Raw genomic sequence first — 56,419 nt, 5'->3', positions numbered from 1 at the left:
TGACTTCAATCGAGGAGAGTGTCATCATGAATGCTCCGGCCGTGGCAGCCGATACGCGCCCTTCTTCTTCCGCCGCAACCGACGCCGCAACGCGTGTCGCGGTGCAGCCGGTGATTCTCGCCGGCGGTTCGGGCACGCGTCTGTGGCCGATGTCGCGCGAACACTATCCGAAGCAGTTGATCGGCCTGCTCGGCGATCATTCGCTGCTGCAATCCACCGCGCTGAGACTCGACGGCCTTGTGACCGGTCATCCGCTGAACGACGACGTGCTGATCGTATGCGGCGAAGACCACCGCTTCACGACTGCCGAGCAACTGCGCCTGACCGGCAAGCGCGCATCGATCATGCTCGAGCCGCTCGGCCGCGACACCGCGCCGGCGCTGACGCTCGCCGCGCTGCGAATCGTCGCCGGCGGCGGCGACGCCGTGATGACGGTGATGCCGGCCGACCACGCGGTCGCCGACCAGGCGCGCTTTCATGCGGCCGTCGCGGCGGGCGTGCACTGCGCGGCGCAGGGCAAGATCGCGACGATGGGCATCGTGCCGGGCCGCGCCGAAACCGGCTACGGCTACATCCGCGTCGGCGCGCCGCTTGGCGACGCCGCCACCGGCAACCTCGACGTGCGCCGCCTCGACCGCTTCGTCGAGAAGCCGCACCTCGAACTCGCGCAGCAGTACGTCGCATCCGGCGAATACTGGTGGAACAGCGGGATCTTCATCGTGCGCGCGTCGGTGTGGCTGAATGCGATCCGCGAGCTCGAGCCCGAGATCCTCGCGGCCTGCGAGCAGGCCGTCGCGCGCGGCCGGGACGACGGCGACTTCTTCCGCGTCGATCGCGACGCGTTCGCCGCGTCGCCGTCGAACTCGATCGACTACGCGGTGATGGAGCGGCTCGTGAGCCTGCCGCAGCTGTGCGAAAGCGTCGTCGTGCCGCTCGACGCCGGGTGGTCGGACGTCGGTTCGTGGGACGCGATCTGGCAGATCCTGCCGAAGGACGAAGCCGAGAACGTCGGCCGCGGCCGCGTGCTGTTCGAAAACGCCGAATCGACCTTCGCGCATGCGGAAAGCCGGCTCGTCGCGTGCGTCGGCACGCAGAACCTCGTGGTCGTCGAAACGCCCGATGCCGTGCTCGTCGCCGACAAATCCCGCGTGCAGGACGTGAAGAAGATCGTCGGGCGCATCAAGGCCGAACGCGGCGCCGAAGCGACCGATCACCGCAAGGTCCATCGCCCTTGGGGGCATTACGACTCGGTCGACATGGGCGAACGCTTCCAGGTGAAGCGCATCGTCGTGAAGCCGGGCGCGCGATTGTCGCTGCAGATGCATCACCATCGCGCCGAACACTGGATCGTCGTGCGCGGCACCGCGCGCATCACGCGCGGCGACGAAACCTTCCTGCTGTCCGAAAACGAATCGACGTACATCCCGCTCGGCGTGTCGCACCGCCTTGAGAATCCGGGCAAGATGCCGCTCGAGCTGATCGAAGTGCAGTCGGGCGCCTATCTCGGTGAAGACGACATCGTCCGCTTCGACGATACCTACGGACGCCAGTGACGCAATGCATGCCGCGCGCGCCGTCTCTGCGGTGCGTCCGGCATCGACTGCATGGCGAGGACAAAAAAAAGCGCGGGCGCCGTGACGGACGGCGACCCGCGCGTTTTCGTTCGGACGACGATCAACCTACGCGATACGCGTACTCGCGGCGATCCGACTGCACCGGGTCGTTGCGGCTCTCCGCCAGCGCGCCCGCGCGGCGCTCGGCGATGAAGCGCTTGATGTCCGACTCGGCACGCGCCAGCGCGGACAGGCCGGCCAGCACCTCGCTTTGCGGCGTACGCACGGGTTCGTCGCTGGCGCCATGGCGATCGATCCACTGACGCGCCCAGTCGAGCGCGTACTGCTCCGCTTCCTCCGCATCGGTGAAGCGCGGGCCGATCAGGCCCGAGCGCTCGACACGCCGGTCGTCCTGCATGATCTCGGCCCATGCGCGATACATCAGGTTCTGCACCGGCTGCGCGCTGCCGTAGATCGTGTAGCCGCGGTATTCGTCGACTTGCGGCTCGGCCGCGGCGAAGCTCGCGGCGGACGGACGCCCGTGACGCAACCCCGCTGGCTGCGCGCCCGGCACCGCGAACGATGCACCGGGCGACGCGACGGCGGCGGCGTTCGGCATCGCGGTCAACGTCGCGCCTTCGCCATCCCAAACGTTTGCCCGAGCGACCGGCAGTTGCCACGACTCGGGGTTCTGCCAGAACACGCCGCGCAGACGATCGTTGTCGGGCACGGGCTCCGCGCGGCATGCCGGTGCGGCCGGCGCCGGCGGCGGCGGCACGTACGCGAAAGTGCGCCCGCTGAACTGGGTCAGCACGTCGATCATCTGCAGCAGCGTGCCGTTCGCGAGCCACTCCTCGTAGCGACGGCGGCACGTCGGCCCGGACGGATAGCGGCCGGGCAGCTTGGACCACGCTTCACCGGTCGTGAGGATCCACAGAACCGCGTTGGCGACGACGCGCGGTTCGGCTCGCGGGCGGCCTCGACGGTTCAGCCGAATGGGTTCATCGGCGATCAGCGGTGAAAGTCGAAACCACTCTTCATCGGTAAGCTCATCGAAGAACATAGTTGATTTCTCCACGCAGCCAGGCCGGGGCTGCGATTGTCGGCGCCGTCGTCACGCATCGCGTCACGCGGCGGCCCGGTTGCACATTATGGTTATCCGAATGTTGTGCATGCCGGTGCGACACCGCACTTTCACGGTGCCGCCATTCACGGCAATGGCGCACAAATCACGGTCTCACTCCAATGTGGGAATTTTTGTGCACGAAGCATACCATCCTCAGGGTTTATCTCAATATGACAATGACTTAATGTTACTCACTGAAACAACCTCCCAAGGATGCGCAATCCATTTATGCTTGAATTTTTTTACGCGATCGTTATGCCGGAGGCTGGGAAGCCCCGTCTGGCGGGGCACTGCGGGGTGCCGAAGCGACGCGCCAGGCGGGCGTCCGCGTTGGTCCGACCCTCATCGGCGACATTGCCGGGAATTGCCGCCGCAAATCGGTAAATCAGGGAAAATTTCGTAACAAGATATTCACGAATCGGTAAATCGTTCAAACTCCATTGGAGTCGATTTTCCTGATGCACAATCTCTTTATTGTTTCTCTGCAAGTAATGAAAGCGGTCGCGGGTGGGATGCACATTGTTTCCTCGCGTGCAAGCGTCGACGGGTTTGTTACATCTTGCAGTAGCAAACCGCCGACAGCGGCCGGGGCGATGGGCGCGGCGTCTCGTTTCGGGTCGGAATGACAGGGAGTCCGCGCGATACGGGAAGCGGCACCCTGCCGCTTGCAGTCAGCGCAGATCGCCCGCCAGCGACGCGGCGACGTCCGCGTCCACGCGTTGCGCCGGCACCGTATAGGCCGGGTGATCGCAGCCGATCGACAGCGCCGCGCCGCCCTTGAGCGCCGCGCGCGTCGGCCCGTCCAGTTCGAAGCGCACGAAATGCACGGCCGAGGTCTTCTCCGCGTTGTCGCGGTCGAGATCCTCGTCGGCGATCGCGTAGACGTCGGGGTGCCCGTCGACCCGCAGGTACACGCGATCCTCGACGCCGATCAGCCGCGCGAGCGCCGCCCGCCGTTCGGCCTCGTGCTCGTATTCGATCTGCAGCGTCGCCTTCAGGTTGGTGCCGTCGGGCACGAGCGGCAGATAGGCTTCCAGCTCGCCTTCGATGCCGGCCTCGTCGAAGATCTTCTCGATGTGCAGCATTTCCTGGATCTGATAGCGAATCGTGGTCTCGTCCTCGAACAGGAAGCGCAGATGGTTGCCGAGCGCCACCGCGCGGCGGCGCTTGTACGCGACGAGCCGCGCGTGTTCGGCCTTGCGGATCTTCGCGTACGCTTCGAGCGTCAGCAGCGAGTCGCGGGTCAGCGTCATGGGATGTCCTCGGATAGCGTCGATGTCTTCGTGCAGCGGCGGCCTCAGATGCCGTAGGCGCGGCGCAGCAGCGTCAGCGGATGCGCGAGCGGCGCCGCGGGCAACCCTTTCTCGTCGATGCCTTGCGCGATGTGATGGCCGGCGAGCGCGCAGTCCGACGACACGACATCCGGCTTCGGCTCGGCCATCGCCTTGAACACCGGCGCGCCGATCCGCATCGCGTCCGCGTGGAAGGCCTTCTTCACGCCGAACGTGCCCGCGTGCCCCGAGCAGCGCTCGACCACGTTCACGCGCGTATCGGGCACGAGCGACAGCGTGTCGGCCGTCTTGCGGCCGATGTTCTGCACGCGCGCATGGCATGGCACGTGGTACGACACGGTGCCGAGGCCCTGCTTGAAGTCGGTCTTCAGCAAACCGTCGCGATGCCGCGCGATCACGTATTCGAACGGATCCCAGAATGCGTCGGCCACCGCGCGCACGGCTTCGTCGCCGGGAAACATCAGCGGCAGTTCGCTCTTGTACATCAGCACGCAGCTCGGGATTGCGCCGATCAGCGCATAGCCTTCGCGCGCATAGCGCTCCAGCACCGGAACGTTCACGGCCTTCTTCGCGGCGACGCCCTCGAGGTTGCCCTGCTCGAGGAACGGCATCCCGCAGCACGCTTCGCGCGTGACGAGCTCGTACGGAATCTCGTTGTGCGCGAGGATCGCGAGCAGGTCGTGGCCGATGCCCGGCTCGTTGAAGTTCACGTAGCACGTCGCGTAGATCGCGACCTTGCCGGGCGTGCGTTCGCCGTCACGTACCGGCAGGCCGTCCGAGCGCTTCGCGGCACGCCGGAACTTACGCGGCGCGAACTCCGGCAGCCACGCGTTGCGATCGACGCCGAGCGCCGCTTCGAGCGCGTGGCGCGCGGGCGGCGTGCGATTCACCGCGTTCACCGCCTGCGTGACGATCGGAATGCCCGCGAAATGGCCGAGCGCGTCGGTGTTCGACAGCACCTTGTCGCGCAGCGGTGCCTCGCCGCGCTTGTAGCGCGCCGCCTTGCCGCGCAGCATCAGGTGCGGGAAGTCGACGTTCCATGCGTGCGGCGGCACGTACGGGCATTTCGTCATGTAGCAGAGGTCGCACAGGTAGCACTGGTCGACGACCTTGCCGAACGCGTCCTTCGGCACTTCCTCGATGTCGCCCATCGGCGTGTCGTCGACGAGGTCGAACAGCGCGGGAAATGCGCCGCACAGCGACACGCAGCGCCGGCACCCGGCGCAGATGTCGAACACGCGCGTCATTTCCGCATCGATCGCGGCCTGATCGTAGAACGCTTCGGACTGCCAGTCGAGCGGATGCCGCGTCGGGGCTTCGAGACTGCCTTCCTTGTGTGGCATGGGGCGCTCCAGCTTCGCGCGCATGCGCGCGCACGCGCCGCCCGCGCGACGCGGGCAGCGATCAACGCACGGCCGGCCGCAGCATGTCGGGCCTGGCCGTGCTGCGTTGCTGCCGGACGCGTGTCAGTCGACGAGTGCGTCGAGCGCCTTCGTGTAGCGGTTCGCGTGGCTGCGCTCGGCTTTCGCGAGCGTCTCGAACCAGTTCGCGATTTCGTCGAAGCCTTCCTCGCGCGCCGTCTTCGCCATGCCCGGATACATGTCGGTGTATTCGTGCGTCTCGCCGGCGATCGCCGATTCGAGGTTCAGCCGCGACGAGCCGAACGGCAGCCCCGTCGCCGGATCGCCGACGGCTTCGAGATATTCGAGGTGGCCGTGCGCATGGCCAGTTTCGCCTTCGGCAGTCGAGCGGAACAGCGCGGCGACATCGTTCTGGCCTTCGACGTCGGCCTTCGAAGCGAAATACAGATAGCGCCGGTTCGCTTGCGATTCGCCCGCGAATGCGGCCTTCAGATTCTCTTCGGTCTTGCTGCCCTTGAGTTGAGCCATTTGCGCCTCCGTTCGAGTCGGCGCGGCCGCGTGCGAAGCCGGGCCGATCGTTCATGTATGTGGGGAACGAAGCGCATGCCGGACGCGCACGCTTCGTGCCTTTTAATCTAGGCGCTGGCGTTCGCATCCCCCAATAGGCTTTTTCAATCCGTGCGATAGCGGACGGCGGGAATGAGGGGCAGTTGAGGGGATGGCGGGGTGGGTCGTGTCGCCGGGTGGGGTGGCGTTTCGCTTGGCTTGCGGCTTGCGGCTTGCGGCTTGCGGGCGGCGGGCGGCGGGCGGCGCGCGGCGGCTGCGGCTGCGGCTTCGGCTTCGGCTTCGATCTTCCCGCGCGACGACCGCTGCATTCGCACCGGCGTCGCTCGTGATGTGTCACGCATCCGTCGCACGCTTCAGCAGCAATTCCCTTTCGCGTTCGTTGCGGGTCAATTCCGCCGCTCGACGGAACTCGAGCTTCGCTTCGTCGGCGCGGCCGAGCTTCGCGAGCAGGTCGCCGCGCACGCTCGGCAACCAGTGATAGCGGGCGAGCGCCGGATCGTCGCGCAGCACGTCGACGATTTCCAGTGCCGCGGCAGGCCCGAACGCCATCCCCACCGCCACCGCGCGGTTCAGCTCGACGACCGGCGACGGCGCGACTTCGGCGAGCGCGTCGTACAGCGCGACGATCTGCGCCCAGTCGGTTTCCGACGCGTGCCGCGCGCGTGCATGGCACGCTGCCAGCGCGGCCTGCAGCGCGTACGGGCCGCGCACGCCGCCGAGCTTCGTCGCGCGCTCGAGCGCCCCGAGCCCGCGCCGGATCAGCAGCGGATCCCAGCGGGAGCGGTCCTGGTCGAGCAGCAGCACGGGCCGCCCCTGCGCATCGGTCCTTGCGTGCATGCGCGACGCCTGCAGTTCCATCAGCGCGACGAGCCCGAGCACCTCGCTTTCGTCCGGCATGAGGCCGGCCAGCACGCGGCCGAGACGCAGCGCCTCGTCGCACAGCGCCGGGCGCGTCCAGTCGTCGCCCGCGGTCGCCGCATGGCCTTCGTTGAACACCAGGTAGATCACTTCGAGCACCGACGCGAGCCGCGCGGGCCGCGCATCGGCGGCCGGCACCTCGAACGGCACACGCGCCGCCGCGAGCGTGCGCTTCGCGCGCACGATGCGCTGCGCGATCGTCGGCTCGGGCGACAGGAACGCACGCGCGATTTCGCTCGTGGTCAATCCGCCGAGCAGCCGCAACGTGAGTGCCACGCGCGCATCGGTCGACAACACCGGATGGCACGACGTGAAGATCAGCCGCAGCAGGTCGTCGCCGATATCGTCGTCGCGCGCATCGGCGAGCGCATCCGCGATGTCCGGGACGACGTGCGCGTCCAGGGCATCCATTTCACGCCCGAGCTGATCGCGCTTCGTCGCATGCAGCGATTCTTGCCGGACCCGATCGAGCGCGCGCCGCTTCACGGCCGTCATCAGCCATGCGGCCGGGTTGTCGGGCACGCCGTCGACGGGCCAGTGCTCGAGCGCCGCGACGAGCGTGTCCTGCGCGAGCTCCTCGGCCACGCCGACGTCGCGCACCACCCGCGCGGCGCGCGCAATGATCTTCGGCGCCTCGATCCGCCAGACCGCTTCGATCGCACGGTGAGTCGCCTCACGCGTCACGACGCCTGCCCCTCGGCGGACGCATCCAGCGGCATGGCCATCAGCTCCCATGCGTGACCGTCCGGATCGTCGAATCCGTGGCCGTACATGTTCGGATACTCACGCGGCGCTTGCGGGGCCGACCCGCCGGCCGCGAGCGCCTTCGCGACGATCGCGTCGACCTCGGCGCGGCTGTCGCACGACAGGCACGACAATGCCTGCACCTGCGTCGCCGGATCGACGATCGTCTTGCCGGTGAAGGTCTGGAAAAACGGCCGCACGAGCAGCATCGCGAAAATCGTGTCGCTGATCTTGATGCAGGCGGCCTGATCGTTGGTATAGGCCGGTACGACCTCGAAGCCGAGTGCCTGGTAGAACGTCTTCGAGCGCGGCAGGTCGGCCACGGGCAGATTGATGAAGACCATCTTGTGCATGACGGATGCTCCGGTGAGATTGGACTCGAACAGTTTCAGGCGTGGGTGCGGCCGACGTTGAGATCGCGAAACCGCTCGACCGCGTCGCTCGGTGTGAGGTCGTCGAGCTCGAACAGCGGCCGCACCTCGATCTCGCAATCCATTTCGGCGCCGAACGGTGCGGGAAACCGGCGCGTCCATTCGAGCGCCTCGTCACGCGAGCGCACCTGGATCAGCGTGTAGCCGGCAATCAGCTCCTTCGTCTCCGCGAACGGGCCGTCGACCACCGTGCCCTTGCCGCCGGTGTACCGCACGCGCCAGCCGTGCGCGCTCGGCCGCAGGCCGTTCGCGTCGAGCAGCACGCCGGCCTTGGCGAGTTCCTCGTGGTAGACCGTCATCGCCTCGACCAGCCGATCGTCCGGCAACGCGTCGGATTCGCTGACGGCGTTCGCCCGGATCATGATCATGAATCGCATCGTTCACTCCTTGTCATCGGTGAAAAGGGGCGTCCGCTCATCGGCGCCTTATTCGCACGACGGGCGGCCGACCGTCGAATCGACGTGCCGCGCGACGAATCAGGGTAAATACCGAGATGCACGCGTCACAGGAAGCACGGGCCGACCGCGCGCACTTCGACCGTGCACCATTGCGCGGCCGGGCACTGGCGCGCGATCTCGATCGCTTCGTCGCGCGTGTCGACGTCGACGATGAAGAAGCCGCCGACCATTTCCTTCGCTTCGGCAAACGGCCCGTCGACGAGGCGCGTCTCGCCTTCGCGCACCTGCACGCGGGTCGCGCGCTCGGAGCGCTCGAGCGACTCGACGCCGCGCAGCACGCCGCGCGCCTTCAGCGTCTGCGCGAAATCGACCATCCGCGCGTAAAGCGCCTGCCCGTCTTCGAGCGTGCGTTCGGCGCGTTGGCCGGTCGGTTCGACAATCAACAGCATGTAGGACATGGAAATCTCCGGTGGGGGCTTTCCGCGGAAGCACTCGGATCGCGGGCGAACGATACGTCAGATGCGAAGCGTAGCAGCACCGGCCGGCCCTGCGCGCATCGTTGGCCATTCGGCACTGGCCGGATGGCCAATTGGATCGCGACTCGCGATTTTGCTGTCAGGATGACGACCTGGCATCGGGTGACGATGCTGCGCGAATCGCCTCGGGCACAAACCCTGCTCCACCAGGAAATGGACGGTTAGTGCAATTGCATCGGCAATGCAGGTGCAATGGCACTATTTACCTGACACATCGGACGACGCCATATTTACCGGACTTTCACGTCGCCCGACGGCTCGCTACGTCGTTTCGACGGAAGTGCGAAATTTTTTCAACCGTCGCCGCGCCCCGTCGCGCGGGGCTTTCCGGGAAACTTGCCGGCGAATTGAAAATTTGTCTCGAAACTCAATTGGCTGATGTGAATCACATTGGTTGCTGGGATACGTCTTATCTTCAAATTGGCCTGCAAATCCGGGCTGCAAACCAAATCCAAGGAGGATAAACATCATGGCGCTCACCGACTCGATCGAACACAAGCTGGACCGTGGCCTCTCCGATATCCGCCGTACCGGCCGGCGCGTCGGACGCACGACGCGCTCGGCTGCCCGTGACCTGCATGCCGACGTGTCCGACGATCTGCGCGGGCTGGTCGATGAACTGGAAGACCTGCTGAAGAACGACGGCGACGGCGACATCGCCGCGCTGCGCAAGCGCGTGCAGTCGCGGCTCGATGAAGCGCGCAGCACGCTCGACTACGCGTCGGGCACCGCCGCCGCGCGGCTGCGCGATTCGGCTGAACGCGTCGCACAAGCCGTGCACGACAACCCATGGCAGACCGCAGGCGTCGTCGCCGGTCTCGCGTTCGTCGCGGGCTTGCTGCTTGCCCGCCGTTGAACGGGGCTGCCCGCACCGCCGCCCGCCCCATCCGTCCTCAACCCGACAACGAAGGAGAAACGCCATGCAGAAGTCCCTCGCCCTGAAGGCCGCCGCCGCCGTCATGCTCGGCAGTCTCGCACTTGCCGGCTGCACCACCACGCATGACAGGCCCGACAACGCATCGACCAGCGCGTCCAAACGCGAGTCGATCGACGCGAGCGTGAACGCGACGCTGTCGCGCCTCTATTCGACGGTGCCGGGCTCGCGTGAACTCGTCGCGAAATCGCGCGGCGTGCTCGTGTTCCCGAACGTGCTGCAGGCCGGCTTCATCGTCGGCGGCCAGTCCGGCAACGGCGCATTGCGTGTCGGCGGCAGCACCGTGGGCTACTACAACACGTCGTCGCTGTCGGTGGGTCTGCAGGCCGGCGCGCAATCGAAGGCGATCGTGTTCCTGTTCATGACGCAGGACGCGCTCGACTCGTTCCGCAAGTCCGAAGGCTGGTCGGCCGGCGCCGACGCTTCCGTCGCGGTCGTGAAGATGGGCGCGAACGGCGCGGTCGACTCCAACACGGCCACCGCACCGGTCGAGGTGCTGGTCCTGACCAACGCGGGCCTGATGGGCGACCTGTCGGTCAACGGCACCAAGATCACCCGGCTCCACATCTGACGAGGCGGCACGGCCCCCGGGCCGATTTGCTTGCCGGCAACGCCGCGACTCCGGTCGCGGCGTTTTCGTGTGCGCCGCGCACAGCGGCTATGATGGCGGCACCTTTGCGGGCATACTGCCGATCGGGCCGCCCTGCGCGCGCTGCGCCGCGAGCCGTGACGTTCGCGAGCCGATCGCGCCCGAGGCAACGAGATTCAATCAAACCAGGCATCAATCTGCGCGAATCATCCATGGATAGCGGACACGATCACCAAAAATTCTTCTACTTCCTGCTGTTCGCGGTCACCGTCGGACTCTGCTGGATTCTCGCGCCGTTTTCCGGCGCCGTCTTCTGGGGCACCATTCTCGCGATCCTGTTCCAGCCGGTGCAGCGCTGGCTCGCCGCGCGTTTCGGCAAGCGGCGCAACCTGGCCGCGCTCGTGACGTTGTCGCTGATCATCCTGATCGTGATCCTGCCGCTCGTGTTCGTCATGGCGACGCTCGTGCAGGAAATCGCGTACGTGTACCAGGAACTGAAGAACGCGCAGCCGAATTATTCGCAGTACTTCCATGACATCATTCATGCACTGCCGACGTCGATCCAGAATCTGCTGCAGAAATACGGGCTGACCAACATCCCCGGCATCCAGAAGAAGCTGACCGACGGCGCCGCGCAGATCAGCCAGTTCGCGGCAACGCAGGCGCTCAGCATCGGCCAGAACACGTTTCAGTTCGTCGTCAGCTTCGGCGTGATGCTGTACATGGTGTTCTTCCTGCTGCGCGACGGCGGCGAGATCGGCCGCCGCGTGCGCCGCGCGATGCCGCTCGACGAAGAACACAAGAACCTGCTGCTCGCGAAGTTCACGACGGTGGTACGCGCAACCGTGAAGGGCAACATCGCGGTTGCGCTCGTGCAGGGCGCGCTGGGCGGCCTGATCTTCTGGATCCTCGGGATCGAAGGTGTCGTGCTGTGGGGCGCGCTGATGGCGTTCCTGTCGCTGCTGCCGGCGATCGGCGCGAGCCTCGTGTGGGTGCCCGCAGCGCTCTACTTCCTCGCGACCGGCGCGATCTGGAAATGCGTGATCCTCGTCGCGTTCTGCGTCGGCGTGATCGGCCTCGTCGACAACCTGCTGCGCCCGATCCTCGTCGGCAAGGACACGAAGATGCCCGACTGGGTCGTGCTGATCTCGACGCTCGGCGGGATGGCGCTGTTCGGCATCAACGGCTTCGTGATCGGGCCGCTCGTCGCCGCGCTGTTCATGGCGAGCTGGGACATCTACGCGCGCGCCGAGCAAGGCGAATGACGCAACGCGTCACGGATGTCGAATCCTGATCACGACGGGCGCCACGGCGCCCGTTTCCATGTCGGGCCCCGCGACCGTCAGCACGCCGCCATACGGGCCGACACGATGTGTACCGGCAGCTTCCAGCGGCACGATCCGATCGTCGCGCGCATCGCGCCATGTCGCGCGAACCTCCGCGCCCGCGGCGCGCGAAAGCGGCCGGCCGTCCAGTTCCACGAGCGCCACATGCGCGCCGGGCAGGCGGCGGCCATGTGCATCGAACCGGAGCATCGCGGCGGTCGCGCCGCTCGATGCGTCGACCGACGGCGCGTCGAATGTCACGTCGTACAGATCGACGAGCGTGCCGGCGAAGCGCACGATGCCGTCCGCATGCACCTGCTCGGCCGCACCGGCGCCCGACATCGCGAACGCGATGCCGAACCCGGTCGCGACGATCCGCAGCCTGGCGCCGATGCGCCGCTTCGTTCGATCGTGCAGCGCCGCCCGTGCGGTTTGTCCCGTCTTCGTTTGCATGTTTCGCCTCCCTTTTCGCCGCGCAAATGAAAAACGGCGGCGTGACGCGCATGTCACGCCGCCGCTTGCTGGCAATTACTTTAAAGAGAGCAGTCGGAACAATATATGGGACAAATCCTAAATTGATGCCGAACTATTCAGACTCGATACGCGCGAGCGCCGCGACTCATGCGTCCGGATCGACGCGCAGCACGAGTTTGCCGCGATGGTCGCCGTCGAACAGGCGATTCAGCACGTCGGGCGCGTTCTCGAGCCCGTCGGCGACGGTTTCCTCGGCCTTGAGCCGGCCGTCGCGCAGCCAGCCGGCGAGCGTCTGCACCGCTTCGCGGCTCTTGCGGTAGTCGAGAATCAGGAAGCCGCGCATCGTGATCCGCTTCGAGATCAGCACGCCGACGTCGTCCGCCGCGCGGCCGCTGTTGTAGTTCGAGATCACGCCGCACAGCGCGACGCGCCCGCCGATCACCATCCGCGACAGCACCGCGCGCATCACCTCGCCGCCGACGTTCTCGAAGTTGACGTGCACGCCGTCGGGCGTCGCGGCCTTCAGCTGCTCACGAAAATCGTCGGCCTTGTAGTCGACGGCCGCGTCGAAGCCGAGCGTCTCGGTCAGATAGCGGCACTTGTCCGCGCCGCCCGCGATCCCGACCACGCGTGCGCCGTGGATCTTGCCTATCTGGCCGGCAATCGAGCCGACCGATCCGGCGGCCGCCGACACGACGAGCGTCTCGCCGGGCTGCACCGGCGCGATGTCGGTCAGTCCGTAATATGCGGTCAGGCCGCTCATTCCGCACGCGCCGAGCAGCGTCGGCAACGGCAGGCCCGACTGCGCGGGCAGTTTCACGAGCTGCGCGGCCTGGTCGGTCGGCACGACCGCATAGTCCTGCCAGCCGACGAGCCCCTGCACCAGGTCGCCTTGCGCGAAACCCGCATGGCGCGACGCGACCACGCGCCCGATGCCGAGCGCGCGCATCACTTCGCCGATCGCGACGGGCGGCAGGTATTGCGGCACGTCGCTCATCCATACGCGGTTGGTCGGATCCATCGACAGATACAGCACGCGCACGAGCACTTCGCCGTCGGCGAGCGCCGGCACCGGCGTCTCGACGAGCGAGAAATGTTCGCGGCCGACGCGCCCTTCCGGGCGCGTCTTCAGCAGCAGCTGGCGGTTCACGGGTGTCGACACGATGTTCTCCTCCGGTTGTTGTGGTCGATGCGCGTCAGATCGCGCACATGCCGCCGTCGATCACGAGTTCGGCGGCCGTCACGAAGCGGCTTTCGTCGGATGCCAGATAGACGGCCGCATGCGCGACGTCGTCCGGATCGCCGAGCCGGCGCAGCGGAATGCCGCGTGCGAGCTTGCGCGTCGCATCGCGTTCGCCGAGCGACTGGAACAGCGGCTCGACGATGCCCGTGCGAATGAACGCCGGATGAATCGAGTTGCAGCGCACATCGAGCTCGCGGCGCGCGCAATCGATCGCGACCGACTTCGTCAGCGACGCGACCGCCGCCTTCGACGCGTTGTACGCGGTGAAATCCGGCTCGACCTTGAACGCGGCCACCGACGAGATGTTGATGATCGACGCCGGGCGGCTTGCGCCCAGGTACGGCAGCGCATGCTTGCAGCCGAGCACGATGCTCTCGACGTTGACCGCCATCACGCGCCGCCATTCGTCCAGCTCGATCTGCGCGGGCGCGCCCATCGACCCGACGCCGGCATTATTGACGAGCACCGACAAGCCGCCCATCGCTTCGTTCGCCTGCGCGAGCAGCGCCTGCCAGCGCGCGTCGTCGCGCACGTCCTGCGTGGCCGCGAATGCGACGGGCGCCGCGCGCCCCGCGTTGAGTTCGTGTGCGAATGCGTCGAGCACCGCCGCGTCGGCGATGTCGGTCAGGAACACGCGCGCGCCCTGCTCGACCATCCGGCGCGCGATCGCGCGGCCGAGGCCGCCGGCGGCGCCCGTGATGTACGCGCACTTGCCTGCGAGGCGCGGTGAAACGACTGTCATGGGACCTGCTCCTGTCGTGAATCGTCGTGGCGAGCCGGCGCCGCGACGGCGGTTGCCGTGCGCTGGCCGACGGCCGCGCGCTTTGCGCGAGTATAGCGAGCCGGCCGCACCGCGCCGGACGCATCAAGGCCGCCGCCGCTGGCCGTGGACGAACGAACGCCAGCGTACGCGATTGCCGCCGATCGATGAAATGAATATTCGTAATGCCCGGTCATAGATCCGATTCATGACCGTCGTATCCCCGCATGCGCCGTCCAGCGCGCCGGATCGTCAGGAATATCGGTTCAATGGCGGAAAGAATGAGTTGCGACTCGGAGGGCCGCCACGGCGCAGACGTCGAGGCACCGACGCCCCGGACGAACGGCCGTCAGAACCCGTTGCCTGACGTGCGCATGAATGCGCAGAACTGCGGCGAATGCGTATCGATCATCTGCTGGAACGGTGCGCGATTCCCGTACGCGATGCCGGACACGAGAAGCAGGCAGACGGCCGCGACGCGCGGCGAGAACGAGCGCGTGTGCGCGCGGTCGTAGGCACGCAGGAAGGCCAGCGCGACGAGCGCGCCGAGCAGCCAGCCGACGACGACCTCGGGAATCGTGTGCGAATGGTCGAACACGCGCGCGACGGCCGTCACCGCGCCGACGGCGAGACCGGCCGCCACACCCGGCGCCTTGCCCGCACGGAACGCCTGCCACAGCATCGACAGCGCGACGGTCCATACGGACGTCGACAGCATCGTATGGCCGCTGATCACGCGGAAGTCGAACTGCGGAATCTCGACACCGCAGCCCGCGTAGAGGATCTTGGTCGCCCCGACCAGGCTCATGCCGGCCGCGAGCAGCGCGACCCAGCGCACCGCGAGCCGCCAGTCGGACAGCGCGAGCCAGATCGCGCACGTCAGCGCGACCGGCAGGGTCAGCGCGGCGTCGCCGATGTTGCTGATTTCACTCCACATAACACAGGTCGAACAGCTGGCAAAACGCGCAGTTTAACGCAGCCGCGCCGCTCGCCTGTTTCAGCCTGTGACAGGCTGTATCAGCCCGCGACACCCGTAATCAGCAGCAGGTTCGTGCCGGTGATGACGACGAACAGCGCCCACGCGGCGACCTGCATCCCGCGGCCGATCGCATGTTCGCCCATGGTGTCGCGATCGCTTACCGACCGGATCAGCGGCCACATCGCGAACGGCAACTGCAGGCTCAACAGCACCTGGCTCCAGACCAGCAGTCGCCCGACCGAGTTCTCGCCGAGCCACAGCACGCCGATCAGCGCCGGCATCAGCGCGAGCCCGCGCGTGATCAGCCGGCGCTGATAGCACGGGATTTTCGTGTGCAGGAAGCCGTCCATGATCACCTGGCCGGCGATCGTGCCGGTCAGCGTCGAGCTTTGCCCCGACGCGAGCAGCGCGATGCCGAACAGCAGCGCGGCCGCGCCGCCCGCGATCGGCGTGATCAGCCGGTACGCCTGTTCGATGTCGGTCACGTCGTGCTGGCCGGTCGCATGAAACGCCGCGCCCGCGACGATCAGGATCGCCGCATTGACCAGCATCGCGACGAACAGCGACACGCAGGTGTCGATCCGCACCAGCGCGAGCGTGTCGCGGATCAGGCCGCGCGCGCCGCCGACGACGTGGCGCGTCTGCACGACCGACGAATGCAGATACAGGTTGTGCGGCATGATCGTCGCGCCGACGATGCCGAGCGCGAGCACGATCGCGTCCTTGCGGTCGTGGCCCGGATTGCCCGGCACGAGCCCCGCCGCGACCGCATGCCAGTCCGGCGGCGTGATCGCGACCTGCGCGACGAAGCAGAACGCCATCGTCGCGATCAGGCCGAGCACGATCGCCTCGATCTGCCGGACGCCCTTGCCCTGCAGCCCGAGCACGATCACCGTGTCGAGCGCGGTCAGCACGATCCCCCATGCGAGCGGCACGCCGAGCAGCAGCTTGAACGCCAGCGCGCAGCCGAGCACTTCGGCGATGTCGCACGCGATGATCGACACCTCGGCGGTGACCCACTGCACGAGGCGTCCGAAGCGGCCATAGCGGTCGTAGCTCGCCTGCGCGAGATCCTTGCCCGCGACGAGGCCGAGCCGCGCGGCGAGCATCTGCAGGAAGATCGCGGCGAGGCTCGAGAACGCGACGACCCACAGCAGCGAATAGCCGAATTGCGAGCCGGCCTGGATGTCGGTGGCCCAGTTGCCGGGATCCATGTAGCCGATCGCGACCAGCAGGCCCGGGCCGAAGAAGCGCTTGAGCTTCATCCAGCGCGACGCGCCGGCGTCGATCGTGATGCTGCCCTTTACTTCCGACGGGCAGAAGGGGGCGGTGGCGGTAGTGGGGAGCAGGGGCATGGAAACCGGGGATCGTGATCGCGACACGGTGATTTTACGGTTATCCGTCCCGTTTTCTCGCGCACATCGGCGAGCATGCCCCGGCTCGCCCGCTCCCCAGCCGATTTCGCGGGCAGCGGCCCGAGTTGCGGATCGGCCGCGCCGGCACCGCTCGTCAGGATCCGCTCGCGCTCGGTGACGCGAAATTCCGTCGGCGACATCAACAGGCGCTGGCGAAACAGCTTCGCCAGACGCTCGCCGCTTCCGAAGCCCGTTCGCCGCGCGACCTTGTCGGCCGGCAGCGTCGTGTGAATCAACATGTGGCATGCACGTTCGAGCCGCACGTGCTGCACGAACTCGGTCGGCGTCACGCCGATTTCCTTCTTGAAGCGCCGCAGGAAATTGCGCTCGCTCATCGCGGCCGTCCGCGCGACTTCCGCGATCGAAATGCGGTTCGCGCTCTGCGCGCGCAGCCGTTGCGCCGACATCCTGATCGACGGGCTCGCGCTCAGCTCGCGAAACGCCCACATCGACTGCGCGTAGCGCTGCTCGACCGGCCGCATGAGGTTGCTGGCGATCTCCTGCGCGGCGCTGTCGCCGAGATCGGTGCGGAACATGTCGAGCACGGTCGCGAACACGTCGGCCTCCCCGGCCTGCGGTTCGATCGCGGGCGGCGCACGGCGCGCGGGATCGGCTCGCGCGTGACCGGCATCCGTCTGCCGTTGCGACGCCGCGAGCGTCGACAGGTCCATCGCATCGACGATCCATCGCGCATGCCGGCGAATGTTGGCCAGGCGGCGGCGCAATGCATCGTTCCAGTTGACCGACGCGCGGTCGCCATGAAGATGAAAGAACGCGAGTGCACGGTGGCCGTGCTCGTCGCCGAGCGGATCGGCAGCGATCTGCACGCCCGACGACGACTGCAACAATCCTCCGCTTTCCGATACGTACTTCAGCTGGTAATCCGCACTGAACGCGTGCAGGCGATTCGCCAGATTGAAGGCCTCGCCAAGGCGCGCGGCCTGTGCCAAGGAAAACCCTTTACTCAAATAGATGACGACCCATCTTTGATCTGCTGCTTCCACTGCCAAGCCCCCGGACTGTTTCGACTTCTTCTAATACCGTCGAACTGTCAGGCTTATATTTGGTTTGAACTCGTGCGACAGGGACGGCTATCTCGAAATATGAAGCGACGGCATCTTAGCCGAAGGGGTCGTGTCTTTGGCGCGAATTGGCCGACCGGGACAGTATGATGGCGGATTTCTACAGGCTGTCGCCGCACGCTGGTGCGGGCGCGCGGAAATGCGCCTGCCGACGGGCAGCTCGCATCGTGCGCATCATTCCAATCGCGCCGCCGATGCGCGCACCGTCGCGTCGCGCATCGATCGTCATCGGCTTGCATCGAACGGCATCGGTCGACTCCCTGCCGCACGCAGCCGCGTTCCGTTGTTCGCGCATCCATTAGAATCGCTCCACCGTCCACCACGCCGACTTCGTCCGTGCCCGCCGACCATCGTCTCGACCTGAACCTGTTCCGCGTGCTCGATGCTGTCTACGTATACGGCGGCATCGGCGCGGCCGCCCGCGCGCTGCACCTCACGCAGCCGGCGGTCACGCATGCGCTCAACCGGCTGCGCGCGCATTTCGACGACCCGCTGTTCGTCCGCCAGGGCAACCGTGTCGTGCCGACCGAGCGCACGCGCACGATCATCGCGGACGTGCAGCTTCACCTCGCCGGCCTGCAACGCGCCGCGCGCGACCCGTCGGCATTCGACCCGGCGACGCTCGACCTGAGCATCGCGGTCGGCATCCGCGACGTGCTCGAATCGATCGCGCTGCCGCGCATCGTCGCCGCGTTCGCCGACGAGGCGCCGGGCCTGCGATTCGTGAGCCGCCGCATCGCGGTGCACGACATCGAACGCGAACTCGCATCGGGCAATCTCGATCTGGCCATCGATCGACGTGTGCAGACCGGTCCGCGCATCGTGACCGAACACCTGCTCGACGATTCGCTCGTCGTCGCGATGCGGCACGATCATCCGTTGACGCGCGCTCCGCTGCGGCGCGGCGACTATTTCGCCGCGCGACACGTCGCGGTGTCGTCGCTCGGCGAACCGCAATCGCTCGACGTGTTGCTCGGCAACGACGGACGCTTCCGCCATATCCAGCTCGTTTGCCAGCATTACTTCGCCGCGTGCCAGATCGCCGCGACGGGCGACCTGCTGCTGACGCTGCCGCGCACGTATGCGCTACGCATGGCGGCGCTGCTGCCGATCGCCGTGCAGCCGCTGCCGCTGCGGCTCAAGCCGTTTCCGCTGCTCGCGTACTGGCACGAGTCGCGCGAGACGGACCGCGCGCATCAGTGGGTGCGCGAACGCGTCGCCGCGCTCGTGCGCGTGAGTGCCGGCGTCGCCGGCTGATCGCGGCGTGCCCGGCGACGCACGCAGCGCCCGCGATTTTTCCCGAGACGGTATGCTGACGGCTCGCACGCCGCGCATCGTCGCGGCCGCCTTTTTCCCCGCTTATCGGAGACTTGCCATGCCGCTCATCCATGCTGCCGCCACCCTCGCCGCCGACGCGCCCGACTACGTCGTCCAGCTGCAGGCCGGCACGCACGCGCTGACGGGCGACGAGGCGCCGCGCGAAGGCGGACAGGGCCTCGGGCCCGCACCATTCGAGTTCGTGCTGGCCGGCCTCGCGCAGTGCACGGCCGCGACGCTGCGCATGTACATGCAGCGCAAGACGTGGCCGGCCGCGCGCATCGACGTGCGCACCGAGCTACACGCCGATCGCGAAGGACAGCAATACGTGCGCCGCGTCGTGACGCTCGACGGCGCGCTCGACGATGCGCAGCGCCAGCGGCTCGCGGAAATCTGCGAGAAGACGCCGGTGACGCTGTTCGTCAAACGCGGCACGCGCATCGAAACGACGCTGAACTGACGCAGCGATGTGCCACGCCGCGCGATCGTCACACGATCGATACGCGGCAAACAAAAACGGGCGGGCCGCGCGCGATGCGCGGCCCGCCCGTTTGCGGATATCGTCCGGCGCTTACAGCCCGAGCGCGGACAGGTCCAGCTTGCCGTCCTTCATCGGCGGACACCAGAAATACGCGCCCGTCAGCGGCCGCGTGAAGCGGAACAGGCCGTCGACGATGCCGTCGTCCGCGCCGCTCATCCGGCGCATCTGCACGTCGAACGCGCGGAACGAACAGCCGAACGCGACGAAGTAGAGCCCGGCACGGCGCGCGTCCGACCACGGCGACGAACGGCGCAGCATGAACGCCTCCGGCTCGAAGCTCTCCTGCGCGGTGCGCTTCACGTGCGAGAACTCGGGCGCGTCGTCGAGTTCCTCGTTGTCCGAGCGGCGGCGCCCGATGATGTGATCCATGTCGCCGGAGGCGATGTGCTCCATCCGGTCGAAGTCGTGCAGCCATTGCTGAACCGCGACGAAGCTCGAACCGTCGAGACCCGCGCCCTGCCCCGTGACGATCGCCGCGGCCAGCGCGTCGTCGCCGGTCGGGTTCTCGGTGCCGTCCTCGTAACCCGACAGGTCGCGGTCGTTCGAGTAGCGGAACCCGTCGACCGCGTCCTGCAGCGCGAACGCCGGCGCCAGCGCCTGCTCGATCGCCCGCGCGCGCAGCACGAGCTCGCCGCGGTCGTCGCCGCGCAGCCAGACCCAGACGTCGGCCGGCGTGATCGGCAGCGTGCGGTCGTTCACCGCGAACGCCGGGTATTCGGTGAGGCCCGGGACCGGGCGCCCGAGGTGTGCGGCCAGCGCGTGCCCGAAGCCCGCGACCGTGCCGCGACCGTCGACGAGCTCGCGTAATGCCGTCAGCGCCGCTGCCACGTTGCCGTTGTTCGAAATCGTGAAAGTGAGGTATCGGGCCGCCGTGTCGATCGGAGCCAGGATGCCTTGCTGAACGTCGCTCATCGTTTCCTCAGGAATGTATCGGGGGTGAAGCCGCGCGGCCTTGGCGGCCGGCGCGCAACCGCAAAGTGTAATCGATGCGGTCCGCCGGCCTGTGCGGCACCGCACCACGGAGCCGACGCGAAAAAGGGCCGAAACGCTGAATACTAACCGTATCGACGCCGCAACGCCGCATTTGTCAGACGTTGCGGCGGCTCGCGCTCTGCTGATAAAATCCCTTCACGTCTTTTCGGCGTCCTTTCAACCGTTCACTTCAGGGAGGTGCAGATGTTCCGAATGCCAGCAGCCTTCCCGAACGTGGTCTCACGGCGCGGCTGATCCAGCCCGTCGTCCGCGCAGGCTCCCGAGCGCTCCGCTAACTCGCCAGCCCGCGCATTTTTTCCGACAGTCCGCTACGTTTCGCCCGCGCCGTCCGCGCGGCCGGCTGTCGCGTTTTCGACGTTCTCCGAACCGGAAAGTCCCGTCGCGCGATGCGCCGGGCAACGATACATGACCAGAAAAACCACCCTTCTGGGCGGCCAGACATTCCAGGCCGTCTTCGGCTTCACATTCCGCTATTGGCGCAAGCAGCCGGTGCGCATCGCGGCGATCACGGCCCTCGCGCTGCTCGGCGCGCTTGCCGACGTGCTCACGCCGCTGTTCGCCGGGCGCCTCGTCGATGCGCTGTCGACCGGCCTGACCGACCGCGCGGCCGCGTGGCATTCGGCCGTCGTCGCGTTCGGCACGCTGGCTGCGCTCGGCATCGGCGCGACGCTGCTGCGGCAGGGCGTCTACCTGAACATCATCACGCTCACGCTGAAGATGATGAGCGAGATCGCCGCCGCGTCGTTCCATCGCGTGCAGCGTTTCTCGACCGACTGGCACGCGAACAGCTTCGCGGGCTCGACCGTGCGCAAGATCACGCGCGGAATCTGGGCGCTCGACCTGCTCAACGACACCGTGCTGATCGCACTGCTGCCGTCGGTCATGATGCTCGTCGGCGCGACCGTGCTGCTCGGCACGCACTGGCCGGTGATGGGCGTCGTCGTCGGCGCGGGTTCGCTGCTGTACATCTCGGTGACGGTCGCCGTGTCGCTCGGCATCGTCGCGCCGGCCGCACGGCTCGGCAACCTGTGGGACACGCGCATGGGCGGCGCACTCGCGGATGCGGTGAGCTGCAACGCGGTCGTCAAGGCGTTCGGCGCGGAAACGCGCGAGGAAGCGCGGCTCGCGCGCGTGATCGGCAAGTGGCGCCAGCGCACGCGCCGCACGTGGGTGCGCGGCACGCTCAACGGCGGGCTGCAGGGCGCGATGCTCGTCGCGATGCAGGCGGCGATGATCGGCGTCGCGCTGCGCCTGTGGGCGAACGACGAAGCAAGCGTCGGCGACATCGCGTTCTCGCTGACGATGTTCTTCATGCTGCAGGGCTACCTGCGCGACGTCGGCATGCACATCCGCAACCTGCAGCGCTCGGTCAACGACATGGAAGAACTCGTCGCGCTCGAGCGCCAGCCGCTCGGCATCGACGATCGTCCCGGCGCGCCGGCAATCCGGATCGGCGAAGGCGAAATCCGCTTCGAGCACGTGACGTTCCGTTACGGCAACCATCCGGTGCCGCTGTACGACGACTTCTCGATGCGCATCGCGCCCGGCGAGCGCGTCGGCCTCGTCGGTCACTCCGGGTCGGGCAAGACGACGTTCATCAAGCTGATCCAGCGTCTGTACGACGTGTCGGGCGGGCGCATCACGATCGACGGCCAGGACATCGCGCAAGTGCGGCAGGATTCGCTGCGCAGCCAGATCGCGATCGTCCAGCAGGAGCCGGTGCTGTTCCACCGCACGCTGGCCGAGAACATCGCGTATGCGCGCCCCGATGCGAGCCGTGCGGAGATCGAGCGCGCCGCGCGTCTCGCCAGCGCGCACGACTTCATCGCCGCGCTGCCGGACGGCTATGACACGCTCGTCGGCGAGCGCGGCATCAAGCTGTCGGGCGGCGAACGCCAGCGCGTCGCGATCGCGCGCGCGTTCCTCGCGGATGCGCCGATCCTGATCCTCGACGAAGCGACGTCGAGCCTCGACAGCGAAAGCGAGGTGCTGATCCAGCAGGCGATGGAGCGGCTGATGGTCGGCCGCACGACGCTCGTCGTCGCGCACCGGCTGTCGACGGTGCGCTCGCTCGACCGCCTGCTCGTGCTCGATCGCGGCAAGGTGGTCGAGGAAGGCAGCCACGACGCGCTGATCCGCATCGACGGCGGCATTTATCGCCGGTTGTTCGAGCGGCAGGCGCTCGAGCTCGCGAAGGGCCTGATCGATTCGCCGCGGCACACGGCGGACGACGCCACCGGGCCGCTGGGAGAGCCGACCGAGGTGTAACGCAAGCGTGTCGCGATGCGGCCCGGCGGTGGGATCGCCGCCTGGCCGCATCGCCCCGACCGGAGCCGGAGCGGGACCGTGCCACGTGCACGGCCCTTTTTTCGTCTGCGGATATCGGCGGCCGCCCCTGAACCGCGCGCCGCCGCGTCGCCTTTTCCGGGATCACTTATCATGTCGGCCAGGCAATTTGCGACGAAAGGCGGATCATGTTTACAGGCATTGTTCAGGGTGTTGGCGTCATCAAGGCCATCAAGGATCACGGCGAACTGAGGACGTTCACCATCGAGTTCCCGGAGCGGTTCACCACCGACATCGAGATCGGCGCGAGCGTTTCGGTCGACGGCGTCTGCCTGACGGTGACGACCATCCACTCGCCGCTGCTGATCGACTTCGACGTGATGTTGCCGAGCCTGAGAATCACGACGCTGGCCGCCCTGGCGGCCGGCGCGCGCGTCAACGTGGAACGGGCCGCGAAGGACGGCGCGGAAATCGGCGGGCATCCGCTGTCCGGCCACGTCGACTTCATGGGGACCATCCTGCAGATCGCGTCGTCCGAACACAACCGGATGATCCGCATCGGCGTGCCGGCCGACTTCAAGCGCTATGTGTTCGCGAAGGGCTATATCGCGATCAACGGCTGCAGCCTCACCGTGTCGGACGTCAATCGCGACGAAGGCTGGTTCGACGTCTGGCTGATTCCCGAAACGCGACGCGCGACCACCTTCGACGCCAAGGGCGTCGACGACAAGGTCAATATCGAGATCGAACGCAGCACCCAGGTCGTCGTGGATACGATCCGCGAGTCGGTCAAGGAAACGCTCGGGGAATTGACGGGCGTCGTGACGGCCTTGCTCGCGGAGAAAGGCATCGACATCGAGGAACTGCTCGCGCGGAACGTCGCGAAACTGCCGAAGGCGTGACGCACGCGCCCCGCACCCGGTGATCGGCGCGATCATCGGGTGCCGGTTTGCGTCGACACGCGGCGCCGGCCGCCGTCACTCCGCCTCCGCCTCCACCCGCGCTCCCTTCCCCACCGCCACGCGCTGCGACCGGTAAATCCCGGCGTGTCCGGAAAACAGATACGCGACCACGCAAGCGACGATCGCGTACACGCCCACATCCGCGCCGAACAGTTCGATCGCCATGATCGTCGACGCAATCGGCGTGTTGGCCGCGCCCGCGAACACCGCGACGAAGCCGAGCCCCGCGAGCACCGGCACCGGCAGCGCGAGCACCTGGCCGAGCGCGTTGCCGAGCGTCGCGCCGATATAGAACAGCGGCGTCACCTCGCCACCCTTGAATCCCGACGCGAGCGTAACGACGGTAAACGCGAACTTGCCCACGAAATCGTAAGCCGGCAGCGGCCCGTGAAACGCGGCCTCGATCGTCGGAATCCCGAGCCCGAGATACTGCGGCACATTCAGCACGGTGGCGGCCACGGCCACCAGCGCGCCGCCGAGCACCGGCTGCAGCGGCGCATGGCGCACGGCGCGGCGGAACCATGCGGTCAGCGCATGCGTCGCGAACGCGAACAACCGGCCGACGACGCCGAACGCGACACCGGCGACGACCGTCGCGGCCAACCGCGTCGCCGACACGGCCGGCACGACCGGAATCGCATACACGGTGTGATGCACGCCCCACGCGCGGCACACGATGTCCGCGACGATCGCCGACGCGACGCAGGTCAGCAGCGCGTCGTACCGCACGCGGCCGATCGCGAGCACCTCGAGCCCGAACACGGCGCCCGCCAGCGGCGTACCGAACACCGACGAGAAGCCGGCCGCGATCCCGCCCATCAGCAGCACGCGCCGATGCTCCCGATCGAGCCGGAACAGGTGCGTGATGCGATCGGCGAGCGCGCCGCCCATCTGCACCGCCGTGCCCTCGCGGCCGGCCGACCCGCCAAATAGATGCGTGACGACGGTCGCGACGAGCACGAGCGGCGCCATCCGCTTCGGCACGAGCGACTGCGGGTCGTGAATTTCGTCGATCAGCAGGTTGTTGCCGCGCGCGACCGACTGGCCGAACCGGTGGTAGACCCAGCCGGTCGCGAAGCCCGCGGCCGGCAGCCCCCACAACAGCCACGGATGCGCGATGCGCGAGCCGGTCGCCCAGTCGAGCGCGATCAGGAACAACGCGGAAGCGGTGCCGGCCAGCGCGCCAAGCAGCGCGGAGAGCGCGAGCCAGCGGCACACGTAGCGCGCGGTCGCGAAAAAATCGGCAGAAGTCGAGAAAAGCATGATTTCCAGATTCGACGGAACATCAAAACCTGGGCGGCAGAATACCGCATGGACGGCCTGCGACCTCCTGACGACCCAGGAACACGCAGGCATCATCAGCCGGCCAACCGGCGGTTGAGGGCCGAACCGCGCACGACGCGCCGGAATCGACCGCAGGGAGGCATGCCATCTCCGCAGGCGGCAATTGTACGCGGCGCCGCGCCGCGCGCGCAAGGCGCCCAGGTTGGCGCGCCGTCAGTCGAGCGGCATGCGCGTCACGCGCGAGATCAGTTGCGGCGCGATGCGCTCGAGCGGCAGGATCGCCGATGCGGCGCCGATCGCCGCGGCTGCCTTCGGCATCCCGTAGACGGCGCTCGTCGCCTCGTCCTGCGCGATCGTGTAGCAGCCCTTCGCGCGCATCGCTTTCAGCCCCAGCGCGCCGTCGCGGCCCATTCCGGTCAGCAGCACGCCGAGCGCGTCGCCCTGCCAGCCGTCGGCGACGCTGTTGAAGAACACGTCGATCGACGGCCGGTACGGCGTCTCGGCCGGATGCCGCGTATAGCCGAGCACGCCGCGCGGCGACATGTACAGGTGATCGTTGGTCGCCGCGAGCAGCACCTCGCCCGCCCGCGGCACGCTGCCCTCCCGCGCGACACGCACGGGCAGCCGCGTATAGCCGTCGAGCCACTCGGCCATGCCGAGCGCAAACGCCTGGTCGACGTGCTGGACGATCACGAGTGCGGCCGGAAAATCGGCCGGCAGCGCGCGCAGCAGCGCGGTGAGCGCAGTCGGCCCGCCGGCCGACGCGCCGATCGCGACCAGCGTCGGCAGGCCGCGAGCGGGAGCCGGCCCTGGCGGCACGAGCGTCACGCTCCGGCTTTCGAGCAGCCGGCCGATCTGGTCGATCTTCGCGAGCAGCGGTTGCGGCCCCGCATCCGACGGCAGGCCCAGCGCAAGGGTCGGCGTGTCGACCGCGTCGAGTGCGCCGGCGCCCATCGCCTCGTAGACCGACGACGTGTTCGCGCTGACGCTCGCGGTCACGACGAGGATCGCGCACGGCGCGCGCGCCATGATCTGCCGTGTCGCGGCCACGCCGTCGAGCTTCGGCATCACGAGATCCATCAACACGAGGTCGGGCGGGTGCGCGACGCAAAAATCCACCGCCTCGTCGCCGTCCGTCGCGACCCACAGCACGCGATGATCGGTGCGCAGCGCGATCACGCGGCGCAGTGCCTCGACGGCAAGCGGCAGATCGTTGACGATCCCGATGTTCATCCGCGTGCGTCTCCGATCAGGTCGTGCACCGCATCGAGCAGCGCCTCGTCGTGGAAACTGCTCTTCGCGAGGTAGTAGTCGGCGCCCGCATCGAGCCCGCGCCGGCGGTCCTCGTCGCGATCCTTGTACGACACGATCATCACCGGCACGCGCTTGAGCATCGGGTCGCCCTTGATCAAAGTGACGAGTTCGATCCCGTCCATGCGCGGCATGTCAACGTCGGTGACGACCAGGTCGAACGCATCGCTGCGCACCGCGTTCCAGCCGTCCATTCCATCGACCGCGACCGTCACGTCGTAACCGCGCTTCTCCAGCAGCTTGCGTTCGAGCTCGCGCACCGTCAGCGAATCGTCGACGACGAGCACGCGGCGGCGCCGGTCGGCGAGCGCGAGCTGCGGATCGCGCGTGAGCTTCGCGAGCTGTCCGCCGCGCACGAGCTTGTCGACGGAGCGGATCAGGTCCTCGACGTCGACGATCAGCACCGGGTCGCCGTTCTCGAGCAACGCGCCGGCCGCGATGTTCTGAATCTTGTGCAGGCGGCTGTCCAGCGGCTGCACGACGAGCATCCGTTCGCCGAGGAAGCGGTCGACGGCGACACCGTAGAGTTCGGGTTCGCCGCCGACGACCACCACCGCCGTGCTCGCGCGCGCGACGTCGGGTTCGCCGGCATCGAGCAACTGGTGCGCGGCGACGAGGCCCGCGCGCCGGCCGTCGAACGGAAAATGCGGCTGGCCTTCGAGCACGTCGATGTCGTCGTGCGACAGCTCGAGCGTGCGGCGCACGTGTGCGAGCGGGAACGCGTAGGGTTCGCCGCCGACCTCGACCAGCAGGCTGCGGATCACCGACAGCGTGAGCGGCAACTGCAGCACGAAGCGCATGCCCGCGCCCGGCTCGTTGAAGATGCGCACCGCGCCGCGCACGCCGCGCACCATTTCCTGCACCGCGTCGAGGCCGACGCCGCGCCCCGACACATCGGTCACCGCATCACGCATCGAGAAGCCCGGCAACAGCAGGAATTCGAGCAGCTCGGGATCGGACAGCCGCGCGGCCGTCTCGTCGTCGGTCAGGCGCTGGCGCACGACCGCCGCGCGCAATGCGTCCATGTCCACGCCCGGCCCGTCGTCGATCACGCTCACGAGCAGCGAACCGGCGCTGTGGCGCGCCTCCAGCGTGACGCTCGCCTCGGCCGCCTTGCCGCGCGCGCGACGCACGTCGGGCGCCTCGACGCCGTGATCGATCGCGTTGCGCAGCAGGTGGCCGAGCGGCGCGTCGAGCAGATCGAGGATGTCGCGGTCGACCTGCGTGCCTTCGCCGACGATCGAGAAGCGCACCTGCTTGCCGAGCGAGCGCGCGAGATCGCGGACGATGCGCGGATACGCGCGCGTCGCGTCGCCGAACGGCCGCATCCGGCACTGCAGCGCCTCGTCGTACAGCTGCTCGGCGATGTGCGTGCTGCGCCGCTCGAAGCGGTCGAATTCATCCATGCGCTCGGCGAGCGAACGCTGCAAGTCGTTGAGCATGTGCCGCACTTCGTTCACCGACGCGAGCACGCCCGCGTCGAGATCGTCGGCAAATTGTTCGTACAACAGATCGAGCGAACGGGCCGCGTCGCGCTGCGCGCGCTTCACGCGCAGCATCGACTCCGCGAACGGCTTGAGCCAGCGCGATTCCACGAGCGACTCGCCGGACAGGCTCAGCAGCCGGTTCAGCGTATCGGCACGCACGCGGCGCATCGCGCCCGCGCCGGCCGCGCGGCCGGCCTGGACGGGGTCGGGCACGGCCGCCGACACGGCCAGCGGCGGCACCGCCGCACCCGCCCCGACGGATTCGTTCGCGGCGCCGTCGTGCTCGCGAAGCGGCACGACGGACGGCGGCGCCGACGGGGGCGGCGAGAAAGTCGGCGCAGAGGCAGGCATCGCGTGCGCGCCGTCGGCACTCGTCAGCGCCAGCGCGAACGCCTCGATCTCGGCCGGCGACACGGGCTGCGCCTGCGGATCGGCGACGCGCACCAGCAGGTCGACGCCGGCGAGCAGCACGTCGACGTGCGTGGCCGTCAGCGCGATCGTGCCGGCCTGCGCGGCAACGAAGCATTCTTCCATCCGCCCCGCGATGTCGACGCCGAGCGGCACGCCCACGATACGCGCGGCGCCCTTCAGCGAATGCGCGGCACGCATGCATGCCTCGAGTGCGACGGAATCGGGTTCGCCCGATTCGAGCGCGAGCAGGCGTTCGGACAGCGCCTGGGTCTGCGTGCGCGTCTCCTCGCGATACAGCTCGAGCAGCGACAGGTGGCTCAGATCGTCATCGCCGCTCATCGCATGCTCCGTGTCACGGCGTCGAACAGCCGATCGTCGTCGAGCAGGCCGACCGACTTGCCCCGCCACGACAGCACGCCGCGCGACAGGCCGGCGCTCGCGCGCCCGACCGTCGCGGGCACCGGCACCCATTCGGATGCGCCGAAGTGCAGCACGCCCTCGACTTCATCGACCGGAAACACGACCGGCTCGCCCTGGTGCGCGGCGACCAGCAGCCGCGTGAAACGGCCGTCCGCGCCACCGTTGCCGCCCTTGCCGCCCTTGCCCGCATCGAGGCCGAGCAGCGCGCCGATCGAGATCGCGATGCGCAACGTGCCGCGAATGTTGACCACGCCGCGCACCGCCGAATGGCGCCGATACGGCAGCGAGTGGATCGGGCGCGTGCCGGCGATCTCGCGCAGCACGCCGATCGGCAGCGCGAGCCACTCGTCGGCGACGCGAAACGCGAGTGCGGCCTGGCGCGTATCGTCGTCGCCGTGTGCGGTCGCATCGAGCGCGCCGATCCGCTGCGTGGCGTCGGCCATCTCGGCGACGCCGAGCGGGCGCTCGAGCAGCTTCGCTGCGTGATACGCGTAGACCGGACAGTTCAGGCAGCGCAGGCAGTCGGCCAGCCGCTCGCACGAGCGGTCGCCGCGCGTGCCGATCCGGTTCCAGCAATCGTCGACGCCGATCGTCGTGTCGTCAGTGGCAACGATGTCGCGATTCATTCTTTCCTCGGTCATCCCGATGTCGGCTCCCAACCCGTATTCTCGTTATCCGGCCGAGCGCCGCGCACGCTCGAGCAACCATCGCGCGCCGGCGCCATCGCCGCCGACGTCGAGCAAGGTCGCGAGATGCGTCAGCGCTTCATGGTGCGTCGGCCGCAGATACAGCGCCTTCCGGTAGAAATCGCCCGCTTCCGCGACGCGCCCGCGCGCATCCGCGATCAGCCCGTTCAGATAGAACGCGTCCGCGTGCGGCCCGGCGTGCGCGGAGAACTGCGCGAGCACGCGCTCGGCCTCGTCGAATGCGCCCGCGTTGGCCAGCGCCTGCGCTTCCTCGAGCGTCGGTGCGGCGCTGTCGGCGACCGGCGCGGCCTGCACGGGCATCTCGGCCAGGTTGGCTGCATGGGCCGGCGAGTCGCCGCGCGAATCGGCCTGCGACTCGCGCGCCGTCGTGCGCTCGACCGCCACCGTGAACGCGGCGCCCGACGGCGCGGCGTCGCTCCACGTCGGCGGTACGACGGCCAGCAGCGGGCGCGACGCGGCCGGCGGTGCGACAGCAAAGCGCCCGGCGCGCCGGTATGGCGTGGTCGCGGGCATCGGTGCCGCATGGCCGTCCGCCGCGGCGCCACCGCGCGCGGGATGAAACGCGAACGCCAGCGGCACGCGCGCCGAACGCATCCCGTGCCGCATCGCAACGCCCGTTTCGGCGGGGCCGACGAACAGCATTCCGTCATCGGCGAGCGAGCTTTCGAGCCATTCGACCACGCGGTCCTGCGCGTCGCGATCGAAATAGATCAGCACGTTGCGGCAGAACACAAAATCGTAGCGAATGCCCGTGTCGGTGCCCGGTTCGACCAGGTTCGCCTGGCGAAACTGCACGCACGCGCGCACGCGCTCGTCGAGCAGCCAGCCGTCGGCGACCGGCGTGAAGTAGCGGCCGCGGAACTCGGTCGCCGTACCGCGAAACGCATTGCGCCCATAGCAGCCGACCCGCGCCTGTTCGATCGCGCGCGCACTCAGGTCGATCGCGTCGATCGTGAAGCTGGCCGGATCGAGCCCGGCGTCGAGGAGCGCCATCGCCGCCGAATACGGCTCCTCGCCGGTCGAACACGGCGCGCTCAGCACGCGGATCACGCGCCCGGGCATCGCGGCGAGCCGCTCGGCCGCGAGCCGCGCGAGCGTCGCGAATGCCTCGCGATCGCGGAAGAACCACGTCTCGGGCACGACGAACAGTTCGATCAGCGCGCACCGTTCGTCGGCCGATGCGTTGAGCTGCTGCCAGTAAGCATCGAGCGCTTCCGGCGTGACGGGCGGCCGCGCCGCCGACGGCAGCCGCTCGCCGTCGCCCTGCAGCGCGTGCACGCGCTCCGTCAGCGCGCGGCTCAGGAAATCGTTGCCGAGCGAATCGGGGTCGATGCCGGTCTCGCGCAGCAGCCACGCGCGAAATCGCGAATCGGACTCTTTCATGCGGACTCCCCTCCGTGGCCCGGCAGGCCGTCGAACAGATACTGGCGTGCAACGTCGTCGATCAGGTCGGCCACCGAGACTTGCTGCACGATCCCGTCGGACGTGTTGGCGACGCGCCCGAGCCAGCGCGTGCGCGCGGTCGATACGCCGCTCGCGCGGAACGCGGCGCGGTCGATCCGCAGCGTCTGCGTCGCGCGCTCGACGATCAGGCCGATCACGCGATCGCGCTCGAGCTGCCCGACGCGACAGCGAGCCATCACCAGCCGCGTCGAGCGCAGCGCATGCGCGCGCCGCCCGAGCGCCAGCATCGACACGTCGATCACCGGCACGGGCTGACCGCCGCGCATCAGCAGCCCGGCGATCCATTCGGGCGCGCCGGGCACGACCTTGGTGGTGGCGAGCGGCAACACCTCGTCGATGTCGGCGGCGTCGAGCGCATAGCGCTCGCCGTCGAGCTCGAACATCAGGAACAGCGCGTGCGCGCCGCCGTTCGGTTCGGCGCGCGTCACGCGTCGACCTTGAAACGCGACACGCTGGTGCGCAGCTGGTTCGCGACGAGCGTCAGGTCGTCGATCGCCTGCGACGACTGGCGCAGCGATTCGGCCGTCTGCTGCGCGGCCTCGGACAGCTGCGACAGCGCCTGGGTGATCTGCTCGGCGCCGTTCGCCTGGGTCTGCATCCCTTCGTTGACCATCTGGAAGCGCGGCGCAAGCGTCTGCACCTCGGCGATGATCTGCGACAGCTGCCCGCCGACCTGCTGCACGTCGAGCATCCCGCGGCGCACTTCCTCGGAGAACTTGTCCATTCCCATCACGCCCGCCGACACCGCCGACTGGATCTCCTTCACCGTCTGCTCGATGTCGTACGTCGCCACCGCCGTCTGGTCGGCCAGGCGCCGGATCTCGGTCGCGACGACCGCGAAGCCGCGGCCGTACTCGCCGGCCTTCTCGGCCTCAATCGCCGCGTTCAGCGACAGCAGGTTGGTCTGATCGGCCACCTTGGTGATCGTCGCGACGACCTGGTTGATGTTCAGCGCCTTCTCGTTGAGGATCGCGAGCTTCGCGTTCACCGAACCGGCCGCGTCCATCACGCTGCGCATCGTCTCGCCCATCCGCGTGAGGCCGCTCTGGCTCACGCCCGCGAGCGTCGCCGACTGCTCGGCCACGCCGGCCACCTCGTTCATCGTGCGCAGCAGGTCGCGCGAGGTCGCGAAGATCTCGCGCGAGGTCGCGCCGATTTCGGTCGTCGTCGCCGCGGTTTCGTTCGCCGTCGCCTGCTGCTCGCGCGAGGTCGCCGCGATTTCGGCGACCGACGTCGTCACCTGCAGCGACGACTGCTGCGCACGCGCGACCAGCTCGGTCAGCTCGTCGGCCATCCGGTTGAAGCCCGTCTCGAGCGTGCCGAATTCGTCGCGGCGACGCAGGTCGAGGCGGCGCGTCAGGTTGCCGGTGCGCATCACGTCGTGCACCTCGACGAGCCGCGCCATCGGCACGGTGACCGCGCGGAACAGCCCGTAACCGAGCGCGAGCGCGGAGAACAGGACGATGCCCAGCGCGGCAGCGAGCACGATCTCGGTATCCTGCACGGACTCGCGGATCAGCTTCGCGGACTGGTCGGCGAACTTGCGGTTCTCCTGCACCAGCGTGTTCGCGCCGCGCACGACCTCGGCCCACGCCGGCTGCACCTTCGCGTAGGCGGCGACGGCCTCTTCACGCGACACGCGATGCCTTTGCACGGCATCGTTCAACAGCGGCAGGTAGCGATCGAACGACGCGCGAAAGGCGGCAAAGCGCTGACGGTCGTCGTCCCGGAACGTCGTGTTCTGATAGTCGATCGACAGTGACTCGACGTCCTTCACGGCATCGCCGATCTTCGCGAGATCGCGCTGTACGGCCTCCGGGTCGGCATCGACGAAGGTCGCCTGCTGCAGCATCGTGAACGATTCGTTGACCGCCCCGCGCAGCGACGCCGCGAGATAAACGCCCGGCAGCGAATCGCGTTCGATGCTGACGGCTTCGGTGTTGATCGCGCGCAGGCGCTCGTAGGACACGCCGGCCATCACCAGCATCAGCACGAACAGCACGCCGAAGCTGAGCAGGATACGGTTGCCGAGCGTCAGCCGGGCGGTGCCGATCGTCGGGTGCAGGCTTTCATTGGTCGCGCGGGGCGTCACGGTGGCCATGTTCGTTGTGGGCTTTCTAAAATCAGCGTTGAAAAAAACCGCGCCCGCCCGCGCGCCGAACGGCGCGCCACGAGCGCATCTGGGTCTGCGGGCAGCGCGGCGCCGGCCGGCCGCGCCGCGAAATCATCGCTCCGCTTGCGCCGGCAGCCGAAGCGCGACCATGAAGCCGCGCGCCGTATTGCGCATCAGGATCTGGCCGCGATGCCGCGCGGCCGTCGCGCGAACGAACGCAAGACCGAGGCCGAAGCCGCCGCGCGCCGCGCCATGCGCGGATTCGAGCCGCACGAACGACTCGGTCGCGGCCGTGCGCTGCTCGGGCGCGATGCCGGGGCCCGCGTCCTCGACGCCGATCAGCCACGCGCCGTCGTCCTCGCTCAGCGTGCAGTGCACGTCCGTGCCGGCCGGGCCGTACTTCAGCGCGTTGTCGATCAAATTCGCGACCGCGCGCGTGAGCATCATGCGGTCGCCCATCGTCACGCACTCGGCATCGGGCACGTGGGCCACGACCCGGCTGCCGAATCCGGCCGCCTTCTCCCACAGCTGGTCGACGGCGTCGAGCACGATTTCGTTGAGACTCAGGACCTCGTGCGCGCGGCGTTCCGACTGCGCGCGGGTCAGGTGGATGAAACCGTCGGCGAGCGCGAGCGCGCGCCGTGCGTGGCCGGCAATGCGCTCCATGATCGGCGGCATGTCGCCGTGCTCGCTGCGGTAGACCTCGAGCAGCGCGAGGATCGACGTCTGCGGCGAACGCATGTCGTGCGACAGGAAATCCAGCGCTTCGTCGCGCTGGCGCGACATCAGGTACGAATTCGAGTGATAGCGGATGCGCGCGGTCAGCTCCATCGCGTCCGGGAGCTTCACGAGGTAGTCGTTCGCGCCGGCGATGAACGCCTCGCGCTTGACGATCGGCTCTTCCTTCGCCGACAGCACGATGATCGGCACGCGTGCGGTGTCGGTGTCCGCGCGCCACGCGCGAACGAGATCGAGGCCGTCGATTTCAGGCATCACGAGATCCTGCAGGATGACCGTCGGCTTCACCTCGCGCGCGACCGCCATCGCCCGATGCGCGTCGGTGCACACATGCAGGTCGATATCGTGCTCGCTGCGCAGCGCACGGCGGATCACCTCGCCGACGAACGGCTGATCGTCGACGAGCAGAACCGATAGCCCCGATTCGAGACAATCCGGCGCATTATCACCGCTGGATTCTTTCATAAATACCGTTTCAAACGCCAAATCTCCAATTGATTCTTTCATAGGAGTTGTTTATCCGACTTGGACGCCATCTTAAATCCGGCGGGAGAGAAATCCGCCTATGGTTGCCGATCTGGCCTGTCGGCATTGCCTCGCGGGGATCCGAACGCCGATTTCACCCCGACGACGATCGTATTACCTCCGCGCGCTTTCTCTCAATAAAGATAACCGGCTGATTCTAAATGAAATTAGAACACAGCATCTATCTCCTTCCGGTTTAGTTTTGCCAAATATGGTGAAAGAGCGGGATTCAGATAAATCAGATCATTTCCGGACGCGAAAGACGATAACGTTTGCGCGGCCGGCACCGCGAGGTTTGCATGCGCTGCAAGGCCGTCGTCTCGAACGTATTGGGGCCGGATTCCAATGCGAGGGAATCGGGAGATCGGAGGGAGGAAAATCGCGTGTCGCGACCGGATCGGCGCGACGCGCGAGCGCATGGCACCGCGCGATTGGCGCGACCGCGCTTTCGCGGCGCGCCCGCGCGGGCGCTTACCCGCGTGCGTGCTGCGCGGACACTTCCTGCAGATCGAGATCGCGCTCGAGCATGTGCAGCATCTCGTCGTGGATGCGGCCAGAACGATGCAGGCGCAACAATTCCGCACGCCCGGCCTTGATCGCGGCCAGCACGACGTCGTAGTGCGCGGTGCGCACCTCCGCCGGATAGGCCGGCTCGTTCTTCGTGCGCTCGGTCAGTTCCGCGCGATACGTGTATTGCTCAAGCAGGCGCGGATGAATCACCTTGCCGCTGTCGTCGCGCACCAGCGGCTGGATCGCCGCGAGTTGCGCAGCCTCGATATGCGCCCACGCCTGCGGCTCGGTCAGATGATGCGCGGCGCGCTCCTCGCGCTGGGGCAGGCGCAGCAGCCGGATCAGCGGCCCGATGGTCGTGCCCTGCATGAGCACGGTGACGAGGATCACCGCGAACGACGCCACCAGGATCACGTCGCGGCCCGGCATCGCCTCCGGCAACGACAGCGCGATCGCCAGCGTCACGACGCCGCGCATCCCGGCCCAGCTCATGATCGTCGCGGCTTTCCAGTCCGGGGCGGCACCCCGCCGGATGATCCCGCGCACGGGCACCTTCAGCGCCTCGACCGCATAGATCCAGACGAAGCGCGACACGACCACCGCCACCAGCACCGCGAGCACCGGCGGGACCATCGTCGCGAGCACCTGCTCGAAACCGCCGAGCCGGTGGATCGCGCCGCGCAGCGACAGCCCGATCAGCACGAACACCAGCGCTTCGAGCAGGAACACGATGACCTGCCAGAACGCGGTGCCGCGCGTGCGCACGGCGGCCGAGAACACCTCGTGCTGATGCCAGCCGACGATCATGCCCGCCGTGACCGTCGCGATCACGCCCGACACCTCGACCATCTCGCCCGCGATGTATGCGATCCAGCCGGCGATCACCGCGACGGTGATCGTCAGATAGTCGTCATCGAGCAGCTTCAGGAACCACACGACGAGCTTTCCGACCACGAAGCCGACCACGACACCGCCGAGCCCGAGTTCGGCAAAGCGCACGACCGCGTGCTCGAGACTGAACGCACCCGTCAGCGCGGCGGCGACCGCGAAGCGGAACAGCACCAGGCCGGCCGCGTCGTTCAACAGGCTTTCCCCTTCGAGCAGCACCATCAGCCGGCGCGGCAGCGCGACGCGTTCGAGCACCGCTTTCGCGGCCACCGCGTCGGGCGGCGACACGATCGCGCCGAGCGCGAAGCACGCGGCCCACGGCAGCGACGGCACGACCCAGTGCACGGCGAAACCGACCGCGAACGTCGTAAACACCACCGCGCCGATCGCGAGCATCAGGATGCCGCCGACGTTGTGCTTGAACTCCTCCCATACCGAGAAATACGCGCCGTCCATCAGCAGCGGCGGCAGGAACACGAGCAGCACGAGTTCCGGATCGAGATTGATCGGCGGCAGGCCGGGAATGAACGCGATGCCGATGCCGCCGATCAGCAGCGCGGCCGCGGGCGGCAATCGCAACCGCTTGGCGATGCATTCGAGCGCGACGATCGCGAGGAATGACAACAGAACCAGCTTGAATGCCGAGACGGGGGACATGAATCGACCTCGTGAAGAATGAATGCGCACGCCAGCCGGTGTCGTACCCCGGTTGGCCGATTCGCGCGATTACATCACGATGCGATGCGTGCAGTCGAGCGCGTTCGGCAAGCGCTGCACGCGATGCCGCCACGATGGCGCACCGCGCGGACAGCGCCGCGCCCACCGGAGTGCGCCGAAACGAAAACGGCACGCGGGCCGGCGTGCTCGCCAACCCGCGTGCCGTGTGCCGCGCCCTTCGCGCTAGCGGCGCCGCACGACCATCAGGCGCGGCTCGGTCATGTCCTCGATCGCGTAACGGATCCCTTCGCGGCCGAGCCCCGAATCCTTCACGCCGCCATACGGCATGTTGTCGACGCGAAACGACGGCACGTCGTTGATCACGACGCCGCCCACCTCCAGTTCGTCCCACGCGCGCTGCGCATGCGCGAGCGAATCGGTGAACACGCCGGCCTGCAGCCCGAAGTCGCTGTCGTTGACGCGCGCGAGCGCATCGTCGAAACGCTCGAACTTCTCGAGGATCGCGACCGGACCGAATGCCTCCTTGCGGTACAGGTCCTGGTCGCGACCGACATTTTCCAGCAGCGTCGCCTCGAACATCGCGCCGTCGACCTTGCCGCCCGCGACGATCTTCGCCCCCGCCGCAACGGCCGCGTCCATCCAGCCCGCCAGCCGACGCGATTCGGATTCGGAGATCATCGGGCCGACGAACGTCGACGGATCCTTCGGATCGCCCATCTTCAGCGAACGCGTCTTCGCGATCAGCTTGTCGCGCAGCGCGTCGTACAGGTCCGCGTGCACGAGGATCCGTTGCACGCCGATACAGCTTTGGCCCGACTGGTAATACGCGCCGAACGCGAGACGTTCGACCACGTAGTCGAGCTGCTCGCGCTGGTCCGCATCGACGATCGCCGCCGCGTTGCCGCCGAGCTCCAGCACGACCTTCTTCTTGCCGGCCTTCTCCTTCAGCGCCCAGCCCACGGCCGGCGAGCCCGTGAACGACAGCAGCTTGAAGCGCTCGTCGGTCGTGAACAGGTCCGCGCCGTCGCGATGCGCGGGCAGCACCGAGAACGCGCCCTTGGGGAGGTCCGTTTCGGCGAGCACCTCGCCGATGATCAGCGCGCCGATCGGCGTGCGGCTCGCGGGTTTCAGCACGAACGGGCAGCCTGCGGCCAGCGCGGGCGCGACCTTGTGCGCGGCCAGGTTCAGCGGGAAATTGAATGGCGAGATGAACGAGCACGGGCCGATCGGCACGCGCCGCGTATAGCCGGTGTAGCCTTGCGCGCGTGCCGAGATCTCGAGGTTGATTACCTCGCCGTCGATGCGCACCGACTCCTCGGATGCGACGCGAAACGTATCGATCAGCCGCGTCACTTCGCCCTTCGAATCGTTGATCGGCTTGCCGGCCTCGATGCAGAGCGCCTCGGCCAGCTCGTCGAAACGCTCGCGAAAGCGCGCGACGCAATGGTCGAGCACCGCCTGACGCTTGTAGGCCGGCAACTCGCGCATCGGCTTCGCGGCGCCGACCGCCGCGCCGATGGCCGCATCGATCGCCTTCGCGTCGGCCAGCGCGACGCGCGTGGCGACCTTGCCGCTGAACTTGTCGGTCACTTCGAGATCGGTGTTCGCGTAGACGGCCTCGTTGGCCAGATAGTACGGATAGGTATCCTTCAACATGGAATGCTCCTTCCGGTGAACTGCGGATTCAGAGTTGCGCCGACAGGCGCTTGATTTCGCGGTTGAGCACGCGCTCGTTGTCCGAATAGTCGATCGGCACGTCGATCACGTGCACGCCGGGCGTCGCGAAGCAGTCGCGCAGCAGCGGTTCGAGCTCGTCGGCTGCTTCGACGCGATGCCCGTGCGCACCGTAGCTCTGCGCATATGACACGAAATCGGGATTCTTCAGCGTCATCGCGAAATCGGGGAAGTTCATGTTCTCCTGCTTCCAGCGGATCATCCCGAACGCGTCGTCGCGCAGGATCATCACGACGATGTCGAGCTTGAGCCGCACGGCGGTTTCTAGTTCCTGCGAATTCATCATGAAGCCGCCGTCGCCGCATACGGCGATCACCTTGCGCTGCGGATGCACGATCTTCGTCGCGATCGCAGACGGCAAGCCCGCGCCCATCGACGCGAGCGCGTTGTCCAGCAGCAGCGAATTCGGCTCGTGCGCGCGCCAGTAGCGCGCGAACCAGATCTTGTACATCCCGTTGTCGAGGCAGACGATCCCGTCGGTCGGCAGCGCGTTGTACAGATCGTTCACGATCCGCACCGGGTACATCGGGAAGCGCGGGTCGTGCTGCCCTTTCTGCAGGTGCGCGTCGAAATGCTCCTTGATCATCGCGAAGCGCGCGAAATCCCAGTGCGGCTGCGGCGCGATCGCTTCCTTCATCTGCCACACCGCGTTCGCGATGTCGCCGACCACCTCGATCTGCGGAAAGTAGACGGGATCGACCTGCGCGCCGAGGAAGTTCACGTGGATCACGGTCTTGTCGTCCGTGCGCATGAAGAACGGCGGCTTCTCGATCACGTCGTGGCCGACGTTGATGATGCAGTCCGCATGCTCGATCGCGCGGTGCACGAAGTCGCCGTCGGACAGCGTCGCGTTGCCGAGCCACAGCGGATGCGTTTCGTCGATCACGCCCTTGCCCATCTGCGTCGTGAAGAACGGGATGCCCGTCTTGTCGACGAATTCGAGCAGCATCTTGCAGGTCGTCTTGCGATTGCCGCCCGCGCCGATCATCAGCAACGGGTGGCGCGCGGCCTGGATCGCGTCGACCGCGTGCGCGACGGCCTTCTCCTCGGCCACCGGCCGCCGGCTGTAGCTGCGTGGAATCGGCTTGCCGTCGCCCTCCTCGTGCGCGATGTCCTCCGGGAGCTCGAGATGCGCGGCGCCCGGGCGCTCCTCCTCCGCGCGACGAAACGCCTCGCGCACCGCCGACGGAATGTTGCCGATCGACACGATCTGCCGCGTGAACTTCGTGAGCGGCTGCATCATGCCGACGACGTCGACGATCTGGAAGTGGCCCTGCTTGCTGGATTTGATCGGCTTCTGCCCGGTGATCATCAGCATCGGCATGCCGCCGAGTTGCGCATACGCGGCAGCCGTCACGAAGTTGGTCGCGCCCGGCCCGAGCGTCGCGAGACACACGCCGGTGCGGCCCGTCAGGCGGCCGTAGGTGGCGGCCATGAACCCGGCCGCCTGCTCGTGCCGGGTCAGCACGAGCTTGATCCTGGATCGCCGCAGCGATTCGAGCAGATCGAGGTTTTCCTCGCCGGGAATGCCGAACACGTACTCGACGCCCTCGGCTTCCAGCGCCTTCACGAACAGATCCGATGCTTTCATGGGGGACTCTCGGTTGATGCCGCCTGCCCGGCTTACGGACGCGCGGCGTTCAGAACGCGCGCCGGCCTACGGCACGCGGACGCTTGACCTACTGGACACTGACCACGGCACTGCCCGCCGCGCAACGCGCGGCGGCGCCTCCCTGTGCAGGAGGGCGAACGGATCCGCCCGCGCGCGGCAAGCACGCACGGGCGGCAAGGACGTTTTTGATTGTAGACGGATTCGCGGAAATCCGACTTCGGCCGAATGGCCGGGTGCGGCCGCGCGAAAGCATCGGCCTGACGGCCAATTCGACGTCAAACGGCGCGCGCGGCCCTATCGTTGGGGGCAACCAGATTCCATTCACCCAATCCATCTGTGAACCATGGTTGACACATTGCCATTCATGCCCTACAGTGCGCCTACATTCAGTATCCGGACCACCGACGTCTTCGATGCATGGTTTGCCGGCCTGCAGGATCACGTCGCGCGGCGGCGCATCCAGGCACGCATCGATCGTCTGTCGATGGGCAACCCGGGCGACTGGAAATCCGCCGGCTCACCCGTCGTCGAAATGCGTGTCGACCACGGCCCCGGCTATCGCGTCTATTACGTCAGACGCGGAACGATATGGGTGATCCTGCTCTGCGGCGGCGACAAGTCGACGCAACAGGCGGACATCCGCGCCGCGCACGCGATGCTCGAGCGGCTCGACCTGGAGTGATCATGGACAAGATCAAGACCCGGCCGTGGGATTCGGCCGAACACCTGAAGACCGACGACGACATGGCCGACTACTTCGAGGCCTGTCTGCAGGAAGCCGGCGACGATCCGGCCTTCATCGCGCATGCGCTCGGCGTGATCGCCCGTGCGCGCGGCATGTCGCAGGTCGCGCGCGACGCGGGCCTGTCGCGCGAAGGGCTGTACAAGGCGCTGTCGCACGACGGCAATCCGAGTTTCGGCACGATCCTGAAGGTGATCAAGGCGCTCGGCCTCCAACTGCACGGCGCGAAGGCGCACGCGTGATTCAGCGGCGCGCGCGTTCAGTCGAGAGGAACGGTCAGCTGATCGATCACGGCGCTGGTCGGCGGACGTACGCCGCGCCACCACGCGAACGCTTCGGCTGCCTGCTCGACCAGCATGCCCACGCCGTCCGCCACGCCGAGTACGCCCGCATTGCTCGCCAGCCGCAGGAACGGCGTCAATCGCTTGCCGTACGCGAGCTCGTAGGCCGTGCCCTCCGGGCTGAAAACGCCGGGCGGCACGGGCGGCAGGTCGCCCGTCAGGCTCGCCGACGTGGCATTGACCACCAGATCGAAACGTCCCATGCGCTCGAGATCGGCGTAGCCGCAGGCGACGAGTGCACCGCGCCCTGCGACCTGGGCCGCCAGCGCCCGTCCTTTGGCGACGTCGCGGTTCGCGATGACCATTTCAGCCGGGCCCGCCTCCAGGAACGGCAGCAATGCGCCGCGCGCCGCGCCGCCGGCACCGAGCATCAGCACGCGCTTGCCGGCCAGCGACAGGCGAAGATTGACCTCGATGTCGCGAACGAGCCCGATGCCGTCGAAATTGTCGGCCAGAATGCGCCCGTCCTCGAATTTCAGTGCATTGGCGGCGCCGGCGAGCGTTGCGCGCTCGCTGCATTCGTCGGCCATCGCAAAAGCCTTGAGCTTGAACGGCGCGGTCACGTTCATGCCCTTGCCGCCCGCGGCGGCGAACGCCCGCACCACGTCGGCAAAGGCCTCCTGCGGCTCGACCGGCCCCTCGATTGCCGTATAGCGCAAGTCCTGCCGCGTCTCTTCGGCAAAGAGGCCGTGGATCAGCGGTGATTTCGTGTGTCCGATCGGGTTGCCGATCACCGCGTAATGGTCAGTCATCGTGGGCTCACCTGGAGTAAAGAACGCCATCGGTCTGCATCGCGTCGATCTCGGCCGGGTCGTAGCCCAGCGAGCGCGCCACCTCGGCGTTGTGCTGCCCGAGGTCGGGCGCGACGTCGCGAATCGTCGTGTCGCAATCGGAGAAACGGAACGGCAGGTTGGGCAGGCGCAGCGTGCCGTAGCGCGGGTGCTGCTGCTCGACCACCATGCCGCGTGCGTGAATCTGCGGGTCGGCCAGCACCTCGTCGATGCGTTGCACCTTGGCGCACGGGACGTCGATGTCGTCCAGCAATGCCAGGATCGACGCGACGGAGCGCGCGGCCACCCAGGGCTCGACGACCGACAGGATCTCCGAGCGATGCGCGTTGCGGCCGACGCTGTCGTGGAATCGCGCGTCGGCGCCGAAACCCGCCGGGCCGCCATGCGCTTCGATCAGGTTTGCGAAGCGTTTCCACGCATCGTCGACTTGTGCCGCGATCACGAGATCGCCGTCCGCGGCGCGGAACACGCCATACAGCGTCGAAGTCGGCATGTCGTGGCCCGTCTGCTCGGGCAGCGCACCTTGCAGTGTGTAGCACTGCACCGCGTACTCGTGCATCGACACCAGCGTGTCGTACAGCGCCATGTCGATGTGCTGACCGCGTCCGCTCTTCACACGTCCGAGCAACGCGGCGTTGATCGCGGCTACCGCGTGAATGCCGGTGTACATGTCGCCCAGCGAAATGCGCAGCAACGGCGGGCGCTCGCCTGGCGTGCCGACCATCTGCATGATCCCGCTTTTGGCTTCGGCAATCAGTCCGAAGCCGGCACGGTGCGCGTCCGGCCCCGTGTGGCCATAGGCCGAAATCGAGCAATACACCAGGCCCGGATTGCGTGCCGACAGCGCCGCGTAGCCGAGCCCCAGCTTGTCCAGCGCGCCGGGCCGGTAGTTCTCGACGAATACGTCCGCCGAGTCGCACAGGCGCTGCATGAATGCCTTGCCGCGCGGGTCTTTCATGTTGACGCTCACGCCGCGCTTGCCCATGTTGAGCTGCAGGAAATAGCCGCTTTGCTGGTCGTCGAGCACGGTGGCGTGCTGGCGCCCGGCGTCGCCGCTGCCCGGGCGCTCGACCTTGATGACTTCGGCGCCGAGCGCCGCCAGGCATCGCCCCACGTACGGACCGGCGAGGAAATGGCTGTAGTCGACGACGCGAATACCTTCGAGAGGACGGGCCTGCATCAGAACGCTCCCGGCCGGCGCGGCACCATCAGGCGATGCTCGCCGCGTTGAACCACCTGGCCATCCTGATTGATCAGCTCGGACGGCAGCACGACGATGCCCCAGCCCGGGCGACTCTTGCTGGTTCGCATGGAGCCGACCCGAAACTTCACGTGCAGCACGTCGTCGACCTTGATCGGCAGCAGGAAATCCCAGCTCCAGCCCAGCGACATGCCGGGCAGGAAGCGGTAGTCGCTCTGCGTCTTGAGGCCGTCCGCGATCGACAGCCCGAACAGGCCGTGCGCGACGATGCAGCCGAAGTGGCTCGCGTTTGCGTAGTCCTCGTCAACATGCACGGGCGTATGGTCGCCGGTGAGGTCGGCGTACGCGAGGATGCGCGCCTTGGTCACTTTGTATTGCGGGCTGACGCACTCGTCGCCTTCGCGGGCATCGTCCCAGTATCTTTCGATGATCGTCATCTTCATGCCTCCGCGCGTGGGTCGATCGCCAGCGCCTGCGCGACGCAGGAGGCCGGCCTCGCCTGGATGAATTCGACGGCAAGACCGTCCGGCAGGCGCAGCCAGTTGCGCCCCTGCGGCATTTCGGTCACGCCGAAGCGCCGTGCCGAGGCCAGTGCGGCCTCCATGTCTTCGCACATCACGCCAAGGTGGGCGAGCCGGCCTTCGGGTCCGTCATGGTCCGGGGCGTGGATGAACTGCAGGCCGCCGAGCGTCCAGTACTGCCGCGGCGCGTCGAGCTCGCCGTCCACTTCACGCATGGTCATGCCGAACACGTCTTCGAAAAAACGGATGTGCCACCGGATGTCCTTCACCCAGATCGCGACATGCTCCAGATAGGCTTTCGGCGCGTTCATCGGGCGGCCTCGCCGTGCTTGCGGTCGGCCATCGCGCGTTCGATTCCCTTGATACAGGCGACGAGCGTCGCGTTCACCGGCGTCGGCACGCCGTACCGCTGGCCCCAGCGCACGACCGAACCGTTGATGTAGTCGATCTCCGTGATCGAGCCCTTCTCCAGACTTTGCAGCATCGACGTCTTGAACGCCGCAGGCAGCCCCTCGGCGGCGAGCGTCCACGCCTGCTCGGGGTCCGTCATCGACAGCCTGACGCCGGCCGCCTGCGCGGCCGCAATTGCCTCGGCCACGGCCGCAAGCGATGTGGACTTCAGCACGGGCTCGTCGTAAAGCTGTCCGTAGGTCAGCCCGGTGACGCCGGTGAGTGCGCCCGTCGCGACATTGACCAGCAGCTTGTCCCACATCGTGCCGATGATGTTGTCGCTGACGGTCGTGCCGAGGCCGGCCGTGTTGAATGCGTCCGCGACCGCCTGCACGCGCTGCGTGATGCGTCCGTCGAGTTCGCCGATATAGGTCAGCTTGCCGCGCACGCCGGACTCGATGTGCCCGGCGCCGCGAAGCACGCCGCCGACGTAGGTCTTGCCCGCGAGCACGCGTTCGCGGCCGACCACATCGGCAAGGATGTCCTCGTGGCCCAGGCCGTTTTGTAGCGACAGCACCAGCGTATCGGGGCCGACCAGTTCCGGCGCACCGCGCATCGCCGCTTCGGTGTGGAACGATTTCACCAGCACGATCACCAGATCGGCGGCGCCGACTTCGGCGGCTTGCGTCGTCGCATGGACGCGGACATGCCGCGACCCGTCAGCATCGTCGACCCGAAGGCCATCGCGGCGCATCGCATCGACATGTGCCGCAGAGCGGTCGATCAGCCAGGTCTCGTGGCCGCCTTCGGTGAGCGTGGCGCCAATCGCGCAGCCCAGCGCGCCGGCACCCAGAATCGCAATCTTCACTCGCTTCTCCTTGATGTATGGCTGCACGATAGGATTTGCCGCTCATACTGGCAATTCAATGAGTACAATGGCGTCATTGCACTGGACAATAACGCGATGACGCCGCCCGACTTGCCCGATTTGAAGCTGCTTCAGCTCTTCGATCTGCTCTACGAGATCCGCAGCGTCACGCGCGTGGCCGAACAGCTCGGGCAAAGCCAGCCGACGGTCAGCATCTGGCTCGGTCATTTGCGGGAATACCTGCACGATCCGTTGTTCGTTCGAACGCCCGGCGGCATGGCGCCGACGCCGCAGGCCGATGCGCTGATCGGGCCGTGCCGGGAAATCCTCGAATCGCTGCGGCGCTTCACCGCCTGGGAGATCGCGTTCGATCCGGCCACGGCCCAGCGGCGGTTTCGCATCTGCATGACCGACGCGAGCCATATCACGCTGCTTCCACGGCTACTCGCCCATGTCCGCGCGCAGGCGCCCGGCGTAAGGCTGGAAGCCGCACGGATCGACGGCAACACCGAGCGCGCGCTCGAATCGGGCGAGGCCGATCTCGCCATCGGCTATGTACCGTGGCTCGGCGGCGGCATTTATCAGCAGAAGCTGTACGACCAGGACTGGGTATGCCTGGCCAACCGGCATCATCCGCGGATCCGCGGCCGTCTTGGGGGAAAGCAGTATCGTTCGGAGGGCCATGTCGCCATCACGGCCGGAACGGGCGCCCAGCTTCTCGAGCAGGCGCTGCGGCAGGCGCGCATCGAGCGTGACGTGGTGCTGGAGTTGCCGGGCTTTCTCGGTTTGGGCGCGATCATCCAGAGCACCGACCTGATCACGACGCTGCCCCGTCATATCGGCGAGACGCTGGCGCACGCCAGTGACCTCGCGGTACATGCATGTCCGATCCCGGTCGAAGGATTTGCCGTACGGCAGCATTGGCATGCGCGATATCACCACGAGGCGGGCAATCGCTGGCTGCGCGGCCTCGTGATTCAGTTGTTCGGGGCTTCACGCTGACGGGCACCCGCTGGCGCCCGGACCGAACCGAGCATGAACGGCTCACGTCGAAAGAACTGCTTCTCTTGACGATCGGGCGACCGATCGAAGCCTCATCAATGCAACCACCCCGCCGCCCAGCGCGGCGCCAGCGACACCAGATACAGCCCGAGCCCGATCAGCCCGCCGACCAGCGTGCCGTTGATGCGGATGTATTGCAGGTCCTTCCCGATGTTCAACTCGATCTGCCGCGACATCTCGCGCGCATCCCAGTTGCGCACCGTATCGCGAATATGACGCATCAGGAAGTCCGCGAAATCCGGTGCCATTTCGTGCACGGCCTTCTCGATGTGCTCGTTCAGCGACGCGCGCAACGCCGGGCTCTGCGCGAGCCGCGCGCCGAGCCAGCCGCCGAGCGTCGCGGCCTGCCGGTGCAGCGTCGAATCGGACCGCGCGAGATCGGCCTTCAGCCATGCGCGCAACTGGTCCCACAGATCGCGCACGTAGTCGTTGAACGCGTCGCCGTCGCGGATGTAGCGCTTGATCTCGTCGCCCTTCGCGATGAACGCGGGGTCATGCTTCAGCCGCTCGGTGAGCCGCACGACCGTGCGGTCGAAGCGTTGCCGCAACTCGTGCTCCGGATCGGCCGCCACGCCTTCGAGCACGCGGCTCACCGCGTTCGCCAGCATGCGCGCGCCGTTCTCGCCGAACCACTGCGTCGGCATGATCTTCTCGACCTTCGGGTATTGCGTCTTCAGCCATTCGACGATGAAGCCCGCGATCACCTCACGGTTCTCTTCCTTGTCGAGCACGTCGACCACCTGCTCGATCGCGTCGTCGAGCAACGCCTGATGGCGACCGTCCTTCGTCAGCGTGTCGAGGATCGCGCCCATCGATTGCGACAGGTCGACCCGGTCGATCACCGCACGGAACGCGTCGTGGACGAACGACTGGATCCGCGCGTCGTCGGTCATGTCGAGCGCGAAGCTCATCAGCTTCGTCACATAGCCGCCGAGCGCGTCGGTATTCGCCGGCTCGCCGAGCCATGCGCCGAGTTTGCGCGCGGGATCGTGCTGGCGAATCTGCGCGACGAGTGCATCGGGCCCGAGGAATTTCTCGCGCACGAACACCGCGAGGTTGTCGGCGATCTTGTCCTTGTTCTTCGGGATGATTTCGGTGTGGCGCGACACGAACGGGATCGGCACGCGGCGGAACAGCGCGACGACCGCGAACCAGTCGGCGAGCGCGCCGACCATCGCGGCTTCGGCGACCGCCTTGAAACCATCGACCCACGGGCCGCGCGGCAGCAGGATCGTCGTGACGAATACCGCGACCGCGGCCAGCAGCAGCCATAGCGCGCGGCGCTTGCTGCGTTTCAGTTCGAGGGCTTTGTCTGGCGTCATGGGCGACCGGTGAAACGGCAATGTCGTTAATATGCACCGATCGTCGGCCCGCGACAAACCCATACGCGTCGCGCGAGCCGGAGAGGCCGTGCGGAACAGGGTTCATTCCGCGTTTCCGCTACCCGACGCGAACACGGCCGCGGCGGCCGCGTTCGCGCACTGCGTCAGAGAAACGTCTTCAGATTCACCGCCGGATCGGCGAGCTTCGCCGGATCGGGCACGGCGCCTGCCGCGATCAAGCGCCGCGATGCACCGATGTCGCGGCCAAGATTCGCCGCGGCCACCGCCGCGATCTTCCCGTCGTCGTCGAGCCCGAACACCGTGAACGGCCCGCTCGCGGGATCGCCACGGACGACGATCGTGCGCTCGCCGCCGAACAGCCCGAGCATCTGCAGGTTGCAGTCGTACTGATCGGACCACAGCCACGGCAGCTCGGCATAGGTTTCGTCCGCACCCAGCAGGTTCGCCGCCGCGACCGCCGGCTGATTCTCCGCGACCTGCCACGACTCGATCCGCACGTGGCGCCCGAGCAGCGGATTGAAGTGCATCGTCACCTCGCCCGCCGCGAAGATCGCGCGATCAGCCGTCCGGCATCCGGCATCGACGCGAATGCCGTTGTCGACCTCCAGGCCGGCTGCCTGCGCGAGTTCGACATTGGGCACGACACCGATGCCGACCACGACGACATCGGCCGGCACGTCGCCGCGATCGGTCTCGACGATCGCGCCGCCGCCCGGCGCGCGGCGAATCGCGCGCGGCAGTGTTGCCATCCGGAAGATCACGCCGCGCCCATCGTGCAGTTGCCGCGCATACGCGCCGACGACTTCCGGCAATGCACGCTGCAGCAAGCGCGCAGCCGGGTCGATCACCGTCACGTCGCAACCGAGCTGGCGTGCCGCGGCCGCCACTTCGAGGCCGATGAAGCCGCCGCCGAGCACCGCCACGCGACGCCCGGGCGCGAGCTGCGCGCGCAACGCGCGCGCGTCGGCAACGGTGCGCACGTAATGCGGGACGACGCCTTCGTCGACCGGCCCGCCGAACGTTCGCACACGCGAACCCGTCGCGAGCACGAGCCCGGCGTACGGCAACGTCGCGCCGTCGTCGAGCCGAACGCGCTGCGCGTCGCGTTCGATCGCATCGACGCGCGTGCCGAGCCGCAGCTCGATGCGCTGCGCGTCGTACCAGGCCGCGTCGCGAATGAACGCACGCTGCTCGCCGCCGTCGCCCAGCAGCGCGTCCTTCGACAGCGCGGGCCGGTCGTACGGCAGCTCGCGTTCGGCGCCGATCATCACGATGCGTGCATCGGCGTCGCGCGCGCGCAGCGCCTCGGCCGTGCGCCGCGCCGCATGGCCGGCGCCGACGATCACGAACGGGTCAGCCGACATTGACTTCCACCTGCCCGTCGACGATCCGGATCGGATAAGTCCGTACCGGCTCGGTGATCGGCGCGCATTTCGGCGCCCCGGTGCGAATGTCGATCAGCCCCTGGTGCAGCGGGCATTCGACGCAGCCGTCTTCCACGTAGCCTTCGGACAGCCGCGCGTGACCATGCGAACAGAGGTCGTGCATCGCGAACAGTTCGTCGCCGATCCGGAATACCGCGATCGGCTTCTGGCCGGCGACGCGCGCCGCCGGTTCGTCTTCGGAGAATTCGTCGAATGCGCCCAGCGGATGCCATTCGGCGAGCGTTGCTTCGGTCATGTCGTTTCCTCGGCTGTCAGATCGGAGTGGCGAGCAGCGTCTGCACGCGCGACGTGTCGTAGATCACGCGCTTGGTCTTGTAGCGCAGCCCGTCGGGCGTGCGCACGACCGTGTCGTAGTACTTGCCGGCCTGATATACGTTCGATTCGCCGTTGCTGCGCGTCTGCACGACCACGTAGTTGCTCTCGGTGTCGATCTCGCCGTCGCGCTCCGCGACGATCGTGAGGCCCGACGTCATGTGCCGGTACGTGTGCTCTTCATAGATGTTCGCGTGCCGCAGCGACACCACGCGGTCGCGCAGCATGCGCTGGTTCGTGCAGTGGACGATCCCGACCGGCAGCCCGAGATCGGCGTTCTCCTTCGGCACGATCTCGTACGTGCAGTCCTCGGTGAACATTTCCGGCCAGTGTTCGAGCCGGTCGTTGTCGAGATGGCCGATGTAGCGGTTCTGGAGCATGTAAATCTCGAACCACGTCTTCATGTCTTCCGTCAGGTTTTCCATCGTTCCGTGCTCCCGCTTCAATAGCCCATCAGCTTCTGGTACCCGACCCAGAACTTGCGGATCAGGCTTTCGGTGATCACCGTGTCCTGCTGGTCCGGGTTGCCGCGCGACATCTCGATCACCGACGTCGCGTCGGCGTCGCGCACCGTGCCGCGTTGCACCAGTTCGGTCGCCTCGGTGTCTTCCATCGAGATGTAGCCGGCCGGCCCGACCAGGTTCGCCTGCTTGATGCGCAGCGCGCGCAGCTCGGGCGTGTCGTCCGCGTAACCGAAGAAGTGGAAGATCAGCTCGAAGTTGTCCGGACCTTTCGGCAGGATCTGGCGCGCGACCAGCGTGTTGTGGATCTGCTGGATCACGAGCTGCGGGAAGATCGGCTGGATATGGTTCGTGCAATCCTCGTCGTATTCCGACACGAGATCGAGGATCGATTCGTCTTCCAGATGAAAGCCCTCGTCGAACGAGCGGATGTTCTGCTGCTTGTACGCGGCCGACGTGTCGTCGCCCGTCTTCGTCACCGTGATGATGCTGTGCAGCCCGTGGTTCGCATCCGGAATCGAGCGCGCCTTCATCCCGACGCGGAAGATGTTGAAGGTCGTATGGAACAGGTGCAGCATGCTCGCGTGATACGGATCCTTCACGTTCTCCATGTACAGCTTCCAGTTCGACTTCGAATACTGGCGCGTGCAGCCGAGATACTCGATCGGCTTGTGGAAGATCCGGTCGATCCACGGACGCATCTGCTCGCCGAGATAGTCGGGCAGCGGTGCCACGTCATCGCTGAAGGTCGCGAACACGAGCCCGCGATAGCTGTCGACGCGCAGCTTGCGCAGCCCGTGCTGCTTCGGGTCGAAGTCGGCGGGCATCCCCGTCATGCCCTTCTGGCCGCGCCGGAACGGCACGCCGAGCAGGTTGCCCTGGTTGTCGAAGCTCCACTGGTGGTACACGCACGTGTGCGAGCTCGCGTTGCCGCGCGACTTGCGGCACACCTGCGCGCCGCGGTGCGCGCAGCGGTTCACCCATGCGGACAGCGTGCCGTCCTCGGTGCGCGTGACGACGACCGGCGTGTCGCCGACGAACGTGCTCTTGAAGTCGCCGGCGTTCGGGATTTCCGCTTCCAGCGCGACGAAGTTCCACGTCGGCCCGCGGAAGATGCGTTCCTGCTCGCGATCGTAGACGGCGCGCGAGCTGAACACCTTGTACGGCACGCGCGAGCCGTCGTCGTGCGGAAAGCGCACATCGGACGCGTCGTCGCGCGCGGCGAATACGACGGGCGATTCTGTCTGCTCCATGTCGGACTCCTTCTGGTTCCGTTTCGTTGATTGCATGGAGCCGATTTTTGAAAAGCTAATATTCGGCGTCTATCCGGAAAGTGCGATTGCGGCGGTGCAATATCCACTTTCGGCGGATTTCTGCGCTAGCATGGCGACACACGCGACCCGCGCACGATCGCGACCCAATCGTCGGATCGAAGCGCCCGTTGTTCATACCAAGGCCGATGCCCATGTCCCCAACGTCGTTCGAGCCGCTCGCGCTGCGTGCGCACAGGCTGTTCGAATCCCGCGATCTCGACGAGACGCGCGAGCGGATCTCGCGTGTGATGCAGCCGCACGCGCTGCTGCCGAGCGGCCGCGTGCGGGGCGCGTCCCATATGGATTTCGTGCGGCTCGGCGGGCTCGGCATCGGCACCATCGCGTTCGGCGACGCGATGCGCGTGCAGGTCGATGCCGTCGACGGTTATTACCTGCTGATGTTCTGCCTGTCCGGGCAGGCGGAAGTGCACGCGATGGGGCGCCGGCTCGGCGTCGACGGGCAGACCGGCGTGCTGTGCGCGCCCGGCGAGCGCTTCGACGCGGTGCTGTCCGCCGATTGCGAGCAGTTCGTGCTGCGCATCGATGCCGCGACCGTCGGTTCGCTGACCGGCGACCCGCGCGCGATGCTCGATCCCGTGCTGCACATCAGCGACGCCGCGCTGGCCGCGTGGCGCCAGCAGCTGATGCTCGTCGCCCGCTCGCCGGAACTGCTCGAACGGGCGAACGCGAACCCGCGCGTTGCATCGCAGCTCGAGCATCTGCTGATCGATTTGCTGATCGAAGGCCACCCGCCATCGGTGCCGAGCGCGCGGCAAGAACCCGTGCCGGGCTTCGTGCGGCGCGCGCAGGAGTTCGTGCACGCGCACTACGCGCAACCGCTGCAACTCGCCGATATCGTCCAGGCTGCCAACGTGCCGGAGCGGACGCTGCGCGATGCCTTCCTGCAGTTTCGCGGGATGAGTCCGATGCAATACCTGCGCGCGACGCGGCTCGAGCATGCACGGGAGTTGCTGCGCGCGTCGGTGTCCGAACGGCGTATCGCCGATATCGCGCTCGATTGCGGATTCACGCACCTCGGGCGGTTCGCGATCGCATATCGGGAGAAGTTCGGCGAATCGCCATCGGAGACGCTCGACGGGAAGCGGTAGGCGGTACGCCGGTGCTGGCTTGCCGCGTGGCGGATTACCGGCCGGTTCGGCTTCCTTTCTTGCCCTCCTCCGTCCGCACCAGCGGCGGATGACATCTGCATCGCGACACCCGTTCCGCATTCGATCGGGCATGCCGGACCCGACCGTTAGTTGCAATCGATACGAAAACGACCGTCCCTAGGCCGCCGGCACGATCATCTCGCGCGCGATCGCGCAGAACGCGGTCGTCGCGGCGCTTTCGCCGTGCCGCCGGCGGCTCATGATGATCGGCGACGTCGCCGTGGGCTCCGGCAGCCGCCGATAGACCACGCCCTTCACGCGCACGGCTTCCACGCTTTCCGGCACCAGCGACACGCCCACCTGCGCGGCGACGAGCCCGAGCGCCGTCTGCAGTTCGCGCACCTCGTGCACGGCGGCCGGCACCAGCGCGCCGTCGCGCAACGCGGACAGTTGCTGGTCCGCGAAGCTCGGCCGCGGCGTGCTCGGATAGACGATCAGCGTCTCGTTCGCGATGTCCGCGAGCGTCAGCGGCCGCTCCGGGTCGGCGAGCGGATGCCCGAGCGGCAGCGCCGCGATCAGCTTTTCCTCGATCAGCGCCTCGCGCACGAGCTGGTCGTCGTCGAAGCGCAGGCGGCCGAACCCGACGTCGATCCGCCCGCCCTTCAGTGCGCCCAGCTGCTCGAGCGTGAACATTTCGATCAGCGACAGCTCGACGCCCGGATGCGCGTCGCGAAACGCGCGGATCACGTCCGGCAGCGCGCCGTAGAGCGTCGACGGCACGAAGCCGATCACGATCCGCTCCGACAACTGCGCGAGCCGGCGCGTCAGCGGCCCGAGCTCGTCGGCCTGCTCGACCACGCGCTTCGCCTGCGCATAGAACACGCGGCCCGCGTCGGTCAGTTTCAGCGGGCGCGCACCACGCTCGAACAGCGGCAACCCGACCTCCTCCTCGATTGCCTGGAGCTGGCGGCTCAGCGGCGGCTGCGTCATGTGCAGCCGCTCGGCCGCCCGCGTGATGTTCATCTCCTCGGCGACGGCCATGAAGTACCTGAGCTGGCGCAATTCCATTTCATGCCTCGAAGGTATGGAAGTAGTCGGAAAGAGTGTTGGACGACGCCGGGCGGAAATTCCTACCATGTGCACCAACAGGAGGAATCGCATGATAGCAACTGCCGCCACCATCGAATGCATCGAGACGCTGCTCGTCGACGTGCCGACGATCAGGCCCCACAAACTGTCGGTCGCCACGATGAATTGCCAGACCCTCGTGCTGGTTCGCGTTCGATGCACGGACGGTATCGAAGGCGTCGGCGAGGCGACCACGATCGGCGGTCTCGCGTATGGCGAGGAGAGCCCCGAGAGCATCAAGGTCAACATCGACACCTACTTCGCGCCGCTGCTGCAGGGCATGGACGCGACGCGCCCGGGCGCCGCGATGGCGCGGGCGCGCAAGCTGTTCCAGGGCAACCGGTTCGCCAAGTGCGCGATCGAGACCGCGCTGTTCGACGCGCAGGCGCGCCGCCTCGGCGTGCCGCTGTCCGAGCTGTTCGGCGGCCGCACCGTCGATGCGGTCGATGTCGCGTGGACGCTCGCGAGCGGCGACACGCAGCGCGACATCGCGGAAGCCGAGGCGATGCTCGACGCGCGCCGCCATCGCGCATTCAAGCTGAAGATCGGTTCGAACGCGGTCGACGACGACGTCGCGCATGTCATCGCGATCAAGCGCGCGCTCGGCGAGCGCGGCGACGTGCGCGTCGACGTGAACCAGGCGTGGACCGAAACCGACGCGATCCGTGCCGGCGCTCGGCTCGCGGAGGCCGGCGTGAGCCTCGTCGAACAGCCGATTGCCGCGACCAACCGTGCAGGCTTGAAGCGGCTCACGCAGCTCGCGCACATTCCGATCATGGCCGACGAAGCGCTGCACGGCCCCGTCGATGCATTCGCGCTCGCCCAGGAGCGCGCGGCCGACGTGTTCGCCGTGAAGATCGCGCAATCGGGCGGCCTGCTCGGTGCGGCGAGCGTCGCATCAATCGCGTCGGCCGCCGGCATCGACCTGTACGGCGGCACGATGCTCGAAGGCGCGGCCGGCACGATGGCGTCCGCGCAACTGTTCAGCACGTTCGGTTCGCTGAAATGGGGCACCGAGCTGTTCGGCCCGCTGCTGCTCACCGAGGAAATCCTCGTCGAGCCGCTGCGTTACCAGGATTTCAAGCTGCACCTGCCGGCGACGCCCGGCCTCGGCATCACCTTCGACTGGGCGCGCATCGAACGGATGCGACGCAACGCCCGCTGATCCCGCATGACACGACAACCGAAACCGGAGACACAGATGAACAAGCAAGCCATCGACGCCCTGCTGAAAACCTTCGACGATGCCGCGGAAAAGCCCGGCAACCCGCGCGTGCGCGCGATCGTTAACCGGATCGTGAGGGACATCTGCTACACGATCGAGGACTTCGACGTGCAGCCGAGCGAATTCTGGACCGCGCTCAACTACCTGAACGAAGCCGGCCGTGAATTCGGGCTGATCGCCGCGGGCCTCGGCCTCGAGCGCTTCCTCGACGTGCGGATGGACGAGGCCGAGGAAAAGGCCGGCTTCCACGGCGGCACGCCGCGCACGATCGAAGGGCCGCTGTATGTCGCGGGCGCGCCGGAATCGGTCGGCCATGCGCGCCTCGACGACGGCACCGATCCGGGCCAGACGCTGGTCATGCGCGGCCGCGTGCTCGGCCCGGACGGCACGCCGATCGCGAACGCGCTCGTCGAGGTATGGCACGCCAATCATCTGGGCAACTATTCGTACTTCGATCAATCGCAGCCGGCGTTCAACCTGCGCCGCTCGATCCGCACCGATGCCGAGGGCCGCTACAGTTTCCGCAGCGTGCTGCCGGTCGGCTACAGCGTGCCGCCGGGCAGCAAGACCGAGCAACTGCTCGACCAGCTCGGCCGCCACGGCCATCGCCCGGCGCATATCCACTTCTTCGTTTCGGCGGACGGATATCGTAAGCTGACGACGCAGATCAACATCGAAGGCGATCCGCACATCTGGGACGACTTCGCATTCGCGACCCGCGAAGGGCTGATCCCGAAGATCAAGCAGGCCGAGGGCGCGGAAGGCAAGCCGTATGGCGTCGACGGGCAGTTCGCGCTGATCGACTTCGATTTCTCGCTGCTCAAGGACAAGCAGGACGTGCCGGCGAGCGAAGTCCAGCGGGCGCGTGCACAGGCCTGAGCGGCCGTCCCCGTCTCGTTCGACGAATCGACAACGCAAGGAGTGCAGGATGCTGTTTCATGTGGAAATGACCGTCCGCCTGCCGGCGGACATGGATCCGGTCAAGGCGGCCACGCTGAAGGCCGAAGAAAAGGCGATGTGCCAGCGGCTGATGAACGAAGGAGTCTGGCGGCATCTGTGGCGGATCGCGGGTCAGTATGCGAACGTCAGTATTTTCGACGTGGAAAGCGTGCAACAACTGCATGACGTGTTGAGTCAGTTGCCGCTGTTTCCGTATATGGAGATGGAGGTGCGGGCGCTGTGCCGGCATCCGTCTTCGGTGCGGGAGGATGATCGGTAAGTGAACGCGAAGCGCGGCATTGTCTGACGGCCGCGAAGAGCACGACGCGGGCGGCCGGCGATGTTCTCGCCGATCGCCCGTATCGTTTTGCAGCGGTCAGGCCTGGTATCGCTCCGCATTACGACGACCCAGCGGCGATCACCGCTCGTGCGCCAGATGCGCCGCGAACCCCGCCGTCCCCGGCGCGATATCCGCCTTCAGCGTCAGCGCCGGAATGTCGTAATCGCCCGCGTTCTGCCGGCGGAACGGAATCGGCTTCGTGGTCCACAGTTCGTCGAGACGCTTGCCGAGCGCCGCACACGTTGCCTCGAAGCGCGCGTCGTCCATCCGGTGCGTCCGGTAGATCACGAACGGCGGCAGCACGTCGAATCCCGGGTAATAGAGGATCCCGTGCTGAATCGGAAACAGCACGTCGTCGATCGGCCCGTTGATGCCGCGTGCGCTGTAATGCGATTCCCAGCCGCCCGCCGTGACGACGATCATCGCGCGCTTGCCCGCCAGCGAACCTTCGCCGTAACGGTCGCCCCAGTGCAGATCGGAATGTTCGCCGACGCCGTATGCAAAACCATACGCATACACGCGCTCGACCCACCCTTTCATGATCGCCGGCATCGAAAACCACCACAACGGAAACTGCAGGATCACCGCGTCGGCCCACTTCAGTTTCTCCTGCTCGCGCGCGATGTCTTCGCTTTGCGTGCCCGCCTCGAACGCGTGCTTCGAATCGAGCGATGGATCGAAACGCTCGCCCGGCCTGCGATCGGTCACGTCGTTCGCATCGAACGCGGCCTTCCAGTTCATCGCGTACAAATCCGTCACCTGCACGCGGTGCCCCGCCGCTTCGAGATGCTCGACGGCAAAGTCGCGCAGCGCGCCGTTCAGCGAACGCGGTTCCGGATGGGCATAGACGATCAACACATTCATGTTCGGCACTCCGTCGATTGAATGACTGCAGGATGCCGTCGCCGCAGGTATATTGGAAATGAATTTCCAATATTTCAGGTATAGCCGTGAATAATCTCAGACGACTGGATCTGAACCTGCTGGTCACGCTCGACGTGCTGCTCGCCGAGCACAACGTCACGCGGGCAGCCGAAAAACTCAACATGTCGCAGCCGTCGGTCAGCGTGCAGTTGCAGAAACTGCGCGATCTGTTCGGCGATCCGCTGTTGCTGCCGGGGCCGCGCGGCATGCGGCCGACCGCACGCGCGGAAACGCTGCGCGAGCCGCTGCGGGACGC

55 protein-coding genes and 1 riboswitch (1 of these 56 cut by a window edge) are annotated in these 56,419 nt (G+C 67.3%); of the genes, 16 read left to right on the top strand and 39 right to left on the bottom strand.

Going from position 1 to position 56,419, the window contains the following annotated elements:
- The first annotated feature begins 26 nt into the window (after window positions 1-26).
- Entirely contained in the window at window positions 27-1,553 is a 1,527-nt protein-coding gene (locus HW466_RS16775; RefSeq protein WP_059793238.1) for a mannose-1-phosphate guanylyltransferase/mannose-6-phosphate isomerase, read from the top strand.
- Between the two features lie 121 nt (window positions 1,554-1,674).
- Here HW466_RS16775 and HW466_RS16770 read toward each other — a convergent pair whose 3' ends face one another.
- From HW466_RS16770 to HW466_RS16730, 9 genes are all read right to left on the bottom strand, one after another.
- Window positions 1,675-2,616 (bottom strand): transposase, encoded by a 942-nt coding sequence (locus tag HW466_RS16770; protein WP_151006019.1) that lies wholly within the window; start codon window positions 2,614-2,616, stop codon window positions 1,675-1,677.
- 305 nt (window positions 2,617-2,921) lie between these two features.
- Window positions 2,922-3,197 carry a hypothetical protein gene (locus tag HW466_RS16765; protein WP_170296717.1) on the bottom strand — a complete coding sequence of 92 codons (276 nt, stop codon included), beginning with the start codon at window positions 3,195-3,197 and terminating at the stop codon, window positions 2,922-2,924.
- Window positions 3,198-3,350: 153 nt separating this feature from the next.
- Window positions 3,351-3,932, bottom strand: a complete 582-nt coding sequence (locus HW466_RS16760) for a DUF3501 family protein (protein WP_059542733.1) — start codon at window positions 3,930-3,932, stop codon at window positions 3,351-3,353.
- A gap of 44 nt (window positions 3,933-3,976) precedes the next feature.
- Window positions 3,977-5,314, bottom strand: coding sequence for a heterodisulfide reductase-related iron-sulfur binding cluster (locus HW466_RS16755; protein ID WP_151006021.1), 1,338 nt, complete (start codon window positions 5,312-5,314; stop codon window positions 3,977-3,979).
- Between the two features lie 123 nt (window positions 5,315-5,437).
- On the bottom strand, window positions 5,438-5,860 hold the full coding sequence (locus tag HW466_RS16750; RefSeq protein WP_040140994.1) for a rubrerythrin family protein: 423 nt from the start codon (window positions 5,858-5,860) through the stop codon (window positions 5,438-5,440).
- Window positions 5,861-6,232: 372 nt separating this feature from the next.
- Window positions 6,233-7,501, bottom strand: coding sequence for an RNA polymerase sigma factor (locus HW466_RS16745; protein ID WP_174905666.1), 1,269 nt, complete (start codon window positions 7,499-7,501; stop codon window positions 6,233-6,235).
- The gene (locus HW466_RS16740; RefSeq protein WP_059448740.1) at window positions 7,498-7,914 is read right to left on the bottom strand and encodes a VOC family protein; all 417 of its coding nucleotides are present in this window, start codon (window positions 7,912-7,914) and stop codon (window positions 7,498-7,500) included. Before HW466_RS16740 ends, HW466_RS16745 begins: the two co-directional genes overlap by 4 nt.
- 35 nt (window positions 7,915-7,949) lie before the next feature.
- Window positions 7,950-8,369: a YciI family protein gene (locus HW466_RS16735; protein WP_059448741.1), complete on the bottom strand. Its 420-nt coding sequence runs from the start codon at window positions 8,367-8,369 to the stop codon at window positions 7,950-7,952.
- Between the two features lie 125 nt (window positions 8,370-8,494).
- Complete coding sequence (locus HW466_RS16730) at window positions 8,495-8,848, bottom strand: YciI family protein (protein ID WP_059448742.1); 354 nt, start codon at window positions 8,846-8,848, stop codon at window positions 8,495-8,497.
- A 547-nt stretch (window positions 8,849-9,395) separates the two neighbouring features.
- Here HW466_RS16730 and HW466_RS16725 point away from each other — a divergent pair.
- The 3 genes from HW466_RS16725 (at window position 9,396) to HW466_RS16715 (ending at window position 11,714) form a co-directional block, all read left to right on the top strand.
- Window positions 9,396-9,782, top strand: coding sequence for an ElaB/YgaM/YqjD family protein (locus HW466_RS16725; protein WP_059448743.1), 387 nt, complete (start codon window positions 9,396-9,398; stop codon window positions 9,780-9,782).
- A gap of 64 nt (window positions 9,783-9,846) precedes the next feature.
- Entirely contained in the window at window positions 9,847-10,431 is a 585-nt protein-coding gene (locus HW466_RS16720; protein ID WP_059448744.1) for a BPSL1445 family SYLF domain-containing lipoprotein, read from the top strand.
- A 230-nt stretch (window positions 10,432-10,661) separates the two neighbouring features.
- Complete coding sequence (locus tag HW466_RS16715) at window positions 10,662-11,714, top strand: AI-2E family transporter (RefSeq protein ID WP_059448745.1); 1,053 nt, start codon at window positions 10,662-10,664, stop codon at window positions 11,712-11,714.
- Window positions 11,715-11,723: 9 nt separating this feature from the next.
- On the opposite strand, the gene HW466_RS16710 is transcribed toward HW466_RS16715, so the two are convergent.
- From HW466_RS16710 to HW466_RS16685, 6 genes are all read right to left on the bottom strand, one after another.
- The gene (locus tag HW466_RS16710) at window positions 11,724-12,227 is read right to left on the bottom strand and encodes a thioesterase (protein ID WP_151004721.1); all 504 of its coding nucleotides are present in this window, start codon (window positions 12,225-12,227) and stop codon (window positions 11,724-11,726) included.
- Window positions 12,228-12,393: 166 nt separating this feature from the next.
- A complete protein-coding gene (locus HW466_RS16705; RefSeq protein ID WP_151004723.1) occupies window positions 12,394-13,410 on the bottom strand; it encodes an NADP-dependent oxidoreductase in 1,017 nt (338 codons plus the stop codon).
- Window positions 13,411-13,444: 34 nt separating this feature from the next.
- Window positions 13,445-14,233: an SDR family oxidoreductase gene (locus HW466_RS16700; RefSeq protein WP_151004725.1), complete on the bottom strand. Its 789-nt coding sequence runs from the start codon at window positions 14,231-14,233 to the stop codon at window positions 13,445-13,447.
- Window positions 14,234-14,600: 367 nt separating this feature from the next.
- Entirely contained in the window at window positions 14,601-15,188 is a 588-nt protein-coding gene (locus HW466_RS16695) for a phosphatase PAP2 family protein (protein ID WP_059503641.1), read from the bottom strand.
- Window positions 15,189-15,268: 80 nt separating this feature from the next.
- Window positions 15,269-16,585 carry an Nramp family divalent metal transporter gene (locus HW466_RS16690; protein WP_059448750.1) on the bottom strand — a complete coding sequence of 439 codons (1,317 nt, stop codon included), beginning with the start codon at window positions 16,583-16,585 and terminating at the stop codon, window positions 15,269-15,271.
- Window positions 16,534-17,595 (bottom strand): helix-turn-helix domain-containing protein, encoded by a 1,062-nt coding sequence (locus tag HW466_RS16685; RefSeq protein ID WP_059847983.1) that lies wholly within the window; start codon window positions 17,593-17,595, stop codon window positions 16,534-16,536. The genes HW466_RS16690 and HW466_RS16685 overlap by 52 nt, the downstream gene beginning before the upstream one ends.
- Before the next feature lie 468 nt (window positions 17,596-18,063).
- Between HW466_RS16685 and HW466_RS16680 the strand changes: the two genes are divergently transcribed.
- Window positions 18,064-18,984, top strand: coding sequence for a LysR family transcriptional regulator (locus tag HW466_RS16680; protein ID WP_059868478.1), 921 nt, complete (start codon window positions 18,064-18,066; stop codon window positions 18,982-18,984).
- Between the two features lie 118 nt (window positions 18,985-19,102).
- A complete protein-coding gene (locus tag HW466_RS16675) occupies window positions 19,103-19,504 on the top strand; it encodes an OsmC family protein (protein WP_059770420.1) in 402 nt (133 codons plus the stop codon).
- Window positions 19,505-19,615: 111 nt separating this feature from the next.
- On the opposite strand, the gene HW466_RS16670 is transcribed toward HW466_RS16675, so the two are convergent.
- Complete coding sequence (locus HW466_RS16670; protein WP_174905665.1) at window positions 19,616-20,497, bottom strand: Dyp-type peroxidase; 882 nt, start codon at window positions 20,495-20,497, stop codon at window positions 19,616-19,618.
- A 486-nt stretch (window positions 20,498-20,983) separates the two neighbouring features.
- On the opposite strand from HW466_RS16670, the gene HW466_RS16665 reads away from it, so the two are divergent.
- Both HW466_RS16665 and HW466_RS16660 read left to right on the top strand, forming a co-directional pair.
- Window positions 20,984-22,846 carry an ABC transporter ATP-binding protein gene (locus HW466_RS16665; RefSeq protein ID WP_151006098.1) on the top strand — a complete coding sequence of 621 codons (1,863 nt, stop codon included), beginning with the start codon at window positions 20,984-20,986 and terminating at the stop codon, window positions 22,844-22,846.
- A gap of 206 nt (window positions 22,847-23,052) precedes the next feature.
- Window positions 23,053-23,766, top strand: coding sequence for a riboflavin synthase (locus HW466_RS16660; RefSeq protein WP_059770422.1), 714 nt, complete (start codon window positions 23,053-23,055; stop codon window positions 23,764-23,766).
- Window positions 23,767-23,841: 75 nt separating this feature from the next.
- On the opposite strand, the gene HW466_RS16655 is transcribed toward HW466_RS16660, so the two are convergent.
- The 11 genes from HW466_RS16655 to HW466_RS16605 all read right to left on the bottom strand — a co-directional run bounded on the left by HW466_RS16655 (window position 23,842) and on the right by HW466_RS16605 (window position 39,687).
- Window positions 23,842-25,089, bottom strand: a complete 1,248-nt coding sequence (locus HW466_RS16655) for a voltage-gated chloride channel family protein (RefSeq protein ID WP_151006097.1) — start codon at window positions 25,087-25,089, stop codon at window positions 23,842-23,844.
- Window positions 25,090-25,168: 79 nt separating this feature from the next.
- Window positions 25,169-25,271, bottom strand: a riboswitch (Fluoride riboswitch).
- A 52-nt stretch (window positions 25,272-25,323) separates the two neighbouring features.
- Complete coding sequence (cheB, locus tag HW466_RS16650) at window positions 25,324-26,343, bottom strand: chemotaxis response regulator protein-glutamate methylesterase (RefSeq protein ID WP_060348041.1); 1,020 nt, start codon at window positions 26,341-26,343, stop codon at window positions 25,324-25,326.
- Window positions 26,340-28,658, bottom strand: a complete 2,319-nt coding sequence (locus HW466_RS16645) for a hybrid sensor histidine kinase/response regulator (RefSeq protein ID WP_059503660.1) — start codon at window positions 28,656-28,658, stop codon at window positions 26,340-26,342. Before HW466_RS16645 ends, cheB begins: the two co-directional genes overlap by 4 nt.
- Entirely contained in the window at window positions 28,655-29,365 is a 711-nt protein-coding gene (locus HW466_RS16640; protein WP_059542759.1) for a chemotaxis protein CheW, read from the bottom strand. Before HW466_RS16640 ends, HW466_RS16645 begins: the two co-directional genes overlap by 4 nt.
- 45 nt (window positions 29,366-29,410) lie before the next feature.
- Window positions 29,411-30,829, bottom strand: a complete 1,419-nt coding sequence (locus HW466_RS16635) for a CheR family methyltransferase (RefSeq protein WP_174905664.1) — start codon at window positions 30,827-30,829, stop codon at window positions 29,411-29,413.
- Entirely contained in the window at window positions 30,826-31,338 is a 513-nt protein-coding gene (locus tag HW466_RS16630) for a chemotaxis protein CheW (protein WP_059503667.1), read from the bottom strand. The genes HW466_RS16635 and HW466_RS16630 overlap by 4 nt, the downstream gene beginning before the upstream one ends.
- Window positions 31,335-33,011 (bottom strand): methyl-accepting chemotaxis protein, encoded by a 1,677-nt coding sequence (locus HW466_RS16625; protein ID WP_151006908.1) that lies wholly within the window; start codon window positions 33,009-33,011, stop codon window positions 31,335-31,337. Before HW466_RS16625 ends, HW466_RS16630 begins: the two co-directional genes overlap by 4 nt.
- Window positions 33,012-33,134: 123 nt before the next feature.
- A complete protein-coding gene (locus HW466_RS16620; protein WP_059448765.1) occupies window positions 33,135-34,268 on the bottom strand; it encodes a hybrid sensor histidine kinase/response regulator in 1,134 nt (377 codons plus the stop codon).
- 489 nt (window positions 34,269-34,757) lie between these two features.
- Complete coding sequence (locus HW466_RS16615) at window positions 34,758-36,341, bottom strand: Na+/H+ antiporter (RefSeq protein WP_059448766.1); 1,584 nt, start codon at window positions 36,339-36,341, stop codon at window positions 34,758-34,760.
- A gap of 243 nt (window positions 36,342-36,584) precedes the next feature.
- Window positions 36,585-38,018 (bottom strand): aldehyde dehydrogenase family protein, encoded by a 1,434-nt coding sequence (locus tag HW466_RS16610; protein ID WP_059770429.1) that lies wholly within the window; start codon window positions 38,016-38,018, stop codon window positions 36,585-36,587.
- 28 nt (window positions 38,019-38,046) lie between these two features.
- Window positions 38,047-39,687, bottom strand: a complete 1,641-nt coding sequence (locus HW466_RS16605; protein WP_059798778.1) for an acetolactate synthase large subunit — start codon at window positions 39,685-39,687, stop codon at window positions 38,047-38,049.
- A gap of 385 nt (window positions 39,688-40,072) precedes the next feature.
- On the opposite strand from HW466_RS16605, the gene HW466_RS16600 reads away from it, so the two are divergent.
- The gene (locus HW466_RS16600) at window positions 40,073-40,390 is read left to right on the top strand and encodes a type II toxin-antitoxin system RelE/ParE family toxin (RefSeq protein WP_338145015.1); all 318 of its coding nucleotides are present in this window, start codon (window positions 40,073-40,075) and stop codon (window positions 40,388-40,390) included.
- 2 nt (window positions 40,391-40,392) lie between these two features.
- Window positions 40,393-40,692, top strand: a complete 300-nt coding sequence (locus HW466_RS16595; RefSeq protein ID WP_006750245.1) for an addiction module antidote protein — start codon at window positions 40,393-40,395, stop codon at window positions 40,690-40,692.
- A 17-nt stretch (window positions 40,693-40,709) separates the two neighbouring features.
- Here the strand turns inward: HW466_RS16595 and aroE are convergent, their stop codons facing one another.
- From aroE to HW466_RS16570, 5 genes are read right to left on the bottom strand one after another with little or no spacing between them, the layout of a single operon-like run.
- Window positions 40,710-41,543, bottom strand: coding sequence for a shikimate dehydrogenase (gene aroE / locus HW466_RS16590; RefSeq protein WP_151004640.1), 834 nt, complete (start codon window positions 41,541-41,543; stop codon window positions 40,710-40,712).
- Window positions 41,544-41,550: 7 nt separating this feature from the next.
- Window positions 41,551-42,762 carry a CaiB/BaiF CoA transferase family protein gene (locus HW466_RS16585; RefSeq protein WP_059448771.1) on the bottom strand — a complete coding sequence of 404 codons (1,212 nt, stop codon included), beginning with the start codon at window positions 42,760-42,762 and terminating at the stop codon, window positions 41,551-41,553.
- Complete coding sequence (locus HW466_RS16580) at window positions 42,762-43,220, bottom strand: MaoC family dehydratase (RefSeq protein WP_151004636.1); 459 nt, start codon at window positions 43,218-43,220, stop codon at window positions 42,762-42,764. The genes HW466_RS16585 and HW466_RS16580 overlap by 1 nt, the downstream gene beginning before the upstream one ends.
- 2 nt (window positions 43,221-43,222) lie before the next feature.
- Window positions 43,223-43,615 (bottom strand): VOC family protein, encoded by a 393-nt coding sequence (locus tag HW466_RS16575; RefSeq protein ID WP_059503681.1) that lies wholly within the window; start codon window positions 43,613-43,615, stop codon window positions 43,223-43,225.
- A complete protein-coding gene (locus HW466_RS16570; RefSeq protein ID WP_151004638.1) occupies window positions 43,612-44,562 on the bottom strand; it encodes a ketopantoate reductase family protein in 951 nt (316 codons plus the stop codon). The genes HW466_RS16575 and HW466_RS16570 overlap by 4 nt, the downstream gene beginning before the upstream one ends.
- A gap of 96 nt (window positions 44,563-44,658) precedes the next feature.
- Here HW466_RS16570 and HW466_RS16565 point away from each other — a divergent pair, with 96 nt between their 5' ends.
- A complete protein-coding gene (locus HW466_RS16565; protein WP_059448774.1) occupies window positions 44,659-45,564 on the top strand; it encodes a LysR family transcriptional regulator in 906 nt (301 codons plus the stop codon).
- Window positions 45,565-45,659: 95 nt separating this feature from the next.
- Here the strand turns inward: HW466_RS16565 and HW466_RS16560 are convergent, their stop codons facing one another.
- From HW466_RS16560 to andAc, 5 genes are all read right to left on the bottom strand, one after another.
- Window positions 45,660-46,946 carry a DUF445 domain-containing protein gene (locus HW466_RS16560; RefSeq protein WP_060348047.1) on the bottom strand — a complete coding sequence of 429 codons (1,287 nt, stop codon included), beginning with the start codon at window positions 46,944-46,946 and terminating at the stop codon, window positions 45,660-45,662.
- A gap of 164 nt (window positions 46,947-47,110) precedes the next feature.
- Window positions 47,111-48,331, bottom strand: coding sequence for an anthranilate 1,2-dioxygenase system ferredoxin--NAD(+) reductase (gene andAa / locus HW466_RS16555; RefSeq protein ID WP_060329252.1), 1,221 nt, complete (start codon window positions 48,329-48,331; stop codon window positions 47,111-47,113).
- Complete coding sequence (gene andAb / locus HW466_RS16550) at window positions 48,321-48,647, bottom strand: anthranilate 1,2-dioxygenase ferredoxin subunit AndAb (protein WP_039344765.1); 327 nt, start codon at window positions 48,645-48,647, stop codon at window positions 48,321-48,323. The genes andAa and andAb overlap by 11 nt, the downstream gene beginning before the upstream one ends.
- Before the next feature lie 16 nt (window positions 48,648-48,663).
- Complete coding sequence (andAd, locus tag HW466_RS16545; RefSeq protein WP_059466587.1) at window positions 48,664-49,149, bottom strand: anthranilate 1,2-dioxygenase small subunit AndAd; 486 nt, start codon at window positions 49,147-49,149, stop codon at window positions 48,664-48,666.
- Window positions 49,150-49,166: 17 nt separating this feature from the next.
- The gene (gene andAc, locus HW466_RS16540; RefSeq protein ID WP_059448779.1) at window positions 49,167-50,438 is read right to left on the bottom strand and encodes an anthranilate 1,2-dioxygenase large subunit AndAc; all 1,272 of its coding nucleotides are present in this window, start codon (window positions 50,436-50,438) and stop codon (window positions 49,167-49,169) included.
- 212 nt (window positions 50,439-50,650) lie between these two features.
- Between andAc and andR the strand changes: the two genes are divergently transcribed.
- Window positions 50,651-51,607: an anthranilate 1,2-dioxygenase regulatory protein AndR gene (gene andR / locus HW466_RS16535; protein ID WP_151005083.1), complete on the top strand. Its 957-nt coding sequence runs from the start codon at window positions 50,651-50,653 to the stop codon at window positions 51,605-51,607.
- Between the two features lie 177 nt (window positions 51,608-51,784).
- Here the strand turns inward: andR and HW466_RS16530 are convergent, their stop codons facing one another.
- Window positions 51,785-52,675 (bottom strand): LysR family transcriptional regulator, encoded by an 891-nt coding sequence (locus HW466_RS16530; protein WP_059793282.1) that lies wholly within the window; start codon window positions 52,673-52,675, stop codon window positions 51,785-51,787.
- A gap of 91 nt (window positions 52,676-52,766) precedes the next feature.
- On the opposite strand from HW466_RS16530, the gene HW466_RS16525 reads away from it, so the two are divergent.
- The 3 genes from HW466_RS16525 to catC are packed head-to-tail and all read left to right on the top strand — an operon-like array spanning window position 52,767 to window position 55,179.
- On the top strand, window positions 52,767-53,900 hold the full coding sequence (locus HW466_RS16525) for a muconate/chloromuconate family cycloisomerase (RefSeq protein ID WP_151005081.1): 1,134 nt from the start codon (window positions 52,767-52,769) through the stop codon (window positions 53,898-53,900).
- A gap of 36 nt (window positions 53,901-53,936) precedes the next feature.
- Window positions 53,937-54,839 (top strand): catechol 1,2-dioxygenase, encoded by a 903-nt coding sequence (gene catA / locus HW466_RS16520; RefSeq protein WP_059448783.1) that lies wholly within the window; start codon window positions 53,937-53,939, stop codon window positions 54,837-54,839.
- Window positions 54,840-54,888: 49 nt separating this feature from the next.
- Window positions 54,889-55,179 carry a muconolactone Delta-isomerase gene (gene catC, locus HW466_RS16515; protein ID WP_059448784.1) on the top strand — a complete coding sequence of 97 codons (291 nt, stop codon included), beginning with the start codon at window positions 54,889-54,891 and terminating at the stop codon, window positions 55,177-55,179.
- A 138-nt stretch (window positions 55,180-55,317) separates the two neighbouring features.
- On the opposite strand, the gene HW466_RS16510 is transcribed toward catC, so the two are convergent.
- Window positions 55,318-56,103 carry an NAD(P)H-dependent oxidoreductase gene (locus tag HW466_RS16510; RefSeq protein ID WP_151005079.1) on the bottom strand — a complete coding sequence of 262 codons (786 nt, stop codon included), beginning with the start codon at window positions 56,101-56,103 and terminating at the stop codon, window positions 55,318-55,320.
- Between the two features lie 86 nt (window positions 56,104-56,189).
- On the opposite strand from HW466_RS16510, the gene HW466_RS16505 reads away from it, so the two are divergent.
- Window positions 56,190-56,419, top strand: partial view of a LysR family transcriptional regulator gene (locus HW466_RS16505; protein ID WP_059770440.1) — the start only. The gene runs 664 nt beyond the window's last position; only the first 230 of its 894 coding nucleotides appear in the window; it begins with the start codon at window positions 56,190-56,192; the stop codon falls past the right edge of the window.

This window comes from Burkholderia territorii (assembly GCF_902833055.1).
Classification (GTDB): Bacteria; Pseudomonadota; Gammaproteobacteria; order Burkholderiales; family Burkholderiaceae; genus Burkholderia; species Burkholderia territorii.
The sequence above is the reverse complement of the archived record's forward strand: the minus strand, read 5'-3'. Positions and strand labels throughout refer to the sequence as shown.

Excerpts from the sequence above, each read along its gene's own strand:
- HW466_RS16775 (WP_059793238.1), top strand. The coding sequence starts at position 27 with ATGAATGCTCCGGCCGTGGCAGCCGATACGCGCCCTTCTTCTTCCGCC.
- HW466_RS16770 (WP_151006019.1), bottom strand. The coding sequence starts at position 2,616 with ATGTTCTTCGATGAGCTTACCGATGAAGAGTGGTTTCGACTTTCACCG.
- HW466_RS16760 (WP_059542733.1), bottom strand. The coding sequence starts at position 3,932 with ATGACGCTGACCCGCGACTCGCTGCTGACGCTCGAAGCGTACGCGAAG.
- HW466_RS16755 (WP_151006021.1), bottom strand. The coding sequence starts at position 5,314 with ATGCCACACAAGGAAGGCAGTCTCGAAGCCCCGACGCGGCATCCGCTC.
- HW466_RS16750 (WP_040140994.1), bottom strand. The coding sequence starts at position 5,860 with ATGGCTCAACTCAAGGGCAGCAAGACCGAAGAGAATCTGAAGGCCGCA.
- HW466_RS16740 (WP_059448740.1), bottom strand. The coding sequence starts at position 7,914 with ATGCACAAGATGGTCTTCATCAATCTGCCCGTGGCCGACCTGCCGCGC.
- HW466_RS16735 (WP_059448741.1), bottom strand. The coding sequence starts at position 8,369 with ATGCGATTCATGATCATGATCCGGGCGAACGCCGTCAGCGAATCCGAC.
- HW466_RS16730 (WP_059448742.1), bottom strand. The coding sequence starts at position 8,848 with ATGTCCTACATGCTGTTGATTGTCGAACCGACCGGCCAACGCGCCGAA.
- HW466_RS16725 (WP_059448743.1), top strand. The coding sequence starts at position 9,396 with ATGGCGCTCACCGACTCGATCGAACACAAGCTGGACCGTGGCCTCTCC.
- HW466_RS16720 (WP_059448744.1), top strand. The coding sequence starts at position 9,847 with ATGCAGAAGTCCCTCGCCCTGAAGGCCGCCGCCGCCGTCATGCTCGGC.
- HW466_RS16715 (WP_059448745.1), top strand. The coding sequence starts at position 10,662 with ATGGATAGCGGACACGATCACCAAAAATTCTTCTACTTCCTGCTGTTC.
- HW466_RS16710 (WP_151004721.1), bottom strand. The coding sequence starts at position 12,227 with ATGCAAACGAAGACGGGACAAACCGCACGGGCGGCGCTGCACGATCGA.
- HW466_RS16700 (WP_151004725.1), bottom strand. The coding sequence starts at position 14,233 with ATGACAGTCGTTTCACCGCGCCTCGCAGGCAAGTGCGCGTACATCACG.
- HW466_RS16695 (WP_059503641.1), bottom strand. The coding sequence starts at position 15,188 with ATGTGGAGTGAAATCAGCAACATCGGCGACGCCGCGCTGACCCTGCCG.
- HW466_RS16690 (WP_059448750.1), bottom strand. The coding sequence starts at position 16,585 with ATGCCCCTGCTCCCCACTACCGCCACCGCCCCCTTCTGCCCGTCGGAA.
- HW466_RS16675 (WP_059770420.1), top strand. The coding sequence starts at position 19,103 with ATGCCGCTCATCCATGCTGCCGCCACCCTCGCCGCCGACGCGCCCGAC.
- HW466_RS16670 (WP_174905665.1), bottom strand. The coding sequence starts at position 20,497 with ATGAGCGACGTTCAGCAAGGCATCCTGGCTCCGATCGACACGGCGGCC.
- HW466_RS16665 (WP_151006098.1), top strand. The coding sequence starts at position 20,984 with ATGACCAGAAAAACCACCCTTCTGGGCGGCCAGACATTCCAGGCCGTC.
- HW466_RS16660 (WP_059770422.1), top strand. The coding sequence starts at position 23,053 with ATGTTTACAGGCATTGTTCAGGGTGTTGGCGTCATCAAGGCCATCAAG.
- HW466_RS16655 (WP_151006097.1), bottom strand. The coding sequence starts at position 25,089 with ATGCTTTTCTCGACTTCTGCCGATTTTTTCGCGACCGCGCGCTACGTG.
- cheB (WP_060348041.1), bottom strand. The coding sequence starts at position 26,343 with ATGAACATCGGGATCGTCAACGATCTGCCGCTTGCCGTCGAGGCACTG.
- HW466_RS16645 (WP_059503660.1), bottom strand. The coding sequence starts at position 28,658 with ATGAGCGGCGATGACGATCTGAGCCACCTGTCGCTGCTCGAGCTGTAT.
- HW466_RS16640 (WP_059542759.1), bottom strand. The coding sequence starts at position 29,365 with ATGAATCGCGACATCGTTGCCACTGACGACACGACGATCGGCGTCGAC.
- HW466_RS16635 (WP_174905664.1), bottom strand. The coding sequence starts at position 30,829 with ATGAAAGAGTCCGATTCGCGATTTCGCGCGTGGCTGCTGCGCGAGACC.
- HW466_RS16625 (WP_151006908.1), bottom strand. The coding sequence starts at position 33,011 with ATGGCCACCGTGACGCCCCGCGCGACCAATGAAAGCCTGCACCCGACG.
- HW466_RS16620 (WP_059448765.1), bottom strand. The coding sequence starts at position 34,268 with ATGAAAGAATCAATTGGAGATTTGGCGTTTGAAACGGTATTTATGAAA.
- HW466_RS16615 (WP_059448766.1), bottom strand. The coding sequence starts at position 36,341 with ATGTCCCCCGTCTCGGCATTCAAGCTGGTTCTGTTGTCATTCCTCGCG.
- HW466_RS16610 (WP_059770429.1), bottom strand. The coding sequence starts at position 38,018 with ATGTTGAAGGATACCTATCCGTACTATCTGGCCAACGAGGCCGTCTAC.
- HW466_RS16605 (WP_059798778.1), bottom strand. The coding sequence starts at position 39,687 with ATGAAAGCATCGGATCTGTTCGTGAAGGCGCTGGAAGCCGAGGGCGTC.
- HW466_RS16600 (WP_338145015.1), top strand. The coding sequence starts at position 40,073 with ATGCCCTACAGTGCGCCTACATTCAGTATCCGGACCACCGACGTCTTC.
- HW466_RS16595 (WP_006750245.1), top strand. The coding sequence starts at position 40,393 with ATGGACAAGATCAAGACCCGGCCGTGGGATTCGGCCGAACACCTGAAG.
- aroE (WP_151004640.1), bottom strand. The coding sequence starts at position 41,543 with ATGACTGACCATTACGCGGTGATCGGCAACCCGATCGGACACACGAAA.
- HW466_RS16585 (WP_059448771.1), bottom strand. The coding sequence starts at position 42,762 with ATGCAGGCCCGTCCTCTCGAAGGTATTCGCGTCGTCGACTACAGCCAT.
- HW466_RS16580 (WP_151004636.1), bottom strand. The coding sequence starts at position 43,220 with ATGACGATCATCGAAAGATACTGGGACGATGCCCGCGAAGGCGACGAG.
- HW466_RS16575 (WP_059503681.1), bottom strand. The coding sequence starts at position 43,615 with ATGAACGCGCCGAAAGCCTATCTGGAGCATGTCGCGATCTGGGTGAAG.
- HW466_RS16565 (WP_059448774.1), top strand. The coding sequence starts at position 44,659 with ATGACGCCGCCCGACTTGCCCGATTTGAAGCTGCTTCAGCTCTTCGAT.
- HW466_RS16560 (WP_060348047.1), bottom strand. The coding sequence starts at position 46,946 with ATGACGCCAGACAAAGCCCTCGAACTGAAACGCAGCAAGCGCCGCGCG.
- andAa (WP_060329252.1), bottom strand. The coding sequence starts at position 48,331 with ATGTCGGCTGACCCGTTCGTGATCGTCGGCGCCGGCCATGCGGCGCGG.
- andAb (WP_039344765.1), bottom strand. The coding sequence starts at position 48,647 with ATGACCGAAGCAACGCTCGCCGAATGGCATCCGCTGGGCGCATTCGAC.
- andAd (WP_059466587.1), bottom strand. The coding sequence starts at position 49,149 with ATGGAAAACCTGACGGAAGACATGAAGACGTGGTTCGAGATTTACATG.
- andAc (WP_059448779.1), bottom strand. The coding sequence starts at position 50,438 with ATGGAGCAGACAGAATCGCCCGTCGTATTCGCCGCGCGCGACGACGCG.
- andR (WP_151005083.1), top strand. The coding sequence starts at position 50,651 with ATGTCCCCAACGTCGTTCGAGCCGCTCGCGCTGCGTGCGCACAGGCTG.
- HW466_RS16530 (WP_059793282.1), bottom strand. The coding sequence starts at position 52,675 with ATGGAATTGCGCCAGCTCAGGTACTTCATGGCCGTCGCCGAGGAGATG.
- HW466_RS16525 (WP_151005081.1), top strand. The coding sequence starts at position 52,767 with ATGATAGCAACTGCCGCCACCATCGAATGCATCGAGACGCTGCTCGTC.
- catA (WP_059448783.1), top strand. The coding sequence starts at position 53,937 with ATGAACAAGCAAGCCATCGACGCCCTGCTGAAAACCTTCGACGATGCC.
- catC (WP_059448784.1), top strand. The coding sequence starts at position 54,889 with ATGCTGTTTCATGTGGAAATGACCGTCCGCCTGCCGGCGGACATGGAT.
- HW466_RS16510 (WP_151005079.1), bottom strand. The coding sequence starts at position 56,103 with ATGAATGTGTTGATCGTCTATGCCCATCCGGAACCGCGTTCGCTGAAC.